This window comes from Micromonospora sp. NPDC004540, from assembly GCF_040610095.1.
GTDB lineage: Bacteria > Actinomycetota > Actinomycetes > Mycobacteriales > Micromonosporaceae > Micromonospora.
The window spans coordinates 54,157-108,706 of sequence record NZ_JBEXLR010000006.1 but is presented as its reverse complement, the minus strand read 5'-3'; the positions used below and the strand labels follow the sequence as shown (position 1 = coordinate 108,706).

General features: G+C 74.0%; 58 protein-coding genes and 1 other RNA gene (2 of these 59 running past the window's edge). 24 read left to right on the top strand and 35 right to left on the bottom strand.

The features are described 5' to 3' along the window. Positions 1-368, bottom strand: the start of a protein-coding gene (locus ABZV78_RS03855; protein ID WP_355635255.1) for an RNB domain-containing ribonuclease. 1,069 nt of this gene lie to the left of the window's left edge; the window shows 368 of its 1,437 coding nt (coding positions 1-368); its start codon is at positions 366-368; its stop codon lies beyond the left edge, outside the window. A gap of 292 nt (positions 369-660) precedes the next feature. Between ABZV78_RS03855 and ABZV78_RS03850 the strand changes: the two genes are divergently transcribed. The 3 genes from ABZV78_RS03850 (at position 661) to ABZV78_RS03840 (ending at position 3,613) form a co-directional block, all read left to right on the top strand. Next, complete coding sequence (locus ABZV78_RS03850) at positions 661-1,662, top strand: hypothetical protein (RefSeq protein WP_355635254.1); 1,002 nt, start codon at positions 661-663, stop codon at positions 1,660-1,662. Between the two features lie 183 nt (positions 1,663-1,845). Further along, positions 1,846-2,277 carry a hypothetical protein gene (locus ABZV78_RS03845; protein WP_355635253.1) on the top strand — a complete coding sequence of 144 codons (432 nt, stop codon included), beginning with the start codon at positions 1,846-1,848 and terminating at the stop codon, positions 2,275-2,277. Positions 2,278-2,338: 61 nt separating this feature from the next. Beyond that, positions 2,339-3,613, top strand: coding sequence for a M48 family metalloprotease (locus tag ABZV78_RS03840; RefSeq protein ID WP_355635252.1), 1,275 nt, complete (start codon positions 2,339-2,341; stop codon positions 3,611-3,613). A gap of 42 nt (positions 3,614-3,655) precedes the next feature. On the opposite strand, the gene ABZV78_RS03835 is transcribed toward ABZV78_RS03840, so the two are convergent. Further along, complete coding sequence (locus ABZV78_RS03835; RefSeq protein ID WP_355635251.1) at positions 3,656-4,630, bottom strand: hypothetical protein; 975 nt, start codon at positions 4,628-4,630, stop codon at positions 3,656-3,658. Then, positions 4,624-4,956 carry a PadR family transcriptional regulator gene (locus tag ABZV78_RS03830; protein WP_355635250.1) on the bottom strand — a complete coding sequence of 111 codons (333 nt, stop codon included), beginning with the start codon at positions 4,954-4,956 and terminating at the stop codon, positions 4,624-4,626. Before ABZV78_RS03830 ends, ABZV78_RS03835 begins: the two co-directional genes overlap by 7 nt. A 69-nt stretch (positions 4,957-5,025) precedes the next feature. Here ABZV78_RS03830 and ABZV78_RS03825 point away from each other — a divergent pair, with 69 nt between their 5' ends. Continuing rightward, the gene (locus tag ABZV78_RS03825) at positions 5,026-6,093 is read left to right on the top strand and encodes a crosslink repair DNA glycosylase YcaQ family protein (protein WP_355635249.1); all 1,068 of its coding nucleotides are present in this window, start codon (positions 5,026-5,028) and stop codon (positions 6,091-6,093) included. A 4-nt stretch (positions 6,094-6,097) separates the two neighbouring features. On the opposite strand, the gene ABZV78_RS03820 is transcribed toward ABZV78_RS03825, so the two are convergent. Further along, positions 6,098-6,589, bottom strand: coding sequence for an FBP domain-containing protein (locus ABZV78_RS03820; protein WP_355635248.1), 492 nt, complete (start codon positions 6,587-6,589; stop codon positions 6,098-6,100). A gap of 60 nt (positions 6,590-6,649) precedes the next feature. Between ABZV78_RS03820 and ABZV78_RS03815 the strand changes: the two genes are divergently transcribed. Further along, on the top strand, positions 6,650-7,219 hold the full coding sequence (locus ABZV78_RS03815) for a TetR/AcrR family transcriptional regulator (RefSeq protein ID WP_355635247.1): 570 nt from the start codon (positions 6,650-6,652) through the stop codon (positions 7,217-7,219). A gap of 6 nt (positions 7,220-7,225) precedes the next feature. Here ABZV78_RS03815 and ABZV78_RS03810 read toward each other — a convergent pair whose 3' ends face one another. The 3 genes from ABZV78_RS03810 to rnpB all read right to left on the bottom strand — a co-directional run bounded on the left by ABZV78_RS03810 (position 7,226) and on the right by rnpB (position 9,566). After that, the gene (locus ABZV78_RS03810) at positions 7,226-8,440 is read right to left on the bottom strand and encodes a GAF domain-containing SpoIIE family protein phosphatase (protein ID WP_355635246.1); all 1,215 of its coding nucleotides are present in this window, start codon (positions 8,438-8,440) and stop codon (positions 7,226-7,228) included. Between the two features lie 102 nt (positions 8,441-8,542). Then, on the bottom strand, positions 8,543-8,989 hold the full coding sequence (locus ABZV78_RS03805; protein WP_355635245.1) for a low temperature requirement protein A: 447 nt from the start codon (positions 8,987-8,989) through the stop codon (positions 8,543-8,545). A 166-nt stretch (positions 8,990-9,155) separates the two neighbouring features. Then, positions 9,156-9,566, bottom strand: an RNA gene (gene rnpB, locus ABZV78_RS03800) — RNase P RNA component class A. A 134-nt stretch (positions 9,567-9,700) separates the two neighbouring features. Here rnpB and ABZV78_RS03795 point away from each other — a divergent pair. After that, entirely contained in the window at positions 9,701-10,462 is a 762-nt protein-coding gene (locus tag ABZV78_RS03795) for a sulfite exporter TauE/SafE family protein (protein WP_355635244.1), read from the top strand. 58 nt (positions 10,463-10,520) lie between these two features. Here the strand turns inward: ABZV78_RS03795 and ABZV78_RS03790 are convergent, their stop codons facing one another. After that, positions 10,521-11,753, bottom strand: a complete 1,233-nt coding sequence (locus ABZV78_RS03790) for an MFS transporter (protein WP_355635243.1) — start codon at positions 11,751-11,753, stop codon at positions 10,521-10,523. A gap of 58 nt (positions 11,754-11,811) precedes the next feature. Between ABZV78_RS03790 and ABZV78_RS03785 the strand changes: the two genes are divergently transcribed. Continuing rightward, positions 11,812-12,279 (top strand): MarR family transcriptional regulator, encoded by a 468-nt coding sequence (locus ABZV78_RS03785; protein WP_355635242.1) that lies wholly within the window; start codon positions 11,812-11,814, stop codon positions 12,277-12,279. A gap of 58 nt (positions 12,280-12,337) precedes the next feature. Here the strand turns inward: ABZV78_RS03785 and mctP are convergent, their stop codons facing one another. From mctP to ABZV78_RS03750, 7 genes are all read right to left on the bottom strand, one after another. Continuing rightward, positions 12,338-13,993, bottom strand: coding sequence for a monocarboxylate uptake permease MctP (gene mctP / locus ABZV78_RS03780; RefSeq protein ID WP_355635241.1), 1,656 nt, complete (start codon positions 13,991-13,993; stop codon positions 12,338-12,340). Beyond that, positions 13,993-14,238, bottom strand: coding sequence for a DUF3311 domain-containing protein (locus tag ABZV78_RS03775; protein WP_355635240.1), 246 nt, complete (start codon positions 14,236-14,238; stop codon positions 13,993-13,995). The genes mctP and ABZV78_RS03775 overlap by 1 nt, the downstream gene beginning before the upstream one ends. Before the next feature lie 153 nt (positions 14,239-14,391). Further along, the gene (locus tag ABZV78_RS03770) at positions 14,392-15,612 is read right to left on the bottom strand and encodes a bifunctional RNase H/acid phosphatase (RefSeq protein WP_355635239.1); all 1,221 of its coding nucleotides are present in this window, start codon (positions 15,610-15,612) and stop codon (positions 14,392-14,394) included. Between the two features lie 5 nt (positions 15,613-15,617). Continuing rightward, positions 15,618-16,355 carry a C4-type zinc ribbon domain-containing protein gene (locus ABZV78_RS03765; protein ID WP_355635238.1) on the bottom strand — a complete coding sequence of 246 codons (738 nt, stop codon included), beginning with the start codon at positions 16,353-16,355 and terminating at the stop codon, positions 15,618-15,620. After that, entirely contained in the window at positions 16,352-17,182 is an 831-nt protein-coding gene (locus ABZV78_RS03760; RefSeq protein WP_355635264.1) for a Nif3-like dinuclear metal center hexameric protein, read from the bottom strand. The genes ABZV78_RS03765 and ABZV78_RS03760 overlap by 4 nt, the downstream gene beginning before the upstream one ends. Positions 17,183-17,326: 144 nt before the next feature. After that, positions 17,327-17,908 (bottom strand): flavoprotein, encoded by a 582-nt coding sequence (locus tag ABZV78_RS03755; protein WP_355635237.1) that lies wholly within the window; start codon positions 17,906-17,908, stop codon positions 17,327-17,329. Positions 17,909-17,924: 16 nt separating this feature from the next. Then, a complete protein-coding gene (locus ABZV78_RS03750) occupies positions 17,925-19,151 on the bottom strand; it encodes a helix-turn-helix domain-containing protein (RefSeq protein WP_355635236.1) in 1,227 nt (408 codons plus the stop codon). A 233-nt stretch (positions 19,152-19,384) separates the two neighbouring features. On the opposite strand from ABZV78_RS03750, the gene ABZV78_RS03745 reads away from it, so the two are divergent. Together ABZV78_RS03745 and ABZV78_RS03740 are read left to right on the top strand one after the other, a co-directional pair. Then, positions 19,385-20,065 (top strand): bifunctional DNA primase/polymerase, encoded by a 681-nt coding sequence (locus ABZV78_RS03745; RefSeq protein ID WP_355635235.1) that lies wholly within the window; start codon positions 19,385-19,387, stop codon positions 20,063-20,065. An 85-nt stretch (positions 20,066-20,150) separates the two neighbouring features. Then, a complete protein-coding gene (locus ABZV78_RS03740; protein ID WP_355635234.1) occupies positions 20,151-20,312 on the top strand; it encodes a hypothetical protein in 162 nt (53 codons plus the stop codon). 16 nt (positions 20,313-20,328) lie between these two features. Here ABZV78_RS03740 and ABZV78_RS03735 read toward each other — a convergent pair whose 3' ends face one another. The 5 genes from ABZV78_RS03735 to ABZV78_RS03715 are packed head-to-tail and all read right to left on the bottom strand — an operon-like array spanning position 20,329 to position 26,527. Further along, positions 20,329-21,054: an FAD:protein FMN transferase gene (locus tag ABZV78_RS03735; RefSeq protein WP_355635263.1), complete on the bottom strand. Its 726-nt coding sequence runs from the start codon at positions 21,052-21,054 to the stop codon at positions 20,329-20,331. Between the two features lie 50 nt (positions 21,055-21,104). Continuing rightward, complete coding sequence (locus ABZV78_RS03730; protein ID WP_355635233.1) at positions 21,105-21,680, bottom strand: FMN-binding protein; 576 nt, start codon at positions 21,678-21,680, stop codon at positions 21,105-21,107. Positions 21,681-21,693: 13 nt separating this feature from the next. Further along, complete coding sequence (locus ABZV78_RS03725) at positions 21,694-23,109, bottom strand: ferric reductase-like transmembrane domain-containing protein (RefSeq protein WP_355635232.1); 1,416 nt, start codon at positions 23,107-23,109, stop codon at positions 21,694-21,696. Further along, positions 23,106-24,479: a DUF1501 domain-containing protein gene (locus tag ABZV78_RS03720; protein WP_355635262.1), complete on the bottom strand. Its 1,374-nt coding sequence runs from the start codon at positions 24,477-24,479 to the stop codon at positions 23,106-23,108. The genes ABZV78_RS03725 and ABZV78_RS03720 overlap by 4 nt, the downstream gene beginning before the upstream one ends. 14 nt (positions 24,480-24,493) lie before the next feature. Then, positions 24,494-26,527, bottom strand: coding sequence for a DUF1800 domain-containing protein (locus ABZV78_RS03715; RefSeq protein WP_355635231.1), 2,034 nt, complete (start codon positions 26,525-26,527; stop codon positions 24,494-24,496). Positions 26,528-26,977: 450 nt separating this feature from the next. Here ABZV78_RS03715 and ABZV78_RS03710 point away from each other — a divergent pair, with 450 nt between their 5' ends. Beyond that, positions 26,978-27,235, top strand: a complete 258-nt coding sequence (locus tag ABZV78_RS03710; RefSeq protein WP_355635230.1) for a DUF3040 domain-containing protein — start codon at positions 26,978-26,980, stop codon at positions 27,233-27,235. 21 nt (positions 27,236-27,256) lie between these two features. Here the strand turns inward: ABZV78_RS03710 and ABZV78_RS03705 are convergent, their stop codons facing one another. Continuing rightward, positions 27,257-28,210, bottom strand: coding sequence for an SWIM zinc finger family protein (locus tag ABZV78_RS03705; protein WP_355635229.1), 954 nt, complete (start codon positions 28,208-28,210; stop codon positions 27,257-27,259). Next, positions 28,207-31,374 (bottom strand): DEAD/DEAH box helicase, encoded by a 3,168-nt coding sequence (locus ABZV78_RS03700; protein WP_355635228.1) that lies wholly within the window; start codon positions 31,372-31,374, stop codon positions 28,207-28,209. The genes ABZV78_RS03705 and ABZV78_RS03700 overlap by 4 nt, the downstream gene beginning before the upstream one ends. Positions 31,375-31,437: 63 nt before the next feature. On the opposite strand from ABZV78_RS03700, the gene ABZV78_RS03695 reads away from it, so the two are divergent. Continuing rightward, positions 31,438-32,310 (top strand): carbohydrate kinase family protein, encoded by an 873-nt coding sequence (locus ABZV78_RS03695; RefSeq protein ID WP_355635227.1) that lies wholly within the window; start codon positions 31,438-31,440, stop codon positions 32,308-32,310. Positions 32,311-32,316: 6 nt separating this feature from the next. On the opposite strand, the gene ABZV78_RS03690 is transcribed toward ABZV78_RS03695, so the two are convergent. Then, the gene (locus ABZV78_RS03690; protein ID WP_355635226.1) at positions 32,317-32,838 is read right to left on the bottom strand and encodes a DinB family protein; all 522 of its coding nucleotides are present in this window, start codon (positions 32,836-32,838) and stop codon (positions 32,317-32,319) included. Between the two features lie 84 nt (positions 32,839-32,922). On the opposite strand from ABZV78_RS03690, the gene ABZV78_RS03685 reads away from it, so the two are divergent. Beyond that, positions 32,923-33,126 (top strand): hypothetical protein, encoded by a 204-nt coding sequence (locus ABZV78_RS03685; RefSeq protein ID WP_355635225.1) that lies wholly within the window; start codon positions 32,923-32,925, stop codon positions 33,124-33,126. A gap of 7 nt (positions 33,127-33,133) precedes the next feature. Here the strand turns inward: ABZV78_RS03685 and ABZV78_RS03680 are convergent, their stop codons facing one another. Both ABZV78_RS03680 and ABZV78_RS03675 read right to left on the bottom strand, forming a co-directional pair. Further along, complete coding sequence (locus tag ABZV78_RS03680; protein ID WP_355635224.1) at positions 33,134-34,282, bottom strand: polysaccharide pyruvyl transferase family protein; 1,149 nt, start codon at positions 34,280-34,282, stop codon at positions 33,134-33,136. A gap of 73 nt (positions 34,283-34,355) precedes the next feature. Beyond that, a complete protein-coding gene (locus ABZV78_RS03675; RefSeq protein WP_355635223.1) occupies positions 34,356-34,934 on the bottom strand; it encodes a TetR/AcrR family transcriptional regulator in 579 nt (192 codons plus the stop codon). 91 nt (positions 34,935-35,025) lie between these two features. On the opposite strand from ABZV78_RS03675, the gene ABZV78_RS03670 reads away from it, so the two are divergent. After that, positions 35,026-35,604, top strand: coding sequence for a dihydrofolate reductase family protein (locus tag ABZV78_RS03670; RefSeq protein WP_355635222.1), 579 nt, complete (start codon positions 35,026-35,028; stop codon positions 35,602-35,604). A 40-nt stretch (positions 35,605-35,644) separates the two neighbouring features. After that, a complete protein-coding gene (locus ABZV78_RS03665) occupies positions 35,645-36,580 on the top strand; it encodes a phosphotransferase (protein WP_355635221.1) in 936 nt (311 codons plus the stop codon). Positions 36,581-36,592: 12 nt separating this feature from the next. On the opposite strand, the gene ABZV78_RS03660 is transcribed toward ABZV78_RS03665, so the two are convergent. Together ABZV78_RS03660 and ABZV78_RS03655 are read right to left on the bottom strand one after the other, a co-directional pair. Then, a complete protein-coding gene (locus ABZV78_RS03660; protein ID WP_355635220.1) occupies positions 36,593-36,781 on the bottom strand; it encodes a DUF397 domain-containing protein in 189 nt (62 codons plus the stop codon). Further along, the gene (locus ABZV78_RS03655) at positions 36,772-37,575 is read right to left on the bottom strand and encodes a helix-turn-helix transcriptional regulator (RefSeq protein WP_355635219.1); all 804 of its coding nucleotides are present in this window, start codon (positions 37,573-37,575) and stop codon (positions 36,772-36,774) included. The genes ABZV78_RS03660 and ABZV78_RS03655 overlap by 10 nt, the downstream gene beginning before the upstream one ends. Before the next feature lie 614 nt (positions 37,576-38,189). Between ABZV78_RS03655 and ABZV78_RS03650 the strand changes: the two genes are divergently transcribed. Both ABZV78_RS03650 and ABZV78_RS03645 read left to right on the top strand, forming a co-directional pair. Beyond that, positions 38,190-38,693: a SigE family RNA polymerase sigma factor gene (locus tag ABZV78_RS03650; protein WP_355635218.1), complete on the top strand. Its 504-nt coding sequence runs from the start codon at positions 38,190-38,192 to the stop codon at positions 38,691-38,693. Further along, positions 38,690-40,075, top strand: a complete 1,386-nt coding sequence (locus ABZV78_RS03645; protein ID WP_355635217.1) for a hypothetical protein — start codon at positions 38,690-38,692, stop codon at positions 40,073-40,075. The genes ABZV78_RS03650 and ABZV78_RS03645 overlap by 4 nt, the downstream gene beginning before the upstream one ends. Here ABZV78_RS03645 and ABZV78_RS03640 read toward each other — a convergent pair. From ABZV78_RS03640 to ABZV78_RS03615, 6 genes are all read right to left on the bottom strand, one after another. After that, positions 40,047-40,844: an alpha/beta fold hydrolase gene (locus ABZV78_RS03640; RefSeq protein ID WP_355635216.1), complete on the bottom strand. Its 798-nt coding sequence runs from the start codon at positions 40,842-40,844 to the stop codon at positions 40,047-40,049. The two genes, ABZV78_RS03645 and ABZV78_RS03640, sit on opposite strands and share 29 nt — an antisense overlap. 80 nt (positions 40,845-40,924) lie before the next feature. Next, positions 40,925-41,407, bottom strand: coding sequence for a GNAT family N-acetyltransferase (locus ABZV78_RS03635; RefSeq protein WP_355635215.1), 483 nt, complete (start codon positions 41,405-41,407; stop codon positions 40,925-40,927). Between the two features lie 221 nt (positions 41,408-41,628). Next, positions 41,629-43,110 (bottom strand): NCS2 family permease, encoded by a 1,482-nt coding sequence (locus tag ABZV78_RS03630; protein ID WP_355635214.1) that lies wholly within the window; start codon positions 43,108-43,110, stop codon positions 41,629-41,631. A 243-nt stretch (positions 43,111-43,353) separates the two neighbouring features. After that, positions 43,354-44,073: a Stf0 family sulfotransferase gene (locus ABZV78_RS03625; RefSeq protein WP_355635213.1), complete on the bottom strand. Its 720-nt coding sequence runs from the start codon at positions 44,071-44,073 to the stop codon at positions 43,354-43,356. Between the two features lie 41 nt (positions 44,074-44,114). Continuing rightward, positions 44,115-45,371, bottom strand: a complete 1,257-nt coding sequence (locus tag ABZV78_RS03620) for an MFS transporter (protein ID WP_355635212.1) — start codon at positions 45,369-45,371, stop codon at positions 44,115-44,117. Positions 45,372-45,381: 10 nt separating this feature from the next. Further along, the gene (locus tag ABZV78_RS03615) at positions 45,382-46,008 is read right to left on the bottom strand and encodes an XRE family transcriptional regulator (RefSeq protein WP_355635211.1); all 627 of its coding nucleotides are present in this window, start codon (positions 46,006-46,008) and stop codon (positions 45,382-45,384) included. 80 nt (positions 46,009-46,088) lie between these two features. Between ABZV78_RS03615 and ABZV78_RS03610 the strand changes: the two genes are divergently transcribed. From ABZV78_RS03610 to ABZV78_RS03600, 3 genes are all read left to right on the top strand, one after another. Further along, positions 46,089-47,099, top strand: a complete 1,011-nt coding sequence (locus tag ABZV78_RS03610) for an NAD(P)/FAD-dependent oxidoreductase (RefSeq protein ID WP_355635210.1) — start codon at positions 46,089-46,091, stop codon at positions 47,097-47,099. A 20-nt stretch (positions 47,100-47,119) separates the two neighbouring features. Beyond that, positions 47,120-47,734, top strand: a complete 615-nt coding sequence (locus ABZV78_RS03605; protein ID WP_355635209.1) for a class I SAM-dependent methyltransferase — start codon at positions 47,120-47,122, stop codon at positions 47,732-47,734. A gap of 94 nt (positions 47,735-47,828) precedes the next feature. Further along, the gene (locus tag ABZV78_RS03600) at positions 47,829-49,676 is read left to right on the top strand and encodes a glycoside hydrolase family 15 protein (protein ID WP_355635208.1); all 1,848 of its coding nucleotides are present in this window, start codon (positions 47,829-47,831) and stop codon (positions 49,674-49,676) included. Positions 49,677-49,685: 9 nt separating this feature from the next. On the opposite strand, the gene ABZV78_RS03595 is transcribed toward ABZV78_RS03600, so the two are convergent. Beyond that, a complete protein-coding gene (locus tag ABZV78_RS03595; RefSeq protein WP_355635207.1) occupies positions 49,686-49,874 on the bottom strand; it encodes a ribonuclease in 189 nt (62 codons plus the stop codon). Positions 49,875-50,043: 169 nt separating this feature from the next. On the opposite strand from ABZV78_RS03595, the gene msrB reads away from it, so the two are divergent. Genes msrB through ABZV78_RS03575 form a run of 4 tightly spaced genes read left to right on the top strand, consistent with a single transcriptional unit; the run spans position 50,044 to position 53,251 of the window. Beyond that, entirely contained in the window at positions 50,044-50,511 is a 468-nt protein-coding gene (gene msrB / locus ABZV78_RS03590) for a peptide-methionine (R)-S-oxide reductase MsrB (RefSeq protein WP_355635206.1), read from the top strand. Next, positions 50,508-51,026 carry a peptide-methionine (S)-S-oxide reductase MsrA gene (gene msrA / locus ABZV78_RS03585; RefSeq protein ID WP_355635205.1) on the top strand — a complete coding sequence of 173 codons (519 nt, stop codon included), beginning with the start codon at positions 50,508-50,510 and terminating at the stop codon, positions 51,024-51,026. Before msrB ends, msrA begins: the two co-directional genes overlap by 4 nt. Positions 51,027-51,071: 45 nt before the next feature. Further along, positions 51,072-52,298, top strand: coding sequence for an epoxide hydrolase family protein (locus ABZV78_RS03580; protein ID WP_355635204.1), 1,227 nt, complete (start codon positions 51,072-51,074; stop codon positions 52,296-52,298). After that, complete coding sequence (locus ABZV78_RS03575) at positions 52,298-53,251, top strand: redoxin domain-containing protein (protein WP_355635203.1); 954 nt, start codon at positions 52,298-52,300, stop codon at positions 53,249-53,251. Before ABZV78_RS03580 ends, ABZV78_RS03575 begins: the two co-directional genes overlap by 1 nt. Here the strand turns inward: ABZV78_RS03575 and ABZV78_RS03570 are convergent. After that, entirely contained in the window at positions 53,248-54,168 is a 921-nt protein-coding gene (locus ABZV78_RS03570; protein WP_355635202.1) for a LysR family transcriptional regulator, read from the bottom strand. The two genes, ABZV78_RS03575 and ABZV78_RS03570, sit on opposite strands and share 4 nt — an antisense overlap. A gap of 73 nt (positions 54,169-54,241) precedes the next feature. On the opposite strand from ABZV78_RS03570, the gene ABZV78_RS03565 reads away from it, so the two are divergent. Further along, positions 54,242-54,550 carry the start of a DMT family transporter gene (locus tag ABZV78_RS03565; protein WP_355635201.1) on the top strand. 663 nt of this gene lie beyond the right edge of the window, so only the first 309 of its 972 coding nucleotides appear in the window; the start codon lies at positions 54,242-54,244; its stop codon lies off the right edge, out of view.

Genomic DNA, 54,550 nt, shown 5'->3' with positions numbered 1-54,550 from the left:
CTGAGCGTGTGCGGGTGCAGCGGCACGTTCCCGTCGGGCAGGTAGACCGTCTGCCCCCGGCGCCAGGTCTCCTCCTCCAGCGCCCCGCCGGGGCGGACGTGGGTGAAGACGTCGGCGATCGCGTACCGGACGCGGTAACCGCCACCGGGCCGGCGGGCGAGGTGCATGGCCTGGTCGAGGTCGCGCGAGGTCGCCGGGTCGACGGTGACGAACGGGACGTCGGTCCGGTCGGCGACGGCCGGCAGCGGCGCGGCGGCGGCCGCGTCGGCCTCGCGCTGCGCCGCGGCCGGGAAGTCCTCGGAAAGTCCCAGCTCGCGGCGCAGCGCGCCGAAGTCGATGCGGGGCGCCAGTACGCGTCGGATCACCACGGGGTCAATCCTGACAGCGCCCCGCGTGATCCGCTCACCGGCCGAACGGCTCGGGTCGTCGCGCGGAGCCGGACGCGCCGAGCGGTAGTTGCCGCCGGCGGTGCGCCGGTCGGCGCTGGAACCCGGAGGTCAGCGCGCGGTCCGCGCGGTGCCTCCCGGCTTGGCCGTGGAACGGCCGGCCACGACCCGCGTGCCGGCCGGCTTCCGGGCGGCGGTGAGCCGCTTGTGGGTTCCCGTCGAGGTGCTCGTCCGGGCTTCGACGGGGCCGACCGACGACGCCGCGGAGGTGGCCTTGCGACCCGCCGACTTGCGGGCCGTGGCGGACGTGGTGCCGGTGGTCTTCCTGGCCGGTGCCTTCTTCGCCGCCGCCTTGCGGGCACCGCCGCTCGGGCGGGTCGCGGTGGCCTTGGCGGCGGTGGTCTTCTTCGCCGGGGCCTTCTTCGCCGCCGGCGCTTTCTTCGCCGGGGCCTTCTTCGCCGCCGTCGTCTTCCTCGCCGGGGCCTTCTTCGCCGTTGTCTTCTTCGGCGGGGCCTTCTTCGCCGCGGTGGTCTTCTTCGCCGCCGGCGCCGTGGTGGTCTTCCGCGCCGGCGCCTTCTTCGCGGCGGCGGTCTTCTTCGCGGCCGGAGCCTTCTTCGCGGCGACCGTGGTCTTCCTGGCCGGAGCCTTCTTCGCGGCGGCGGTGGTCTTCCTGGCCGGAGCCTTCTTCGCGGCCGTCGTCTTCTTCGCGGCGGTGGTCTTCTTGGCGGGCGTGGTCTTCTTCGCCGCCGCGGTGGTCTTCTTGGTGGTGGCCTTCGTGGCGGGCGCCTTCTTGGCCGTGGTCTTCGTGGCCGGGGCCTTCTTCGCCGGCGCCTTCCGGGCGGCCGACACGACCTTCTTGGCGGCGGTCTTCCGGGCGACCCCGGTCTTCGCCGGCACCCGGCCGGCGCCGGCGCCGGAGGCGTTCGGGGAAGCCTTCGTCACCGTCGCCGTCCGGCCGGCGGTGGTCCTCTTCGCGGTCGTCCGTTTCGCGGCCGGGCGGGTGGCCTGCTGTGCTTCGGCCATCTCGGTTCCCTTTCCTGGGGACGTGCTCTCGCCCTCGCGGGAGCACGGATCACCTCGACGCGGGCCGTCCCGCGCCGTCTACCTGCCCTCCCCGGCCCAACGGGCGTCCTCGGCGTCCCACGCTTCGTTGCGCTCCCGCACCTGCTGCAGGGCGTTCTCCGCGTCGGCGGCTGAGGCGTACGGTCCGAGAACGTGCTTCGCGGGGCACACGTCGGCATCGGTCTCGACCCGGTGGTGTCGCGTGCACCAGTAGTAGTGCCCACCACTTCCGTCGTCGCTCATGCGATCACTGTGCACCGCGAACCGCCCGGCCGCCACCGGAACGCCGTAAATAGTCGCCGATGTCCTCCACATTAGACCTGGTCAGGGCGGTCCCGGGCCGGAACGGCGAAAGACGGGGCAGCCGGCAGCGGGGCCGGTGGCGCACAATCCGGGGGTGCGCTTCGGGGGAGGTCGGTCGGCGCGCCGGCGGCGCGTGATGCTGGCCGGGGCGGCACTGGCGGCCCTCGTGGCGGTCGGGCTGACGCTGGGCGTGCCGCTGCTGCGCGACCGGTCCCAGCACCGGCTGGAACGCCGGACCGACCGGGAGGTGACGGCCACCGCCCAACGCACCCGCTCCGTCCTGCTGGCCGAACCGTCGGCGCGGGAGGCGGACCTGCGGCGGGCCGCCGACACCGTGGACGGCGTCGAGGTCCTCGAGGTGGCGGCCGGCGCCGCCGAGGTCCGGCTGGTCTTCCGGGTACGCGTGGCGAAGACCGCCGCGTCGGTGTTCGGCTGGCAACGGGCCGACGCCGCCGGCTGCTTCGCGCAGGTGGTGCGCCGGGGGTCCACCCCCGCCCCGCTGGAACGGCTGTCCTGCCCCAGCTGACCGGCGCCTCCCCCGAACGGTCGGTACCCGCGCGGTCCGGTTCCCGACAGGATCACCGCTCATGATCACCACGATGGCCGGCACGGGGGCATGTCCGGAGTGCGGCGCGGCGACCGTGTCGATCCGCGAGGCGCTGCCCTGGTGCGCCGGTTGCGAATGGAACCTCGACGGCTACGACCGGGCGCGTCAGGAGCCCGAGCTGGGTTGGTCCTGGATCGACCGGCGGACCTACCGGCTGGCCGCCCGGTTGACCCGTCAGCAGTACGCCACGCTGGTCGGCCGGCCGTTGGCGTCGGCCGGGTGGACTCTCGCCGGCGCGCTGACCGTCGGCGTCTCGCTGCTGCTCCTGATCGGGGTGCTGGCCCTGGCGGTGACCGGGGTGTGGCTGCTGTTCGCGTACCCGTTCCCGAACTTCGCGGTCGTGGTCGGGTTGGCGCTGATCGGGCTGGCGGCGGCGCTGCGACCTCGCTTCGGCCGCGTCCCGCCGGACGCGGAGGTGCTCACCCGGGCGGAGGCGCCCGAGCTGCACGCGCTGGTCGAGGAGGTGGCGGGCCGGATCGGCGCGCCGGTGCCGCACGTGCTGGCCGTGGACGCCGGCGTCAACGCGTACGCGACCGCAGTGGGGCTGCGCCGACGACGGCTGCTCTGCCTCGGGCTGCCGCTGTGGGGCGCGCTGGACGGGCCGGCCCGGGTCGCGCTGCTCGGTCACGAGCTCGGCCACTTCGTCAACGGCGACGTGCGGCGCGGTCCGCTGACCCAGCCGGCGCTGACCATGCTCGGCAGCGCCGCCGACCTGTTCCGCCCGGCGCCCGGCACGCACGGGGCGGGGCTGGTGGTGCTGATCGGCGAGTGGCTGGGTCGGATGGTGTCCTGGACGCTGTCGCGGATCCTCTTCGCCGGTCACCTGGTGCTGGCCGCCACCGCGCTGCGCAGCACCCAACAGGCCGAGTACCTGGCCGACGAGATGTCCGCCCGGGCGGCCGGCACGGCGGGCGCGACCCGCCTGCTCGACGTCCTGCTCAGCACCGAGTCGGTGGCGCTGGCGGTGCGCCAGGCGGCCCGCGGCGGACACGGGCCGGCGGCCTGGCGGGCCGGGACGGCCCGGTCGCTGGCCGCCGCGGCCGACCGGCTGCCGCTGCTGCGGCAGCTCTCCGTCCGGGAGGACACGTCGCTGTTCGCCACCCATCCGCCGGCGGGCCTGCGGCACCGGATGCTCGGCGCGCGGTCCTGGCAGGACCCCGCCGTCGTGCTCACCGAGGCCCGGGCCGAGCGGATCGACGCGGAGCTGGCCCGGCACTACGAGCGGGCCGGACGGATCGTGGCCTGGGAGGGCTGACCGCCCGGTGCCACACTCCAGGGCGGACCGGTCGACGCGGGCTCAGGCGGGCGACGGGACCGGCTCCGGCGCCGGTTCGGCGGCCGGCGCCGGCCGGGCCGCCGCGACGGTGTAGGCCACCACGTACGGGGTGCAGGCCAGGTAGAACATGGGCTCGACGAGCACCCGGTCGGTGATGAGGAACCGTTCCCAGGCGGTGGGCCGGGGCAGCCCGAGCGACGAGTCGGTCCAGCAGGTGAGCAGCCAGAGCGGGGCGGAGACCCGGTCCACCGTGTCCGGGGGCAGGCCCTCGGCGACCGGCCCGGCGGGGGCGGACGGGATGGCGGATACCACCGCCAGGACGACCGCGGCGTCCGCCGCGACCAGCGCGCCGAGCACCCCGACGGCCCAGGCGAGCCGGGTCCGCCCCCGGCGGGCCAGGAGTCCCGCGCCCCACAGGGCCGACACGAGCAGGGCCAGCCAGAGCAGCAGCCCGGGAACGGTGCCCGGCAGGCCCTGCTCCCCCCGGCCGGCGAACGCGGTGAACACCACGGTCACGGTCAGCGCGACGGGCAGCACGACGCCGAGCGCGGTGGCCAGCGGTCCGGTGCGTACGGTCCGCCGCGCGGCCCGGGTGACGAGGAGGGCGAGCAGCACGCCCGCCGCGGCGGTGAGGCCGGACCAGAGCGGTAGCTGCACCGCGGTCGCCCAGGCGACACGGAAGTCGAGCGTGGCGTACGCCAGGCTCATCACCACGGCGGCGAGCACGACGACGGCGACGCAGGCCGGTGGAGCGAGGAGCAGCACCGCGGCGGTGCGCCGCAGCCGCCGGTGCGGCACGGCTCGGTCGAGCACCGGCGCGCCGGCCCGGCTGGTGGCCAGGCTGGCGGCGAAGCGCAGCATCCGCCACCGCTCCCCGCGCCCGGCCAGGACGTGCAGCTCGGCGTCCCACTCCCGGACCAGGTCGGCGCGCAGCTCCGCCGGCCAGCGCCGGGCCGCCGCGCGCAGCAGGAGGCCGGCCAGCCGCCGGGTCACCACGCCGGGGCTCCCGCCGGCTCGGCCCCGCCCCGGGACGTCCCGCCGTCCGGGGCGAGGGCACGCAGCTCGGCCAGCGCCAGGCGGGCGGCACGCGCCCCCTCGCCGGTGAGCCGGTAGTAGCGGCGGGCGGGCCGGCCGGCGGCGACCGGGTCGACCTCCTCCCAGTCGGCGGCGAGCCAGCCGGCCGCCTGGAGCCGGTGCAGCACCGGATAGAGGGTGCCGCTGGGCAGGCCGGTGAGCTTCATCAGGTCGAGCCCGTAGCGCGGGGCCTCGGGATCGGCGAGCAGCGCGGAGAGCACCTTGGCCACCGGGATCGTCAACCGCATGCCCGCACTGTATCGGAACTCTACATAGGGCGCGTGCACCTGTCGGCAGGTCCCGCTAACCTCGCGCGCATGGCCCCGCACCGGCTCGACCGCGCCACCGCCCGCCGGATCGCCGTCCGCGCCCAACTGCTCGACGCGCACCGCCCCACCGACCTGCTGGCGGTGGTGGACCGGTTGACATTCCTCCAGATCGACCCGACCGCCGCGATCGCCCCCAACGCCGACCTGGTCGCCTGGACCCGGCTGGGCACCGCCTACCGGCCGAGCGACCTGACCGGGGCGCTGGAGCGGGACCGCAGCCTGTTCGAGCACCGGGCCATGGTGCGGCCGATGACCGACCTGCGGCTGCACCTCGCCGACATGGCCACCTGGCCCGAGGAGGGCCGGCGCCGCGACTGGCTGGCCGCCAACGACGCCTTCCGCCGTTACCTGCTGGACCTGCTGCGCGAGGCCGGCCCGCTGCTCAGCCGGGACGTCGAGGACCGCAGCGTGGTGCCCTGGCCGTCGACCGGCTGGACGAACAACCGCAACGTCACGCAGATGCTGGAGTTCCTCGCCGCGCGCGGCGAGATCGCCGTCGCCGGCCGGGTCGGCCGGCAACGCACCTGGGACCTCGCCGAGCGGGTCTACCCGCCCGGCACGCCGGCGGTCGCCGCCGAGGAGGCCCGCCGGCTCCGCGACGAGCGGCTGCTCCGCTCGCTCGGCGTCGCCCGCCCGCTGGTGGTCGGCGAGGCCGGCGAGCCGGCCGAGATCGAGGGTACGTCCGGCCCCTGGCGGGTCGACCCGGCGGCGCTCGACGGCGCGCCCTTCACCGGGCGCACCGCGCTGCTCTCCCCTTTCGACCGGCTGGTGCACGACCGCAAGCGCGCCCTTGAGCTGTTCGACTTCGACTACCGGCTGGAGATGTACGTGCCGAAGGCACAGCGGCGCTGGGGCTACTTCGCGCTGCCGGTGCTGCACCACGACCGGCTGGTGGGCAAGGTGGACGCGACCGCCGACCGGAAGGCGTCGGTGCTGCGGGTCGACGCGGTCCACCGGGACGTGCCGTTCCCCGCCGGGCTGACCGCCGCGGTGGACGCGGAACTCTCCGCGCTGGCCGCCTGGCTGGGCCTGACGGGTGGCGTCCGTCGACAGTGAGGGGTCAGCCCGATCCGATGACCTGCCGGAGGAAGGCGGCCAGGTTGCCGGTGGTCCGGTCGATCTTCTCGGCCAGCGTGATGGACTCGTCGAGACGCCGTCCGGCGTTCTTCCTGCCCCGCAGGTAGAGCGAGCAGGCGAGGTCGGTGCAGAGATAGCTGCCGACCGAGTTGCCCGCCCGCCCGTCCGGCCCGGCCTTGCGGGCGGTCATCAGCGAGACGCCGTCACCGGTGTGTGTGGTCAGGCAGAGCGAACACATGCTGCGCCGGACCCGCCCGGTCTGCGGCGCCACCCGCAGCGCCACGCCGAGCAGCCCGGTGCCGGACTCGGCAACCAGGTAGGCCCGCTCCGCCGCCGCGGGGTCACGCCAGCCGAGGAAGTCGAGATCGGCCCACGGCCGCTCGGCCAGATCCCGGGGCAGGGCCAGGCGCTTCGCCTCGCCCTTGGTGCAATTGACGAAAGAGGCCCGGATGGTGGGTTCGGTGAGGGGTGTCATAGGCGCTAGTCTAGACACCCTAGGCAAAAGGCTAGAGCATCTAGATGTGGGGTGGGGCATATGGCCCGTACCGGGTTGACGGTCGAACGCCTGACCCTGGCGGCCGCGGAGATGGCCGACGAGGTCGGCTTCGAGAACGTGACCGTTTCGGCGCTCGCCCGCCGGTTCGGGGTGAAGGACGCGAGCCTGTACTTCCACCTCAGAAGCGCCCAGGAGCTGCGCGTCCAGGTGGCGATGCTGGCCCTGAGGGAGATGGCCGACCGGGCCGCCGACGCGCTCGCGGGGCGGGCGGGCAAGGACGCGCTGGTCGCCTTCGCCAACGCCTACCGCGACTACGCCATCCGCCATCCCGGCCGGTACGCCGCCGCGCAGCTGCAACTCGACCGGGAGACGGCCGAGGCGAGCGCGGCCCGGCGGCACGCGGAGATGACCCGGGCGATCCTGCGCGGCTACCGGCTCGCCGAGCCCGACCAGACGGACGCGGTACGCCTGCTGCACAGCACCTTCCACGGCTACGTGTCGCTGGAACGGGCGGGCGGCTTCCGCCACACCCCGCGCACCACGGACGACACCTGGTCCCGCACCCTCGACGCCCTCGACGCCCTGCTGCGGAACTGGCCGCCGCAGTGACGCGGGCTAGCGGGGCAGCCGGCGGACGGCCAGCAGGGCGATGTCGTCGGCTGGGTGCTCGGTGTCCAGGGTGGCCATGACGGTGGCGGCCACGGTGTCCACGGGAGCCAGCGGGACCGCCGCGGTCAGCCGGGCCACGCCGGCGTCGAACAGCTCCCCGCGACGCTCGACGAGGCCGTCGGTGTAGGCGACCAGGACCGAGCCGGGCGGAAAGTCGACCGTCGTGGTGTGCCGGGCCTGATCCCGACGGCCGGCGCCGAGCGGCGGGTCGATGTGCGCGGCCAGGAGGGTGTTCGGGTGGCCGGGCCCGGCCAGCACGGGGCGCGGATGGCCGGCCACGGAGACGTGCACGCTCTGCCGGTCGGGGGAGATCATCGCGTACAGCGCGGTGGTCAGGCTGCCGGCCTCGAAGTGGACCACCTTCCGGTCGAGCAGGGTGAGCGCCTCCGCCGGGTCGTCGGAGACCAGCGCGTAGGCGCGCAGCGCGCTGCGGACGCGGCCCATCACGACGGCGGACTGGAGCCCGTGCCCGGCGACGTCGCCGACGACCACGCCCAGCCAGCCGGACGGCAGGGAGAAGACGTCGTACCAGTCGCCGCCGACGCCGGAGGCATGGCCGGGGACGTACCGGCCGGCCAGCTCCAGGCCGGGCAGCTGGGGCAGCTCGGTGGGGATCAGGCTGCGTTGCAGGGCCAGGGCGGCGGTCTGGTCCAGCGTGTTCGCCCGGGCGCGGCTGGCCAGGCTGACCCGGTCGGCGACCAGTTCGAGCAGGCGGACGTCGTCGAGGGTGAACCGCCGGGGGGTCAGGGTGCCCACGTGCAGGACGCCGACGAGCTCGCCCCGGGCCATGATCGGCACGCCCAGCAGGGACTGCACACCGGTCTCCAGCAGCACCGGGTTGACCACGTTGTCGGAGGTGACGGTCTGGATGATCACCGGCTGCCGGGTGAGCGCGACCTGGCCGGCGAACCCGCGACCGATGGAGATCCGGAAACCCTGCCGGACCTCCTCCTCCAGCCCGCGGGCGGCGGTGGCCACCAGCTGCTGGGCGCGGACGTCCAGCAGGAGGATGGCGGCGGTGTCGACCTGCAACAGGTCACGCACCCGGTCGAGCAGCTCGTCGAAGAGGTCGGCGACATCGAGTCGGGACAGCGTCGCGTCGGTCACCGCCTCGATGCGGCGCAACCGCTGCTCGTCCCGCATGATCTCCGCCCGAACCACCTCACGAATCCTAGTTGCGTCCCGGCAGATTCTGGTCAGACCATCGGTGCTGAGCTGGTCGACACCCTCCGCTCCCCCACCCCAGGCCGCCTCCGGGCCGTTCTAGATGCCTGGCTTGGCCGGCTCGGGCGGCGCCCCGCGCGCCCGCCGACAGTCGGCGATCGCAGCGCCGGCGAGCACGAGGGTGGCGGCGACGAGTCCCACCAGCGGACTCGTCGGCATCAGGACCGGGAAGAGAGCGACCAACACGACCAGCACGACGATCCGGGCGGTCGATATCCGGCCGAACACCTCGTGCTCCAGGCGCGAGCGCCCGATCATGAACAACGCCGGCCCGCCGAGAACCACCGCGAGCCACGGCGGCGGCACCTCCCCGTACGGATGCTCGATGGTGAGTTCGTAGCCGATGGAGGTCGCCACGATGCCAGCCAGCATGATCATGTGTGAGTCGGCGGTCGACCGGCCGAATATGGCAGGGCGCTGTGTCCTGCTGACCGCCTCCGGCAGGATCTGGCCGGCCCGGTAGAAGTAGATTCGCCAGAACAGCACCGCGGCCGGTCCCGTCCTCGCCGGACCAGGAGCTGCGGTTCTGCGGTTCCCGCCGCTCGGGCCGTTGATCCACGAACCTTCTTTCGGGAACGAGTGCTCGCGCGGGGGCCCCGCCGCAGAAACAGCAGGTCAGCCACCACGTGACGGCGGCTGACCTGGTGGGCGACGGACGAGTCGACCTGTACGCCGGATTCTGTCACCGGCACGCCCCGAGGGGCGCGCCGGCGGCGGCCATCCATCTCGGCCTACCGTCGCCGGCAGGCTCCAGCGGCCTACCCGCAGACATCGGGCGGGCCGCCCTCAAGCGTCTGCGCGGACCGTCATCTTGCGGTGACGGCCCTTTCTTGGCCTTGCTCCGGGTGGGGTTTACCGAGCCATCCCGGTCACCCGGGATGCTGGTGGGCTCTTACCCCACCGTTTCACCCTTACCGTCCCGTTTCGGGCCGGCGGTCTGTTTTCTGTGGCACTGTCCCGCGGGTCACCCCGGGTTGCCGTTAGCAACCACCCTGCCCTGTGGAGTCCGGACGTTCCTCGGCGACGGGCCGCAGCCCGTCGACGCGACCGCCCGGTCGACTCGTCCGTCGCGCCCTCATCCTAACGATCCCGCCCCCTCCTCCATTTCCACCCGGGCAACGCCCCGCCCACCCGTGGGGAAGGCGAGGGGTGAGGGGGTACTGCGGGGGGACGGGGGGCGGGCTAGCCTGCGGGATCATGGACCTCTCCGACGTCGCGCTGCTGGTTGCCGCCGGTCTCGCCGCGGGCACGGTGAACGCGGTGGCCGGGGGCGGCTCCCTCATCACCTTCCCGGCCCTGATCGCGAGCGGCCTGCCCCCGGTGCCCGCCAACGTCACCAACTCGCTGTCGGTCTTTCCCGGCTACGTGGCCAGCGTGGCGGGCAGCCGCAGCGACCTGCCGCGCGGGCGGGTGCTCTGGCCGCTGCTGCCGACCGCCGCGGCCGGCACGGTCGTCGGCTGCGTGCTGCTGCTGGCCACCCCGGCCCGCGCGTTCGAGCTGGTGGTGCCGTTCCTGGTGCTGGGCGCGACCGCCGTGCTGGCCTTCCAGGATCCGCTGCGCCGGCTGGTCGGCCACCCGGCCGACCTGAGCCCGCGCCGCCGTACCGTCACCGTGCAGGCCATGGTCGCGCTGGGCACGGTGTACGGCGGCTACTTCGGCGCGGCGCTCGGGGTGATGCTGGTGGCCGGCCTGGCCCTGGTGCTGGACACCACGCTGGCCCGGGTCTCCGCGATCAAGAACCTGCTCTCGGCCGTGGTGGGGCTGACCACGCTGGTGGTGTTCGCGCTCTTCGGCCCGGTCGACTGGGCCGCGGTCGCGGTGGTCGCGCCGGCCAGCCTGATCGGCGGGTACGCGGGCGCCCGGCTGGTCCGCCGGCTTCCACCGGTGGTGCTGCGGACCCTCATCGTGGTCTTCGGCACGGTGATCGGGCTCTACCTGCTCTACCACGCCCTGGGCTGACCGCCGGACAGCGGACCGCCCCGACACCGTGCGGTGCCGGGGCGGTCCGATGAGCGGGTCAGTACGCCTCGCCGACCGGCTCCTCCGGGGCGTGCTCGTTGCGCCGGGCGGCGGAGTTCCACCGGGACCAGAGCACCCGCTCGCCGTAGCCGGCGGCCATCACGTGCGCGAAGGCGAGGTAGACCAGCACGCCGACGGCGAGCACCCCGAAGCCGACCCAGAACGGCAGGGCCAGCCCGTGCTCGGCGAGCTTGCCGGCGATGATCGGGGCCGGCGCGGCGGCGCCCCAGCGGACCAGGTTGAACGCGCCGGTGGCGACCCGGCGGTCGCTGGAGCCGAGACCCAGGGCCAGGTCGGTGAGGTTGGCGTTGGCCAGGCCCATGAACAGGCCGGCGAGCACAAGCACCACCAGCGACATGGCGGTGCCGGTGGAGGTGGCGAAGCCGACCATGCAGACCAGCAGGCCGGCGATGGCGACGCCGACGGTCTGCACCGCGCCGATCCGGTGCGCCAGCCGGTGGCCGACCAGCAGGATGCCGGCGGCCAGGCCGAGGCCCCAGCCGGTGAAGGCCAGGCCCAGCGGGATGACGTCGAGGCGCAGGTAGAGCGGCGTGTAGCCGAGCACCACGAAGAAGACGAAGTTGTAGGCGGCGGTGACCACGCAGAGGGTGATGAACGCCGGCTTGCGGTAGGTGGCGAAGATCGCGCCGAGGCGTACCGGGGGCTGCTTCTGGGCCGGCTCGCGGAGCTTGCGCGACGCGACGGCCAGCGCCAGCACCATGAACACGCCGCAGACGAAGAAGGGCAGCCGCCAGCTCACCTCGCCGAGCAGGCCGCCGATCAGCGGGCCGACGGCGAAGCCGAGACCGAGCGCGGTCTCGAAGAGGCCGACCACCCACTCGCGGTCGTTGGCGAGGTTGACCAGCACCACCATGGCGGTGGCGAAGAACATCGCGTTGCCCAGGCCCCAGACGCCGCGCAGCACGGAGAGCTGCACGATGTCGTTGCTGAACGACGCGAGGATGGCGGCCAGGCCGACCACCGAGACGCCGGTGATCAGCACCGGCTTGAAGCCGAACCGGCCGCTGGCCAGGGTCGCCGGGATCATGCCGACCGCCATCACCGCGATGTACGCGGTGAACAGCAGTTCGACCTGCCAGGCGGTGACCCCGATCGCCTCGCCGATGGCGGGCAGGATCGGGTCCACCACGGCGATGCCGGCGATGGCGAGGAAGGCCACCAGCGTGGTGGCGTAGATGGCACTGCGGTTGGGTTCGGATCGCCGATCCACTCCGCGCCTCCAGACAGATAGCTGTATCTTACAGGTAAATCAGTTGTATCATACAGCTATGAGCGACCACGCCAACGCGGAAGATGTCACCCTCGGCCGGATCGAGACCGAGGTCGCGATGCTGCTGCGCCTCGGCGAGGCGACCCGGCGGGCCAGCGGCACGGCCGAGCACCGGGTGCTGGACCGGGCGGCGTACGTGATCCTGCGGCACCTGGCCGGCGCCGGCCCGCAGAACGTCTCCGCGCTGGCCACGAAGCTGAACCTGGACGGGTCCACGGTCACCCGGCAGGTCTCCGCCATGCAGCGGGACGGGCTGATCGCGCGTACCCCGGATCCGGCTGACGGGCGCGGCACGGTGATCTCCCCCACCCCGGCCGGCCTCCAGCGGATGGCCGCGGTGCGGGCGGCGCGCACCCGGCTCTACGGCGACATCCTGGCCGCCTGGTCCCCCGACGACCGGGAGAGCCTGGCGGACCTGTTGCACCGGCTCAACGAGGCCCTCGAATCGCGCAACCGCCGGCGTTGAGCACCACGACGAGGCCCCCGGCCGTCGCCGTGGCGACGGCCGGGGGCCTCGGGGCAATTCAGGCGACCGGCTCCGGCGCGGCGTCCGCGTCGCGCTCCGTGCCGGGGGTGACCCGGGCGTCGCCCTCGTCGGCGAAGTAGTCGTCCGGGGTGGTGCCGTCCACCCCGTCGGCCACCTTCGCCGCCCGCAGCACCAGGGTCAGCAGCGCGGCCACCGCCAGGTTGACCAGCACCGCCACGATCCCGACGTAGATCGTCTTCGGGGTGTCGAAGCCGAACTTCTCCAGCGGGAAGGCCGAGCCGGCGAAGTGCTTCTTCCCGGTCGCCGGGTTGGCGACCTGGTAGAGCATCCACATGCCCAGACCCATGCCGGCCACCCAGCCCGCGATCAGCGCGCCCCGGTGGAACCAGCGGGTGTAGAGGCCCAGCGCCACCGCCGGCAGCGTCTGGAGGATGATCACGCCGCCGATGAGCTGGAGGTCGATGGAGAACTGCGGGTCCAGGAAGACGATGCAGGCCACCGCGCCGACCTTCACCACCAGCGAGGTGATCTTCGAGACGTTCGCCTCCTGCGCCGGGCTGGCGTCCCGCTTCAGGTACTCCTTGTAGATGTTGCGGGTGAACAGGTTCGCCGCCGCGATCGACATGATCGCCGCCGGCACCAGCGCGCCGATGCCGATGGCCGCGTACGCCACGCCCGCGAACCAGTCCGGGAACTGGCTGTCGAAGAGCAGCGGCACCACCGTGTTGCCGTCCACGCTGCCGGCCTTGGCGCCGGGCAGCGGCTTCACGTTGGCCGCGATGGCCATGTAGCCGAGCAGCGCGATCAGCCCGAGCAGCAGGCTGTACGCCGGCAGCGCGGACATGTTCCGCTTGATCACGTCGCGGTTCTTACTGGCCAGCACGCCGGTGATGCTGTGCGGGTAGAGGAAGAGCGCCAGCGCCGAGCCGAACGCCAGGGTGACGTACTGGAGTTGGTTGTTGGCGTTGAGCAGGATGCCGTCCCCGGGCGCGGGTGACGCCTTGAACTTGGCGTCCGCCGCGTCGAAGATGTCGCCCCAGCCGCCCAGCTTGTAGGGCAGGTAGATCACCGCCACCAGGATCACGATGTAGATCAGCGAGTCCTTGACGAAGGCGATCAGCGCCGGCGCGCGCAGCCCGGACTGGTAGGTGTACGCCGCCAGGATGGCGAAGGCGATGATGATCGGCAGGTGCCGGGCCAGCGCGGTGTCCCCGGTCACGCCCATCGTCTTGAGCACCGCCTCGATGCCGACCAGCTGCAGGGCGATGTACGGCATGGTCGCCACGATGCCGGTGATCGCGATCAGCAGCGCGAGGATCGGCGAGTCGAACCGGTTGCGGACGAAGTCCGCCGGGGTGACGAAGCCGTGCCGGTGGGAGACCGACCAGAGCCGGCACAGCACCAGGAACACCAGCGGGTAGATGACGATCGTGTACGGCACGGCGAAGAAGCCCGCCGCCCCGGCCCCGAAGATCAGCGCCGGCACCGCCACGAAGGTGTACGCGGTGTAGAGGTCACCGCCGACCAGGAACCAGGTGATCCAGCCGCCGAAGCTGCGGCCGCCCAGCCCCCACTCGTCCAGGTGCGCCATGTCGCGCGGCGCCCGCCACCGGGCCGCCACGAAACCCATGGCGCTGACCAGCAGGAAGAGCAGACTGAAAACGATGATCTCGGTGAGGTGGTCACGCCACATCAGCGGTCACCTCCCCGCTTCTTCGTCATCTGGTAGACCAGCGTGGTGGTGGCCACGCCGAGAATGATCCAGGCCAGTTGCAGCCAGTAGAAACGCGGGAACCCGAACAGCCGGGGTGAGTCGGCGTTGAAGAAGGCCGGGATCAGCGGCACCACGATCGGTATGAAGAGCAACCAGTTCCAGGGGCTGTGGTCCTTCGCCCTGGATCGCGCCGTTGCCGGCGCCTCCGGCTCTGGTGCTGCCATGTGACACACCTCCGGGAAGTCGTAACTTGCCATGTGACGGCCGGAGGCTACGACCCTGTGAGCGCGGTCACGTTCTACCGGAGGACGCCGGTGCGCCGAGCGGCCGCCCGCATGCGCCGAACGGCGACGTGGGGGCGGCCGGCGGCCGGCGGCTCAGAGGTCGGACAGGTGGGCGGTGTCGTTGACCGAGCGGACCGCGACGCCGCCGTCCGGGTAGAGGTCGAGCACCGAGACGCCCGCGGTGTCCAGGTAGAGCCGGTGCAGGAAGGCGTCGCCGGCCGCGAGAGCGTCGCGCAGCACCAGCTTGATCGGCGAGACGTGGGAGACCACCACGACGGTCTCCCCCGGGTACGCCTTCCGCAGCCGGTCGACCGCCCGCCCGGTCCGCTCGGCGACCGTGGCGAACGACTCGCCCTCCGGAGGCGCGATCCTCGTGGAGGCCAACCAGGCGTCCAGTTCCCCGGCCCAGCCGTCGCGCACCTCGCCGAAGGTGCGCCCCTCCCAGACCCCGAAGTCGCACTCGATCAGGTCGTCGTCGGGGCGTACCGGGGGGTTGCCGACCAGCGCGGCGATCGCCTCGGCGGTGGCCGTGCACCGGGACAGCGGGGAGCTGACCACGGCCGCGACCGACGGCGCGAGGGCGGCCACCCGGGCGGCGGTCGCCCGAGCCTGGGCCCGGCCCCGGTCGGTCAGCGGCACGTCGCCCCGGCCCGAGTAGCGCTTCTGCACGGTCCGCTCGGTCTCGCCGTGCCGGACCAGGATCAGCCGGGTGGCCTCCTCGGTCGGGCGCGGCTCCCAGGAGGCCGGCGTGGTGGCCGGGTCGGTGCCGGTGGCTCGGCCGGTGGCGGCCCGCGCGGCCACCTCGCGGGCCGCGGCCCGGGCGGCCGAGTCGGGGGCGGCCACCTCGCGCGGCGGTTCGACGATCCGGGGCGACTCCACCGCGGGCCGGGTGGGGGCTCGACCGGCGGCCTCGTCCATCGCCGCGTTCGCCAGCGCGTCGGCGTGCTTGTTGCGCTCCCGGGGCACCCAACTGAACCGGACGGTGTCGAACCGGCCGACCAGCCCGGCGGCCTGCGCGGCGAGCGGCCGCAGCCCGGGGTTCTTGATCTGCCAGCGGCCGCACATCTGCTCGACCACCAGCTTGGAGTCCATCCGGGCCTCGACCTCGGCCGCGCCCAGCTCGGCGGCGGCCTCCAGCCCGGCGATCAGGCCCCGGTACTCGGCCACGTTGTTGGTGGCCGTGCCGATGGCCTCGGCGCGCTCGGCCAGCACCTCGCCGGTCGCCGGGTCCCGGACCACAGCCCCGTAGCCGGCCGGCCCCGGGTTGCCCCGGGACCCGCCGTCGGCCTCGACCACGACCGCGCGCACCGCCACGGCGGCTACAGCCCGGACTCGTTGGTGCGGACCATGATCCGCCGGCACTCCTCGCAGCGGACCACGTCGTCCGGGTCGGCCTTGCGGATCCGGGCCAGGTCGGCGCCGGAGAGTTCCAGCCGGCAGCCCCCGCAGCGGGCACCGGTGAGCAGCGCCGCACCGAGCCCGGTGTCGGTGCGGATCCGGTCGTAGAGGGCGACCAGGTCCGCCGGCAGGTCGCCGGCGAGCGGCTGCCGGGAGCCGCGCTTGAACTCCTCGTCCCGGGCGATCTCGGCGAGGCTGTCGTCGCGGCGCTGCTCGGCCGCGACGCGCCGGTCCCGGGCCTCGGCGATCCGCCGCTCGACGCCGTCCAGCACGTCCTGCGCGGTCTCCCGCTGCTCCATCAGCTCCAGCTCGGCGTCCTCCAGGTCGCTCTGCCGGCGGTTCAGCGAGGCCAGCTCGTGCTGGAGCGCCTCCAGCTCGCGGGCCGGGCCGCTGCCCGCGGCCAGCCGGGCCTCGTCCTTGCTCTTGCGGGCCCGGACCTGATCGACGTCCTTCTCCAGCCGGGCGATGTCCCGGTCCAGGTCGTCCACGGCCACCTGGGCGCGGACCCGCTCGTCCTCCAGCGCGGAGAGCTCCCGTGCCAGGGCCTCCAGCTCGGCCAGCTCGGGCAGCGTCCGGCGGCGGTGGGCGAGCTGGGCGAGGGCGGTGTCGATCGCCTGCAGGTCGAGCAGGCGGCGCTGCACCTTCGGGTCAGCCTTCACGGTCGGGGCTCCTTGTCGTCCGGTCGGGGTGCGGCGGCGTGCACGGTCCACGGGTCGGTGTCCAGGTCGGACACCACGGTCTCGACGCCCATCTCGTCCCGCAGGTGGGCGGCCAGGTCGTCCAGCCAGGGTCGCTCGGTCGCCCAGTGGGCGGCGTCCAGCAGGGCCGGCCCGCCGGCGGCGAGGTGCTCGCCGGCGGGGTGGTGGCGCAGGTCGGCGGTGAGGAACGCGTCCACCCCGGCCGCGGTCGCCTCGGCGAGGAAGCTGTCCCCCGAGCCGCCGCTGACGGCGAGGGTACGAACCATACGCCCGGGATCCCCGGCGGCGCGAACTCCCCAGGCGGTGACGGGGAGCACGGCGGCGGCGTGCCGGGTCAGCTCGGCCAGGGTCAGCGGGGCGGGCAGTTCGCCGATCCGGCCGATGCCCCGGCCGGGGCCGTCGGCGGGCGAGCCGGGGCGGGGCGGGTGCAGCGGGCGCAGCCCGGTCAACCCGAACCGGGCGGCCAGCGCGTCGGACACCCCGGGGTCGGCCACGTCGGCGTTGGTGTGCGCCACGTACAGCGCCACGTCCGCCTTGATCAGCCGGTGCACGATCCGCCCCTTGTACGTCGTGGCGGCCACCGAGGAGACCCCGCGCAGCAGCAGCGGGTGGTGCGCGACGATCATGTCGGCCCCGGCGGCGAGCGCCTCCGCCACCGTCTCCGGGACCACGTCGACCACGCAGGCGACCCGCCGGACCGGGGCCTCGGGCTCGCCGAGCACCAGGCCGACCCGGTCCCACTCCTCGGCCCAGGCGGCCGGGTAGCGGCGGTCCAGCGCGGCCACCACGTCGGCGACCGTGGGCGGCGATCCGGTTGTGCTCACGGCCGGCCAGCTTACCGGCGTCGGGGCCCGGTGCGGGCCGGCTGGCCCGGACTGGCCCGGACCGGACCGGGCCGGCGGGGCCCGGTCCGCCGGCCCGACCGGAGCCGGTCAGCCGACCGGGGCGACCGGGCGCGTCGCGCCCCGCAGCGCGGCCAGGCCGGCATCCCACGGGAACGCGTCCAGGTGCCGCTCGCCGGTGCCGGGCGGGTGCAGCGGCACGACGTGGTCGCCGAAGACCACCCGGACCCCCCACTCGCGCAGCCGGGCCAGGCTGGCCCGGAACGCCGGGTGCGCGGCCATCGCCACGTTGGTGTACGGCACCGCCGCGATCGGCACCCCCATCCCCTGCGCCTCGACCAGTAGGCCGAGGGCGAGGGTGTCGGCGATGCCGACCGCCCACTTGTTGACGGTGTTGACCGTCGCCGGGCAGACCAGCATGGCGTCGGCCGGGGGCAGCACGTCCGGGTCGCCCGGGTTCTTGTAGTGCGTGCGGACGGGGTGACCGCTCTGCCGGGCCAACGCCGTCCGGTCGACGAACTTCGCGCCGTCCGGCGTGGTGACCACGCAGACCTGCCAGCCGTCCTGCTGGGCGAGGTCGACCAGCCGGCCGACGTGACGGGCCAGCGGCGAACCGCAGGCGATGACGTAGAGCACCGGACGGTGCCCGTTGCTGGTTCGCGGACCGTTCATCCGATCGGCGCCGCGTTCATACTCCGACTCCCATGTGCTCAGCCAACTCCGCGATCGGGGAAGGCGGCGCACCCCGTGTGCGACGGAGCACGTCCGACATCACCTCGTGGGCGATGGGCCGGCAACGGATCTCGGAGGGCGCGAGCCGGTCGCCGCGGAGCAGCATGTCCCCGGCGTTCGCGACGTCGCCGATCTGGGCGAAGCCGCGGGCGATGTCCAGCAGGTGGTGGGCGCGCCGCTCGGGCAGCAGCGCGTTGAACGCGGGCTCGGCGAGGCGGTGGTGGGTCTCGACGGCCCGGCCGCCGTCGCCCAGCTCGACGGCCGCGGCGGACCGGTGCAGCTCCAGGTTGGTCGGGCCGAACGAGGTCCAGTAGTGGTTGTGGTCGCCGCCGAGCAGGGTGGCCGCCTCCCCGGCGCCGGTGAGCAGGTCGTCGACGGTGGCCGAGTCACCGATCCGGGCGGCGGCCATGGCGCCCTGGAGCAGCAGCATGCCGTAGACGGAGAGGCGTTCGGGCCGGACGTCGTTCTCGCCGCCGGGGGCGAGCCGGTTGGCGATCCGCACGTTGAGTTCGAGCGCGGGGCGGGGGCGGCCCATCGCGACGAGGGCGTTGCAGACGCGGGTGGTGGCGATGCCGGCGAGCAGGGGGTCGTCGGCCCGCTGGGCGACCGCCATCGAGCGGTCGGCGGCCAGCCAGGCCAGCTCGCACTCGCCGAGCTTGCGCAGCACCGAGGAGGCGATCTGGTAGACCTGCCCGAGCAGGTGGGCGGCCTCCCGGGCCTGGTCGCCGCCGTAGCCGGCGTCGGCGGCCTGGGCGTCGCGGAGCAGCTTGGGCAGGGCGCGGGTCAGCATGCCGTAGCGGCCGTACTGGTAGGTGAGCCAGGCGTGGTTGACCGCCTTGCGCATGTCGGTCAGCGGCGGGGGGCAGGGCGCCGCGTCGAAGTAGGCGCTCATCGAGTCGTAGCGCTCCAGCGCCGCCCGGATCTCCTCGACCTCGACCTGGTCGATGCAGTTGAGGGCGTCGGCACGCCGCTCCGGGTCCTTGCCGAGGAGCAGTTGCACGTCGACCTGGAGGATGTCGGCGATCTCGTAGACGACGGAGAACTTGTCCAGCCGCCGGACGCCGCGCTCCACTTTGTCCACCCAGCTCTTGGACTTGCCGAGCCGGTCGGCGAAGACCTGTTGGGACATCTTGCGGCGGCTCCGCCAGTACGCCACCCGTCGGCCTATGGGTAGCTCGTCCATCTCGCCATCCCTCCCCCTGCCCGCGTCCGGCTGTTCCCCCCGGTCGACCAATCGCGACGGTCGTTCGGTTTTCAGGTTTCCGCTGGTCGCACACTCTGTACGTCGGCCATACAGCCAGTTCTCGTAGTTTTCGTGCAAGTTGCACCAGCCGTTCGTCAGCTCAACGAGCGTGGGTTACGGCAGTGACGGCGCTCGACGTGTGGCGTGTGGACGGTCCGGGCGGGCGAGAGGGGATGGCACACATGTGGGGGAATGTCGGACCGCGCGTGGCCCACCTGTCGCCGCTGGAACGGGTCCGGCTGCGCCGGGTCGCCGTCCGGTACGCCGTGCACGGCTGGGCGGTGACCCCCGGCGCCTGCCTGGCCAACAGCCGCTTCGTCTGCGGCCGGGCCGGCTGTCCGACGGTCGGTTGCCATCCCGCCCTGGAGAACTGGGAGCACGCGGCGAGCACCGATCCGGCCCGGGTGGCCACCTGGTGGCGCAGCCGCCCGCACGGGGTGCTGCTGCCGACCGGGCGGGCGTTCGACGTGCTGGAGGTCGCAGCCCACCTGGGCCGGCGCGTGCTGGACACGGTCGCCACCCACCCGGCCGGCCTCGGCGTACGCGGGCCGGTGCTGGTCACCCCCACCGGCCGCTGGATGTTCCTGGTCCGCCCCGGCGACCCGCTGCGGCCCGAGCTGGAGCACTGCTTCCACGTGGTCCGGCACGGTCCCGGCTCGTGGATCGCGGCCCCGCCGACCCGGCTGCCCGAGGGGACGGTCCGCTGGGCGGTCGCGCCCGAGCAGGCGCGCTGGCGGCTGCCCGACTCCTACCTCGTGCAGAACGCGCTGATCGAGGCGTTACGGGGGGCCGGGGTCACGCTGACCTCCGAGCTGCTCCCCGGCCAGCTCCCCCTCCCCCGGCGCGGCTGCTGACCGACGGCTGCCGGACAGCGACCTGACCGGCGTCGCACTCGTTGTGCCTGGTGAGGGCGCACGGGCGCCAGAACGGAGGTGGAGGATGTCCGGGGACGACGCGGCCCGCCACAGCGGCGGCACCGAGCCACCGCGGCACCGCCGCCGCACGTACCGCTGGGCGTTCACCCGCCCGTGGGGCACCCGGCCCCGCGGCTCGCGCCCCCGCGGCTCCCGCCCGGCCACCACCCACCGCCCGCTCCGCTGACACCCGCCGGTCGGGGTCAGCCGGTCAGCGGCAGCGTGCGGGAGTGCAGGAGGCGGGCGTCATCCGTGACCACCGCGTGTCGCCAGGGTTCGGGGAGGCTGTCCAGCCAGGCGATGCCGGGCTCGCCCATGGCGACGGCGGCGGTGGCGTAGGCGTCGGCGACGCCGAGGTCGGGGCCGACCACGGTGACCGAGCGCAGGCCGACCGCCGGGGCGCCCCGGCGCGGGTCGACGACGTGGTGGCCGCGCTCGTACACCCCGGAGGTGGCGACCGCCAGGTCGGTGCCGGTCAGCACCAGGCAGGTGGCGGCCGGGTCCCAGGGGTGCCGGACACCGATCCGCCACGGCCCGCCGGTGGCCGCGTGGCCGCGTACCCGGACGTCGCCGCCGGCGTTCAGGCAGTGGTTCGGGGCGCCGGCCGCCACCAGCCGGTCCGAGGCGACCTGCGCCGCCCAGCCCTTGACGTAGCCCGACGGGTCCAGCCGCCCGGTGGCGTACGCGTCGAAGAAGCCGTCGGTCCCGTTCCACAGGTCGGCGCAGCGCTCCAGCACCGCCCGCAGGTCGGCCGACGCCTCGGTGAGCGGCAGCTCGCCCCGGTCCAGGCGGCACACCTCGCTGTCCGGCCGGTAGGTGCTGAACCGCGCGTCCACCTCGCGCAGCCAGGCGAAGGTCCGCTCGGCCAGCTCGTGCAGGGCGGCGGCGGGCAGGCCGTCGGCCAGGTCGAGGCTGATCGCCGTACCCATGATCTGCTCGACCCGGCGCAGGCCGGGCCGGCCCGCGCCGGCCATGTGGCTCACGCCTTGTCGATAGCGGCCTGGAGCGACTGCTGGTAGGCGGTGCTCGTGTACGTGGCGCCGGAGACGGTGCTCAGGTCGGCGCTCTGCTTGGCGACCACCTCGCCCGAGCTGCCGCTGTAGCGGGCCTGCACGTCGTCGCTGCGCAGCCCGGACTGCCCGTCGAGCGGCAGGCCGAGGCCGGTGGCGTCGACGACCCGGCTTCCGCTCAGCGTGATCCGCACCTGGAGCGAGCCGTACTCGTAGTCGACCACCGGTCCGGTGACCGTGCGGGTGGTGGTGCGCGGGGCGGTGGTCCGCGGCGCGGCGGTGGTGGTCCGGGGCACGGAACGGGTGTTCCGGCTGGCCGGGGTGCGGCTGGCCCGGGCGCTCGACTTCGCCGACGCGCCGGGCCGGGCGGAGGGGGTGACGCCGCCGGGGGTCGGCCCGGGGGCCGCCGAGCCGCCGGGGACGACGGGCGCCTCGGCGACCGGCCGGTCCTGGGCGGCCTGGCTCGTGCCCGGGGCGCCCTTGAGCACCACCAGCGCGGTGGTGCTGGCGGCCAGGCCGGTGATCGCGAGGAGCGCGCGACGCATGGACGGGGCCTCTCTACAGCTCGAAGGTGGCGAGGTGGATCTGCCGGCGCGGCACACCGGCGCGGCGCAGCACCCGGACCGCCTCGTCGACCAGGCCGCCCGGGCCGCACAGGTAGACGTCGCGGCGGGTCACGTCGGGCACCAGCCGGCGCAGCCCCTCCGGGCTCATGACCTGCCGGGGGCCGGGGTCGTCGCGGGAGCCGATCACGTACCAGACCGAGGTGCGCCGGGCCTGGGCCAGCCAGTCCAGCTCGTTGTGCAGCAGCACGTCGGCGGGGGTACGGGCGCGGTAGATCAGGGCCGCGCCGGGCGGCAACTCCTCCAGCATGGCCCGCAGTGGGGCGATGCCGCTGCCGCCGGCGATCAGCAGCGCCCGCTCGCGGGTCCGGTGCGCCGCCGTGAAGGTGCCGGACGGCCCCTCCGCCCAGACCCGGGTGCCCGGGTGGAGATCCCGCAGCTCGGCGGTGTGCCCGCCGACGACCTTCACGGTGAGCCGCAGCCAGCGGCCGTTGCCCGCCGCGGAGAGCGAGAACGGGTGCGACTGCCACCAGCAGCCGGGGTTGAGGAAGCGCCAGCGGAAGTACTGGCCGCCGAGCAGGTCGATCTGGTTGAGCCGGTGCCCGGTCAGGTAGATCGAGATGGTGTCCGGGCTCTCCGCGACCACGTCGGCGACGCGCAGCCGGTGCCGCAGGTTGAAGCGCAGCGGGGCGACCAGCCGGCCCCACACCAGCGCGGCCACCACCAGCAGGTACGCGGCGATCCAGCCGGTGCGCACCGGGCCGGGCTCGTAGAGCTGGGCGCCGTTGCTGAACTGGTGCCCGTAGCCGAGCAGCAGGGCGAGGTAGCTGGTCAGGTGCAGGTGGTGCCAGAGCTCGTAGGGCAGCCGCCGGCGGACGCCCCGGACCGCGGTGACGCCGACCGCCACCATGATCCCGGCGGCCACGAAGGCGGAGACCATGTCCTCGTAGTGGGTCAGCAGGGCGCCGACCTGGCCGAGGATCGAGTTCTTCTCCATCCGGGCGTAGCCCACCACGAGCAGCGCCAGGTGGGCGAGGACCGCCACCAGCAGGGTGGCGCCGACGTCCCGGTGCGCCCGGGAGATCCGCTCGCCGCCCAGCCAGCGTTCCAGCGCGCCGAGCCGGCTCATCATGAGCACCTGGACCAGCAGCAGGTAGCCGGCGACCAGGCCGGTGATCCGGCCGGCCGCGGTGAGCACGTCGGTGGTGTCGGCCAGCGAGCCGGGCGGGGTGGCCAGCCACCAGGGCAGCACCGCGGCGACCAGCCCGAGCCAGAAGGCCGTGGCCAGCGCCCGCCGCCCACCAGGCCCCCGGCGCGGCAGGCCCGGGGGTACGGGGGCAGCCGGCCGGCCGCCGTACTGGGCGGAAGGCCCGGTACGGCGGCCGGTGGCGTAAGTGTCCTGGTATGTCACGCGTACAGCTTCATTGGTACGTATTTCTGTCGGGGGAAGACCTTGTCCACCTGCGCGGTCGTCAGTCCGAACCGCCCCTGCGCGACCGACCCGTAGACGTTGAACATGTTGTTGTACTCGGGTACGTCTCCGCTGTCCAGATCGTTCAACCCGTTCCACGTGCCGAGGAGCGAGCCGGCGAGCTTGCGGCCGGACAGGATGGTCACCACGCCGCCGTGCCCGTGGTCGGTGCCACCCTGGTTCGAGGCGACCCGCCGGCCGAACTCGCTGGACACCATGACCGTCACGTCGGCGGCCCGGTCACCGAGGTCGGTGAAGAACGCCGCCATGGCGTTGGCGAGCTCGTTGAGCCGCCGCCAGAGCTGGCCGCCCTCGCGGGTGCCCTGGTTCTCGTGGGTGTCGTAGCCGCCCATGCCGACCGTCGCCACCCGGACGTTCGCGCCGCCCTTGATGAGCTGGGCGAGCTGCTGGAAGGCGTACCCGACGCCCTCGTACTTCACCCCGGCGGCGGCCGCGTACGGCTTCGCGGCGAGCTTCTGCGCGGTGGCCAGCGCGCCCATCCCCTCGATCACCGCCTCCTCCACCGGGTGGTTGATCCCGGTGAAGAGGCCGCGGATCGCCTTCTCGGTCGCGGCGCGGTACCGGTCGTCGCCGTTGAGCCGCAGCTCACCGACGTTGTTGAGGGAGATCGCGCCGTTCACGCCGACAAGCGACCGGGGCAGCGTGCTGCCGATGCCGACGCTGCGGAACGCGGTGCCCTTGCCGAGGGTGTCCACCAGGCTGTCCAGCCAGCCCCGGCCGCCCGTCTCGCCGGGCAGGCCACCCAGGTTGCAGGCGTCGGCGGCCTGGAAGTGGCTGCGGGACAGCCGCGGGTCGGAGACCGCCGGCACGAAGCCGAGCTGGCCGGCCTTGAGCCACTGCTCCAGCGGGGCGAACGCGCTGGTCAGCTTGAAGCCGCGGCCGAGGGCCAGCGAGTCGTTGCCGAGCAGCAGGTCGGGGCGCGTCCTGGTGAGCACCGGGTCGTCGGCCGGGGCGACCAGGCTCAGCCCGTCCAGCCCGCCGTAGAGGAAGACGTGGATCAGCGTGCCGGTCTTCGTCGCCGCGAACGACGCCGAGGTGGTGACGAACTGGGCGGTGGCCAGGGCGGTCGCGGTGGCCGCGGCGCCGGCGACGAAGGTACGCCGGGTGACGCCCCGGCCGTCCTGCTGGGCCTCCTCCAGTTCCTCCAGCCGGCGGTACCGGTCCGCCTCGGCGGCGTTCTCCGCCGCGACGATGTCCGCCTCGGCGCGCAGCAGCGCCTCGGCCGGGTTGTCGGCCAGCCGCCGGACGTCGGGGCATTCGGGGTGCAGGGGGTACGGGTTCACGGTCATCTCCATCGAATGCCTCACCGGAGGTGGTGCTGGGGGGACGCGAGGATCGTCCGCGCGACCGCGGCGATGGCCCCGTTGAAGGTGGCGTCGACCTTGGCGCCCGCCGGCACCCCGGCCACGCCGAGCACGAGGGCCTTCTCCTTGGCGCTCAGCTTCTGGTGCACCAGCCGCAGGGCCAGCGCGTCCACGTACGCCCCGGCGGTCGCCGGCGGCTTCGCCACCAGCTTCTCCGGCTTGACGTAGGTGAACTGCTTGCGCCAGCCGCCGATCAGGTCGCCGGCCTCGTTCCAGCCGTCGACCATCGTGCCGGCGGAGGTCCAGGCCACGTAGACGTCCGCGTAGCCGTCCGGGGTGGGCTTGCCCATCGGGAACTGGCCCAGCTCGCGCATCTTGTCCTGGACCTGCCGCAGCCCCTGGGCGAACGGGGTGCGCCGCTTGTCGCCCTCGAAACCCGGGGACGCCTCCGGCCCCACGCCCAGCGACCGGTACGTGGCGACCAGGTACTCCATGGGCCGGCGGACCTTCTGGCCCACCGCGGCCCAGAACTCCGAGGAGCTGAACAGGGTGGCCAGGACCGGCCGGATCTGCCCCTTGTTGGTGGTGTACGCCTTGGCCAGCCGGTCCACCAGGGACTTCGGCGGGGTGTCGGAGACGAACCGGGTGGCCAGGTTGCGGGCCACGTAGCCGGCCGTCGACGCGTGCAGCGCGATGTACCGGATGTAGTCGTCGATGACCTTGTCGGCGACCTTCGGGTCGGCCGAGTTGTTGGCGTGGCTGAACCCGAGGATCTTCACCTTGCCCAGGTAGTGCCGGTCGGCGTGGAAGACGTACTTCCCGTCGGCCACGCCCCGCCCGGTCTGGAGCAGGGCGGCCTGGCGGACGTCCTTCTCGGTGTAGCCGCCGTCCACGCCGACCGAGTAGAGCTCCAGGTTCTCCCGGGCCAGGTTCTCGTTGACCGCGTCCTTGCGGGACTCGGTCTGGTTCAGGTAGATCAGCAGCGCCGGGTGCTTGTTGGCGGCCACCAGCATCTCCGGGTAGCTGCCCAGCGCGTGCTTGCGGACGACGTCCCGGTCGAACGAGTTGCGGTAGATCTCGCCGCCGTCGAAGTCGGCGGCGACGTGCAGGAAGTCGTTCCAGAAGTCGACCATCACCTCGAAGAGCTGGCGGTCGGACCAGACCTGCCGGGCGATGGTGGCGTCGACGGTCTCCCGCGCCGGGTCGACACCCCGCTCGTTGAGCTGGTCCCGCTGGGCCCGCAGCTGCGTCGGGCTGAGCTTCAGCGAGGGCAGCTCGGCCAGCTTCAGCTCGGCCTTCGTCGGGGCGATCTTCTCCGGTTCGAGCTGCTGGCGCAGCCAGTCGTCGATGCCGAGCCGCTTGATGTCGGCGAGCACCCTGGGCGTCGGGCCGAAGGTCGCCCGGCTGGCCAGGTGGCGGATCGGGTCCTTGGCGAGCACCGTCCTGACGGTCACCCGGGTGGCCGCCGCGGCGGCGGCCGGGCTGGCGAAGATCCGGCCACCGGACGGGGCGTTGCGCTTGAGCGCCGCGCCGGCCCGGGAGCCCATGTAGCTCTCGTTCTGCTCGGTGTAGGTGCGCACCGTGCTGGGCTGCTGGCCGCCGGGCCGGGCGGCGGTGCCGTCGGTGACCACCGTGCCGGTGGCGTCGCCGGCGACCGGGTCGTCGGAGAACAGGCCGCGGACCTGCGGGGAGAAGGCCAGGGCGGCGCCACCGGCGACCACCGCGGCGCCGCCGAGCGCGGCGAGGGCGCGGCGCCGGCCGCGGCGCGGCTCGTCGTCCTCGTCGTCCAGGTTGGGCAGTCCCGGGCCGGGCGGCGGGGCGTACCCGCCGGACGGCTGGGGGTGGCCGCCGCCGGCGAAGCCGTCGGGCCCGACCCACTGCGGGCCGGCCGCCGGGGGCGCCGGGGTGGCGTATCCGCCGGAACCGGCGTACGGCATGGCGTTGTCGCGGTACCCGTCCGGATGGGGGTGCTGGAATCCGTCCCAGCCGCGGTCGTCCCGGGGTCGACGCGGTGGCACGTTCAGGTCGGCCATGTAGCTTCCCGTTTTCTTCGAGCGCCGGCACGCCTGCCGCCCAGGGGGTGGGCGGAGGGGCGGCGACGGTTGCCGGAGGAGTTGCTACGGGAAAGTAGCCACGCGCTTCGGGCCGCTCAAGGCGTGCCGACGCCGCCCGTGAGGGCACTTAAGACGGTGCTCAGGCGGCCGTACGGCGGCCCGTGGGGCCGGCCCGGATCGGCGGCGTCCGGAGCAGGGGCAACCCGGGCGGTGACCACCCGGACGTAACGTTTTTGCCCGTCGCGGCGCTGTTGGCGACGTTCACCCGCTCAGCGAAACTTAAGGCACGGATAAGCCCGTGCTGAGGTCTCCGACCGGTGCGTCCAGACCCGTCCCGCTCGCCGAAACCAGCGGCAGGAGCGGCGCGTGACCCGCCCCCGTTGCGGGTATGCCGCCGAACCGCTGAAGCCGTGAGGGGAAGGCACCGCCATGCTCAGCAAAGAGGATCAGCGCAGGTTCGAACAGATCACCCGCCAGCTGCGGGAGAGTGACCCGCAGTTCTTCGCCCGGCTCGACCACCGGGCCCGGGGCCGTCGAGGCCGGTACCTGATGCTGTTGACGATCGTGCTGTGGGCCTCGCTGCCGGCGATGACCGTCTTGGCCGGGCGACTGGCCGGCGCGATCTGCGCCGTGGTGCTGATCGCCAACGCCGGCCTCATGTGGCGGTTCCGCCGGCGCTGGCTATGACCTCGGCACCGGCAGGGATGGTCAGCGCGGCTCGTCCGATCCCGCCGCTTCGCGGCCGAACTCCCGGTACGCCCGGCGGAGCCGCTCCACGAGGCCCGGGCCGCCGATCGCTGCCCCCGGCGGGCCGAGCTGACGCAGCAGCAGTTCCGGTCCGGTGGCCAGGGTGGGCGGCCGGTCCGGCAGCGCCACCGGGGACAGCCAGAACCGGTCGACCTCGTCGTCCGGCGGGACCGCCGGCAGGCCGCCCAGCACCCGTCCGGCGCCGGCCACCGGCCGCGCCCCCGGCCCGGGCCCGGCGTCCGCGCCTGCCGGCACGGCCGACCCGTCCGGGGCCGCCGCCGGGCCGTCCGGGGCGCCGCCGGGGGTGGCGGCGCCGCGCAGCGTACGCAGCCGGTCGAGCAGCTCGCCCCGGGCGCGGCCGCGCCAGTGCAGGAGCTGGAACGGGTCGGCGTCGAACGCCTCGGCGAGCAGGTAGAAGGTGGCCGCGAGGTGCTTGCACGGCACCGCGAAGTCGGGGCAGCCGCAGTGCTGGTCCAACTCGCCGACGGCCGCCGGGAAGAGCGGCGCGCCCGCCGCGGCGAACAGCTCCTCCAGCTCGGCCGGCAGGTCACCGGCGAGCAGCCGGGCGCTGAAGAACGCCTGCCCCGCCAGCTCCGCCTCGACCCGCTCCCACACCTCGTCCGGGTAGGCGGCCAGCCCGATCCGCACGGGGTAGGGATCCGGCCGGGACCCCTGCACGGTGGCGGTGACCAGCCCGGGGGCGACGTCGAGCCGGAGCACCTGGCCCCGGCGCGCGTAGGCGCGGCCCCGGGTGAGCCGGGTGCCGAGCGCGAAGGACTCCAGCACCTCCAGGAAGCGCCGCGACCACCAGGAGCGGCCGATCGCGCCCCGGGTGCTGCGCGCCTTCAGTCCGCCCTCGACCCGCCGGGGCGGCCCGAACTCGGCGAAGCGGGATCCTCCGTCCGGTGTGGTCACTCCACCACCGCCCCGGACTCCAGGGCGAACAGCTCGCGCAGGGTGTCGGTGGAGAGTTCGGTGACCCACTGCTCGCCGCTGCCCACCACCCGCTGGGCCAGGCTCCGCTTGTCGGCGATCATCGCGGCCACCTTCTCCTCGACCGTGCCGGCGCAGACGAACTTGCGGACCTGCACCCGGCGGCGCTGGCCGATGCGGAACGCCCGGTCGGTGGCCTGGTCCTCGACGGCCGGGTTCCACCAGCGGTCCACGTGCACCACGTGGTTCGCCGCGGTCAGGGTGAGCCCGGTGCCGCCGGCCTTGAGCGAGAGCACGAAGAGCGGCGGGCCCGCCGGAGACTGGAAGCGGGTCACCATGGCGTCCCGTTCGGCCTTGCCCACCCCGCCGTGCAGGAGCAGCACCTCCCGGCCGGTACGCGCCGACAGGTGGCCGCGCAGCATCCCGCCGAACTCGGCGTACTGGGTGAAGAGCAGGGCCTTCTCCCCCGCCGCGAGCACCTCGTCGACGATCTCCTCCAGCCGTTCCAGCTTGCCGGAGCGGCCCGGCAGGGTGGAGCCGTCGTGCAGCAGCTGGGCCGGGTGGTTGCAGACCTGCTTGAGCCGGGTCATGGTGGCCAGCACCAGCCCGCGGCGCTCGATTCCGTCGCTGGACTCGATCTTCGCCATCATGTCGTCGACCACCGCCCGGTAGAGCGCCGCCTGCTCCGCGGTGAGGTTGCAGAGCACCTCCATCTCCAGCTTCTCCGGAAGGTCGGTGATGATCGACGGGTCGGTCTTGAGCCGGCGCAGCACGAACGGGCCGGTGATCCGGCGCAGCCGCTCGGCCACCTCGGCGTCGCCGTGCCGCTCGATCGGCTCGGCGAACCTCTTCTTGAAGGTGGCGGCCGGTCCGAGCAGGCCCGGGTTGGCGAACTGCATGATGGACCAGAGGTCGGCGAGCCGGTTCTCCACCGGCGTGCCGGTGACCGCGATCCGGTGCCGCGCGGGCAGCGACCGCACCGCCTCGGCCTGCCGCGTGGAGGCGTTCTTGATCGCCTGCGCCTCGTCCACCACCACCCGGTGCCAGTCGATCCCGGCCAGCTCGTACGCGTCCCGCGCGGCCACCGAGTAGGTGGTCAGCACCAGGTCCGCGGCGTGCACGGCGGCGGCGAACGCCTCCCCGCGGGCGCGTTCGGCGCCGTGGTGCACGTGGATGCGCAGCTCCGGGGCGAACTTCGCCGCCTCCCGCTGCCAGTTGCCGACCAGCGACATCGGACAGACCAGCAGCGTCGGCCCGGCCGCCGGCGGGTCCCCGGCGAGCAGCGCGAGCAGCTGCACGGTCTTACCCAGCCCCATGTCGTCGGCGAGGATCCCGCCCAACCCGAGCGACTGGAGGAAGGCCAGCCAGGCCAGTCCGCGCCGCTGGTACGGCCGCAGCGTCCCGGCGAACCCGGCCGGTGGGTCGGCCGGGGTGAGCCGCCGCTCCGCCTCCCCGGCCAGCAGCTCGCCCAGCGCGCCGTCGGCGGCCACCTCCAGCACCGGCAGCTCGCCGGGCCGGTCGGCGCCGGCCAGCCCCATCCGCAGCAGGTCGGCCACCGTCAGCTCGCCGGAGGAACGGAGCAGCCGCAGCCCGGCTTCGAGCCGCTGCGGGTCCAGCTCGACCCAGCGGCCGCGCAGCCGGACCAGCGGCGACTTCAGCTCGGCCAGCGAGGCCAGTTCCTCGGCGGACAGCGGCTGGTCGCCGAGGGCGACCTCCCAGCGGTAGTCGACCAGGGCGTCCAGCCCGAGCCCACCGGCGGCGACCGCCACCGTGCCGGGCGCGGTCCGGCTGCGCGCCCGCAACCGCGCGCCGAGACGGGACGAGGAGCGCCGCCACCACGAGGGCAGCAGCACCCCGAAGCCCGCCGCGTGCAGCACCGGCGCGCCCTCCCGGAGGAACCGGTGCGCGCCGTCGGCATCCAGCTCCATCCCCTCCGGCGCGGCGGTGCGCAGCGCGGCGTCCAGCTCGGGCCAGAGCCGGCTGGCCCGGCCCAGCTCGGCCAGCAGGGTCTCCTGCGGGTCGACGCCCCGCGCGGCGAGCGCGGGCGCGGGCCGCTGCCAGATGTGCGCCGCGTCGACCACCAGCCCCGGCTCGTCGGTCGGGTGCAGGCCGAACTCGACCCGCCAGGCGCCGCCCTCGACCAGCTCGGCCACCGGGTCGGCGGCCGGCTCGACCAGGCGGAACGCGGCGCGCACCGGGCCGCCGGCGGCGTCGCGCTGCCAGGCGTCCAGCTCGGCGCGGAGGAGGTCCAGGGCGGCCGGCTCGGCGGCGAAGACCCGCTCCGGGCCGGTGAGCGCGGCCAGCCAGGCCGGCACCGGCCCGCCCGGGCGCATGCCCCGGGGCAGCCGGGTGTCGGCGAGAGCGGCCCGGGCGGCGGCGTCGACCAGCGCGTCCAGCGCCTCGGCCACCAGCTCCCCGGGCCCCGCACCCCCGTCCGACGCCGTGGGCGCATCCGTTGCCCCTCGGGCGACAACAGACGCACCCGGAGCGGAGGCACCGAGGTGCCACCCGCGGGCGGCGCGGGCGGCCGGCGGCAGGGCGAGGGCCAACGAGCGGGCCCAGGCCGCATCCGTGCCGGTGAGCAGCGGGCGCCAGAGGGCGGACGCGGTCACCACGTCCGAGTCGTCCACCGCGCGCAGGCCCCGTGGCCCACCATCGGCGCGGATTGCGTCGGCGCCGGGGGCGCGATCGGACACCCCGGGCAGCACCCGGCCGCGGGTGACCAGGTCGGCGGCGAAGTCGGCCAGCTCGGCCAGGTGGCGCAGGCTCGCCCCGGCCACCGCCTCCCCCGGTTCGAGCGCCCGGAGCAGGGCGAACGCGGCGTCCGGGGCGTACGCCAGGGCGGAGACCCGCCAGCCGGCGCGGGTGACCGGGCCGCGGACCGGGTCCCCGACGGCGGTCCGGACCAGCTCGGGTGAGTCCAGCGGCGAGCCGGCCCGCGTGGGCAGGTCGAGCAGCACGGAGACCGGGGCGCCCGGCGGGTCGCCGAGCGCGGCGGCGAGGATGGCGTGGTCGGCGGCGAACGGGTGCGGCCGCTCGCGCGGGGCGCGGCCCGGCCGGCGGGGAGCCCGGGCCGGCAGCCGGCTGTCCTCGGCCCAGACGGCGAGCCCGCGGCCGGACAGCCACAAGCCGTGGATGACCAGCACGCACTCCCCCTCGACGACGCCCGGGGCCAGGATAGGCGGCCGGCGCGGGCTACTGTCGGCGCCATGGTCGATCTGCTCGTGATCGGCGGGTTGGGCGTGGACATCCGCGCCCAGGTGCCCGCCCTGCCGCTGCCGGCCGCCGACTCGCTGGCGGTGCCCCCGATCGAGTTGCGGATCGGCAACACCGGGGCCGGGGTGGCGCTGGCCGCGCACGCCCTCGGCCTGCGGGTGGCGCTGGTCGACGTGCTCGGCGCCGACCCGGCCGGCGACGTGGTCCGGGCGGCGCTGGCCCGCACCTCGGTACGCGCCGTGCTGGCCGACGCGCCGGCCGGCACCCGTCGCTCGGTCAACATGGTCGACCCGGCCGGCCGACGGATGTCGCTCTACGACCCGCGTCCCTGGTCCGGCCCGGCGCCGTTCGCGGCGGCGGAGCTGGCCGGGCTGGTGCGCGAGGCGGCGCACGTGCACGTGTCGATCATGGACTGGGCCCGGGACGCGCTGCCGGACCTGCGGGCCGCGCTCGGCCCCGGGGTGTCCCTCTCCACCGACCTGCACGACTGGGACGGCGAGAACGACTACCACCGGCCCTTCGCCGACGCGGCCGACCTGGTCTTCGTCAGCGACGTCCAGCTGGGCGACCGGGCCGGGAAGGTGGCGGTCGGGCTGGCGCCGCGGACGGTGCTGGTGACCGGCGGGGCGGCGGGCGCGACCCTGCACGGCCCGGACACGCCGCCCGTCCACGTGCCCGCGACCACGCCGCCCGCAGCCGTGGTGGACACGAACGGCGCGGGCGACGCGTTCGCCGCCGGCCTGATCGCCGCCCGGCTGCGCGGCGCCACCCCGCTCGACGCGGCCCGCTACGCCGCCCGGGTGGCCGCGGCCGCCTGCACCCACGACGGCATGGAGTATCCGACCGGCCTGCTGCCCCGGGACTGAGCCCGGTCAGATCGCCCCGGTCTCGCCGTCGGTCAGCTCGCGCAGGATGTCGGCGTGCCCGGCGTGCCGGGCGGTCTCCTCGATGAGGTGCACCAGCACCCAGCGCAGCGACACCTCGCCGAGCTGCGGGTGCGGCACCACGTGGTCGAGGTCGAACCCGGCGGCCACGGCCCGGGACCGGGCGCAGGCGGCCCGGTAGGCCGCGGCCAGCCCGTCGACGGTCTCGCCCGGGTCGAGGGCGAAGCTCGCCTCGGCGTCGGCCTCGCTGGTGAGGTAGACGTCGCCCGGCCCGGGGGCGAACAGGCAGGGCAGCCAGTTCCGTTCCACCAGGGCCAGGTGTTTGAGCAGCCCGGCGAGTGTGGTGCGGGAGGGCACCAGGCGGCGGGCGGCGTCGGCGTCGGAGAGGCCGCGCGCCTTGCGCAGCACGGTGGCGCGGTGGAAGTCGAGGAACGATTCGAGGATGGCCCGCTCGTCGCCCGTGCGGGCGAGGACCGGAGCGAGGGTGGGGTCGATCGTCTGGTCCGCCATCCCCGGACCCTAGTCGCCGGGACCGCCGGCCCGCTGCCCCGGCATCCCGCTGCGCAGCGGCGATCCCCGGGGCAGGATGGGCGCATGGCATCCACGGCGCAGATCCCCCTGGTGGGCGGCACGGCCGACGGCGAGACCGTCACCGTCGAGCTGGACAGCAACGGCCGCCCGCCGCTGACCCACCACCACATCGGGCCGCAGGGGCTGGCGCACGCGCACATCTACGAGCTGGAGTCGGACGACCAGCGGGGCGGTTGGGTCTACACCTGGCGGGGGCCGGCGGCCTGACGGCCGCTCAGGCCGCGAGCCGGCTCAGCGTCCGCGACCGGATGCTCTCCAGCACGCCACGGGTGACGTGGGAGGTGCCGTGGGCCTGCTCGCACACGGCGGCCACCCGCCGGGCGGTCTCGTCGGCCCGCGCGTCGCGCTCGTCCCACAACCGGTCCACCTCGGCCAGCAGCGGGCCCTCCACCTCACGCTCCACGCCGCGCAGCGCCGGCACCCCGAGCCGCTGGGCCAGGTCGAAGACCTTTCCGGCGTACGGCAGGGGCAGGAACGGGGTGCCCATCATGGCCGCGAAGATCAGGAAGTGCAGGCGCATGCCGACCGCGAGGTCGAAGTGCTCCATCAGGCCGAGCACCTGCCGGGGCGAGTAGTCGTTGTGCAGGATCCGGCCCCGCTCGGCGGCGACCATGTGCGACAACACCCCGTGCGAGTGCCGGATGTCGTCGCGTTCCATCGGCACGAAGAGCACGTACGCGTCGACGCGGTGCACCAGGAAGTCGCTGATCTGGGCGAGCAGCCGGTGGTAGCCGTCGACGTCGAGGCGTTCCGCCGCCCGGCCCGGTTCGCGGACGCTGAGCCCGACCAGCCGCTTGCCGGCCGGCACGCCCTCCTCGCGCAGCCAGGCCTCCGGGAACTCCTCGGGCGTGAGCAGGAACGCCGGGTCGGCGGTGACGGTGATGGGGTTCAGCAGACCCGCCTCCTCCAGCACCATCCGGGACTCCTGGTCGCGCACGGTCACCTCGGTGGCCTGTCCCAGGGTCTCCCGCACCATCCCGGTGTCCACCGCGTCGTTGAGCGGGCCGACCCCGACGGCGTAGGTGAGCAGCGGCAGGCCGCGCTCCTGGGCGACCCGGACCACCCGCAGGTAGCGCCGGGCCTCCTTGTCGTAGAGGATCCCGCCGCCGCCCAGGACGAGCAGGTCGAGCTGGGCCAGGATCGCCGAGGAGTCGACCCGGCTGACGCCCTCCCAGGGCACCGCCTCCACGTCGGGGTGGGCCAGCGCGGTGTGCGCCGGGTTCCGGGAGAAGACGATGATCCGGGCGTTCGGCTCCTGTTCCCGCAGGTCGGCCAGGAGGCCGGTGAGGATCGCCTCGTCGCCGAGGTTGCGACCGCCGTACGAGCCGAGCACACCGATGGTCAGTCCGGCGCCATCCGTCATCGTCGCTCCTCCCCAGGTGCGTCCCGGCTGGCGTTCCCGCTGGTCGGCGGGACATACCTGGGCGGCGTGCCGGTCAGTCGGTGGCCCCGCCGACCAGACGGGAGACCAGGGCGGAGACCACCTGATCGACGTCGAACCCGGCGTCGATCGAGGTGGTGAGCAGGTCGAGCAGGAGCCCGTCGACCGCGTAGTGCAGCAGGGCGATCTCGAAGGCGCCGCCGGGCAGCCCGGCGGCGACGTGGAAGGCGACGTCGTCGGCGTACCCCCGGCGCAGCACGTCGCCGAGCGCGGCCCGCAGTTCGGGGCGGCGGCTGGCCTCCAGCCGCAGCTCGAACAGGGCGCGGGTGAGGTCGGGCTCGCGGGTGGTGCGCTCGACGATGTAGCGCAGGTAGTCGGCGACCAGCGCGAGCGAGGGCTCGCGCCGGCCGAGGTCGGCCACCACCCCCGGGTCGGGCGCCATCCGGTCGAAGATCCGTTCGGCCAGCCCGGCGAGCAACGCCGCCCGGGACGGGAAGTAGTTGGAGGCGGTGCCGGTGGGCACCCCCGCCTCGCCGTCCACGGCGCGGTGGGTCAGCCCCCGCGCGCCGGCGGCGGCGAGCACCCGCAACCCGGCGTCGGCGAGCAGGGTGCGGCGTTCCGGATTTCTGGCCATGCCGGCACCCTAGCAATAACCACGACAGATGTTGTACATTCTCTCTCGACCACGACAGCCGTCGTGGTTGATCCCGGACATCGGAGTCGGTTTGCGCAAGCTCGTGTACTACGTCGCCAGCACCCTCGACGGCTTCATCGCCGCACCCGACGGGTCCTACGACTTCCTCCCGCTGGAGCCGGACGTGGCGGCCCACCTGACCGCCGAGTGGCCCCAGACCTTCCCCACGTTCGCCCACGCCCAGTTCGGCATCGCCTCGCCGCCGGCCGGCCGCTTCGACGCCCTGCTCATGGGCCGGGCCACCTACGACCCGGCGCTGAAGCTCGGCGTGACCAGCCCCTACGCGCACCTCAAGCAGTACGTCTTCAGCCGCTCGCTGCCCCCGTCCGACGACCCGCAGGTGGAGATCGTCGCCGGCGACCCGGTGGCCTTCGTCCGCGAGCTGAAGGAGCGGCCCGGCGGCGACATCTGGCTCTGCGGCGGCGGGCAGCTCGCCGGCCAGCTCCTCGACGAGGTCGACGAACTGGTGGTCAAGCTCAACCCGGTCGTGGTCGGCACCGGCATCCCGCTGGCCGACCGGGGCTTCGCGCCGACCCGGTTCACGCTGGCCGAGACCCGGCCGTTCGACACCGGCGTGGTGGTGCTCCGCTACACCGCCGGCGCGCGGTAATCGCTTGCCGCGGCCGGGCGGCGTCGCCCACGGTGGTGCGGTGACCAGCCTGACGAAGAGCCGGATCCGCTGGACCGACCTGCCCGGACACATCCGGGCGGCGGTCGAGGAGATCCTCGGCGACCGGGTGGTGGCGGCGGAGTCGCAGGACGGCGGCTTCTCCCCCGGCACCGCCGACCGGGTCCGCACGGCCGGTGGCGGGCGGGCCTTCGTCAAGGCGGTCAGCCCGGCCCAGAACGACCGCAGCCCCACGCTGCACCGGGCGGAGGCGCGCATCGCCGCCGCGCTGCCGCCGGCCGCGCCGGCGCCCCGGCTGCTCGGCAGCCACGACGACGGCGACTGGATCGCGCTGGTCTTCACCGACGTCGAGGGCCGGCACCCGGTCACCCCGTGGGACACCGGCGAGCTGGCCGCCGTGCTGTCCACCCTGGAGGCGTTGGCCGGGGTGCTCACCCCGGCCCCCGCCGCGGTGGTCACCACGGCGACCGAGCAGCTCGGGCAGGACTTCGGCGGCTGGCGGCGGATCGCCGCCGACCCGCCGGCCGACCTGGACCCGTGGGCGCGGGGTCGGCTGCCCGAACTGTGCGCGGCCACCGACCGGGGGCTGGCCGCGCTGGCCGGCGAGACCCTCTGCCACCTTGATGTCCGGGCCGACAACCTGCTGATCGGCCCGGACGGCGGGGTCACCGTGGTCGACTGGCCGTGGGCCTGTCGCGGGCCGGCCTGGCTGGACAGCCTGCTGGTCCTGGTCAACGTGCAGGTGCACGGCGGCCACGACCCGGAGGCGCTGCTGGCCGCCCGGCCGCTCACCGCCGAGGTGGACCACGCCGACGTGACCGGGGTGCTGGCCGGGTTCACCGGGTTCTTTTTGGACGGCGCCCGGCAGCCACCCCCGCCCGGCATTCCGACCGTCCGGGCGTTCCAGCGGTTGCAGGGCGACGCGTTGCTGCCCTGGCTCGCCCGGCGAATGGACTGAGAACCGGCGGGATCAGGCCCGCTTCGCGAAGGCGACGAAGGCGCGCCAGGCGTCGGGGGCAAAGGTGAGGGCAGGGCCGGTCGGGTCCTTGCTGTCCCGGACAGCCACGAAGCCGGGCAGGTTGCCGGCCACCTCGACACAGGCACCGCCGTTCGACCCCGATCGGGTCGACTTGCGCCACCGGGCACCGGTCAGATCCATGATCGTGCCGCCTCCTTGATCAGGTCGAGGGACTGTCGACGGGACAGGGCCTCTCCACGGACGGCCTCCCAATGCCGTTGCAGAACGGCGATGTCCTCGGCCTCGTGCATCACCTGCGCGCGGACCTGCTGGTCGATATATGCGACCACCGAGCCGTCGCTCAGGCTGGCCAGAATGAACCCGCCTTGCAGTGCAGGGTAGAGGCCGGCTTCCTCGGGCACCACCAGGATCTGCACGTGTGGCAACGCGGCAATCTTGACCAGATGGGCGAGCTGCTCGCCCATCAACGCCGCATGACCCTGCAAGGGGCGACGCAGCGCCATCACGTCGAGCACCGCGACGAGCTGGCACGGGTCCTCCTCCCGGGTGAGGATGGACTGCCGCCCGAGCCGGGAAGCCACCCGCTGCTCGATCCTTTCGGCACTGAGCAGACTTTCCGCCAGCGTCATGCGCGCATACGCCTCGGTCTGGAGGATGCCCGGAACGTAGGCCGGCTCGTACCAGCGCAACAGGGAGGCGGCGCGTTCGTCGTCGATCCACGCGCGCATCCAGGGCGGGGCTCCCTGAACGAGCGAGGCGTGGCGGAGTAGTCGGCCGAACATGCCGGCCGTGTCCAGAGCCTGGTCCATCGCGGCGAGGTAGTCGGCCTTCGGCGGTCGCTGGCCCGTCTCCACCCCGGAGACATGCGAGGCGGAGTAGTTGATGCGGCGGGCGAGGTCTTCCTGGCTGAGGCCGGCTCGGAGGCGGGCCTGTCGTAGCTCACCGGCGATGAAGTCCCACCACGACCCGCCCATGCTCTCCCCTGCCTCTGCCCAGTTCCGCACGCCGCTTCCCACGGTCTCCCGCGCCCGGCTCCGGCCCTGCTCAGCAACCATCCAGACCGACCGGAAGCCTTCCGAGCGTAGTGCTGTCCTCAACAGACTGTCACCGGTGGGCCGCTTCCCGTCCGGCCCGCCGCGGGGCCGTCCCCGATTCCCCCGATGCCGGGGGCGGCCCCGACCTCAGCCCCCGTGACAAGGAAGGTCGTGATGAGCGGCGCCATGCTTCCCGTACCTCGGCTCGGGCCGCACCCGGATCGGCCGCGCCCTACCCGCCGGACCGGCCGCCGCACCTGCCGATCCGGCCGCTCTGGCTCTGCCGGGCCTGCGGGCGCCGTGGCCGTGCGCCCAGGCCCGGCTGCTGCTCAAGGTCGAGTACGCCGACCACCCGGTCGACCTGGCCGTCTACCTGTCCGGGCTCTACCACGAGGCGACCCACGACCTGTTCCGGCTCAACCCCGACGACGGGCCCACCCCGCGCGACCTGTTCGAGCGGTTCGTGGCCTGGGGGCCGTACCGGCGGGGCGTGGTCGAATGACCCTCAACCATCCGCCGCGTGGACCGCGTTGGTAGAGGGCGAGGGGGTGGGCATGTCGGAGACGTTCCACGAGTTCGTGGTGCAGCGGTCGCCCGCGCTGTCGCGGACGGCGTACCTGCTGACCGGGGACCACCAGCACGCCGAGGACCTGTTGCAGAGCGCGCTGGCGCGGACGTACCGGCACTGGCGGCGGATCCGCGACGGGGACCCGGAGGCGTACGTGCGCCGGGTCATGTACCACCAGCAGGTCTCGTGGTGGCGCCGGCGGCGGGTGGCGGAACGGCTGGAGGCGACGCCGGTCGAGCGGGGCGGTGGCGACCACACCGACGACACCGCGCTGCGGCTCAGCGTGGTGGCCGCGCTGCGTCGGCTCACCGCCCGGCAGCGGGCTGTGGTGGTGCTCCGCTACTACGAGGACCTGACCGAGGCGCAGGTGGCCGACGTGCTCGGCTGCTCGGTGGGCACGGTGAAGCGGCACGGGCACGACGCCGTGCGCCGGCTCCGCGACCTCGCCCCCGACCTGTGGGAGCGGACGCCGGAGAGGAGCGGGCGATGAGCATACGGCTGCGGGAGGCGCTGCGGGCGGCGGCGGCCGAGGTGCCCGCGTACCCGGTGCACGAGCGCGCGGTGCGGACCGCGCGGCGCACCCGGCGGCGGATGGCGGCGGCGGTCGCGGCGATGCTGGTGCTGGTGGCGCTGGTGCCGGTGGCGGTACGCGGTGACGGGCCGCCCGGGATCGCGCCGGCCGGCGCGGGCGGCCCGGCGCTGCCCGACCGGATCGGGCTGCCGGGGTTCGGCGCGCTGCGCGCCACCGACCGGCCCCGGCTCGGTCCGGCCTCGGTGATCTTCAGCGGGCAGGCGCGCGGCCTCACCGGGCTGATCGACGAGGACGGCACCGTCGGCATCGTCGCCGCGGACGCCGACCGCTACCGGACCTGGCAGGTCGGCCACGAGGCGCCGGCCGGTGAGCAGGCGCTGCTCTCCCCCGACGGGCGGCGGATCGCCGTGCCGGGCGGGTCGTCGGAGCACCCCCGGATCGACCTGGTCGATCTGGTCGACGGGACGGTCCGGCGGCTGCCCAGCCCGAGGGAGGGCAGCACGCTGACCGAGCCGGCCGGCTGGGCGCCGGACGGTTCCGCACTGGTGGTCCGGGACACCACGCCGGCCAACCCGGAGGGCAGTGCCCACGTCAACACGCTCAGCCTGGTCCGGCTCGACACCGGCGGCGCGGTACGCCTGCTGGAGACCTCGCAACTGCCGGTCTTCGGCACCCCGGTCGCGTTCACGGCCGACGGGTCCCGGCTGGCCTTCCAGGTCGGCGACAAGGTCCTCGTGGCCGGCCCCGACGGGCAGTCGATCACTTCGTTCCCGCTGCCGCCGGAGAGCGGACTGGCCGGCAAGGGCGCCTGGCTGCCGGACGGGACGCTGGCCGTGGTGAGCCGCGACCCGGACACCACCCGGTGGCGGCTGCGCCGGGCCGATCCGGCCACCGGCCGGGACCTCGGCGTGCTGGGGCTGCCCGCGGTCGACGGCGTCACCACCATTCGGCTGCTCGGCTGGTGGCCGGACGGATCCGCGCTGGTCGTCGGCTACCGGCCCGATCCGGACTCGCCGGAGCGTTTCGACGGTCCCGTCGACATGGATCAGCGGACCGTGTATCCCAATGTGCAGACGGTCCGGGTGCTGGGCCTGACGCCGGGGGCCGCCGCGCCGACCACTCTGCTCACCGCCCCGGACCAGGTGCTCGCCATCGACGTGGCGGACGCGGTGGTGCACGCCGGCCGGGTCCGCGCCGCGGATCCACCGGCGGGCCCGGGCGGCCGGGTCTGGTGGGCGGCCGGGGCGGCGGCGCTGGTGCTCGGCGGCCTGCTGGCCGGGCGGCTGCTCCGGCGGCGACGCGCGACCCGGGTCACTCGGGGACGCGCACCTCATGGGTGAGGAAGGGCAGCACCGCCGCCGGCAGGGCGGGTGAGCCGACGACGTCGTGGTGGGTGAGCCCGGGCAGCACGGCCAGCCGGGACGCGGGCCGGCCGGCGCCGTCCCCGCCCGCGTCGCGGTGGCCGCCGCCGAGCAGCCCGAAGAACTCGGCCACGTGGCGGACCGGGATCGAGTCGGCGTCGGCGAAGACCAGCAGCACCGGCATCGGCAGGGCGGCCACCTCGGCCGACCAGTCGTACTCGCGGCGCAGCAGCGCACCGGTCTTGGCCCAGAGCCTCGGCCAGTCCTGCGGGCGGGGCGCGACCCGCTCGTAGCGTTCGTGCGGCGGGGTGCCGCGCATCCGCTCGGCGACCCGCTCGTCGTGGGCGGCCGTCGCGGCCAGCACCTCCGGATACCAGCCCTGCCGCCGGAACGGCGTGGAGACCAGCACCAGGCGGCGGACCAGGGCCGGGTGCTGGACGGCGGCGCGCAGGGCCACCCCGCCGCCGAGCGAGTAGCCCAGTACGTCGGCCGCCGGCAGGTCGAGGTGGCGCAGCAGGGCGGCGACGTCGTCGGCCATCGACTCGTAGCGCAGCGGCCGGTCCACGTCGGCGGTGCGGCCGTGGCCCTGGAGGTCGACCGCGACGACCTGCCGGCGCGCGGCGAGGGCGGGCAGGACGGGCGCGAACATCTCCGTCGACCCGTAGCCGCCGTGCAGCAGGACGAGCGGCTTCCCGGCGCCGTGGACCTCGTGCCAGAGCCGCACCCCGTTGACGTCCGCGTAGCTCACGGGGTGATCCTCCCGCCGCCACCGGTTCTCCGGGTGCGTTTGTCGTCGCCGTGGCGACAACAAACGCACCCGGACCGGCGCTACTCCGCCACGTACCGGTGCAGTCGGCCTTCGTCGGTCTCGACGACGCCGTCCCGGCGCAGGCCGGCCTTCTCCAGCACCCGCACCGACGGCACGTTGGCCGGATCGACGGTGGCGTGCACCTGGGTCACCCCGGGCAGGGTGAGGGTGTCGACCACCAGGGCACGGACCGCCTCGGTGGTGTAGCCCCGGCAGCGCCGGGACGGGACGATCCCGTAGCCGAACTCGACCGACCCGTCGGTGGGCGGCCAGAACAACCCGATGCCGCCCACGGTGAGGCCGGTCTCCCGTTCGATCATGAGCCGGTGGCCGTGGGGCTGCCCGGGTCGGCCGGCGATGATCCCGGCGATCACCCGCTCGCCGTCGGCGGGGAAGTCCGCCGCCCAGTGCGGGCGCCGCTCCCCGGCGACGACGGCGGCGGCCTCCTCGGCCGGCCAGGGGCGCAGCACGAGTCGTTCGGTGGTCAGTTCAGAAATGAACAACGCGATTCTCCAAGGTCGTGGAGCGACCCGGGTCGCGGTCGGTCAGCGCGCGCGACCCGGAAAAGGGCATGGCAGGGGAAGCTCATGGCAATCCATGGCCTCATCCCCCTGCGCCCACGACGGTCGCGTGTCCGCGCGTCGGCACTCTAATCCATGATCCGGATACGCCGCACCCCCGTTGCCTCGGGCCAACGGGCAACGGGGGTGCGGCGGAGGACCGGTCAGCTGACGCCGGTGACGGCCTTGACCAGGTTGATGCCGAAGTAGAGCACGAAGGCGACGGCGACCGCCCACAGCAGCGGGTGGATCTGCCGAGCCTTGCCCTGGGCCACCCGGATCGCCACCCAGCTGACGAAGCCGGCGCCGATGCCGTTGGTGATCGAGTAGGTGAACGGCATGAGCGTCATGGTCAGGAACGCCGGGACGGCGACGCCGACGTCGGTGAAGTCGATGTCCTTGACCTGGCGGATCATCAGCGCGCCGACCACCACCAGCGCCGGGCCGGCGGCCTCGCTCGGCACCAGCGACACCAGCGGGGTGAGCAGCAGCGCGCCCAGGAAGAGCACGCCGGTGACCACACTGGTCAGGCCGGTCCGGCCACCGTCCGCGATGCCCGAGGACGACTCGACGTACGTGGTGGCCGAGGAGGCGCTGCCGGCGCCGCCGGCGACCGCGGCGACACCGTCGACGAAGAGCACCTTGCCGAGCCGGGGCATGTCGGTGCCGTCCTCGGTGGCCAGGTTCGCCTGCCGGGCGAGGCCGACCGTGGTGCCCATGACGTCGAAGAAGTCGGCGAGGACCAGGGTGAAGACCAGCAGCAGCGCGGTCACCAGGCCGACGTGGGCGAACGCGCCGAACGACACGTTGCCGAGCAGGTGCAGGTCGGGCGTCTGGAACAGCGGGTCCGGCAGGGTCGGCACGTTGAGCCGCCACCCGTCCGGGTTGGGCTTGCCGTCGACGAGGGCCGGGCCGGGCTTGGCGAACGCGTTGACGATCACCGCGACCACCGTGGTGGCGACGATGCCGATCAGGACGCCGGCCTTCACCTTGCGGGCGGCCAGGATGCCGGTGACCAGCAGGCCGACCAGGAAGACGACCGTGGGCCAGCCGTGCAGCGTGCCGTTGCTGCCCGATCCGAGCTGCAGCGGCACGCCGGTGCCGGCCCGGACCAGACCGCCGTCGACGAAGCCGATCAGCGCGATGAACAGGCCGATGCCGGCCGCGATGGCCGCCTTCAGCTCGGCCGGGATGGCCCGGAAGACGGCCTTCCGGAAGCCGGTGAGCACCAGCACGGTGATGATCAGGCCCTCGATGACCACGAGGCCCATCGCCTCGGCCCAGGTCATCTGGGAGGCGACCGCGTACGCCACGAAGGCGTTCAGCCCGAGGCCGGTCGCCACCGCGAACGGCACCCGGCCGACCACGCCCATCATGATCGTCATGACCGCCGCGACCAGGGCGGTGACCCCGGCGACCGGCGCGATGCCGAGGAGGTTGCCGTCCTTGTCCGGCGCGGTGCCGATGATCAGCGGGTTGAGCACGACGATGTACGCCATCGTCGCGAAGGTGGTGATCCCGGCGAGCACCTCACGCTTGACCGTCGAGCCCCGGCGGGTGATCTCGAAGAAGCGGTCGAGGCGGCTCTGCGCGGCGGGTTCCGCCGGCTCCACCGGGGCAGCAGGATCCTGCGTAGTCACGCTCATGGCGTGGCTTACTCCGTTCCGGGTTGGCCCAGCCGGTCGCGCCGGCCGGGCGGTGGGGGTGCAGCCGTCCCGTTTCGGTTGGCCCGGAGAACGTCGGGACGGCTGGGCTCCACGGGTCCCGTGAAGCACTACGAAGCCGTGCCCCGGGGTTCGGGGACGCGACTTCGCGAGGCCCACCTTAACCGCCGGGTAACGGCAGATGACCTGTCCCTGAGCGGGGAGCCGGCACGAGGGTGGGCAAGGTCACGCCCGGTCCCGGTGCCGGGCGATCCACTCGGCGTTGAGCGCGTCGGCCTGCCGCGCGTGCCGGGGCCGGACCGGCACCCCGGCCGACGGCAGCCCGAGCGCGTCGAGGACGCCCAGGGTCACCCCGGCCGGGTCGGTCGCCAGGTCCTCGTAACGCACCCGGTGCGGGGTGATCCCGTACCGGGCGAACCACGCGTTCCAGGCCGCCTGGTGCTCGGCGACGGTACGCAGCAGCGCGTCGATGCCGTCCGGGTCGTAGCGCGGTTCAGCGGTGGGCGGGCCGCCGTCGTCGGCCGTCCACCGGCCGGTCTGCTCGGCGCGCAGCCAGGAGACGGCCTGTGCCAGCGCGTCGTCCCGGCGCAGGTGCACGAAGGCGGTCCGGCCGAACGCCCGGCGCAGCAGCGCGTGGTCCGCGCCGGCCGGCTCCGGGTGCTCGCCGGCCAGCCCCTCGACCACCCGGTCCAGGGTGCCCCACATCAGCTTCGCCCCGAACACGCCGTTGCCGGTCCGACCGGCCGCCAGCGCCGCCCGGACGTAGTCGCCGTAGCGCCACTCCCCGGCCGGCAGGCCCCAGCGGCGGGCCCAGACCGGCTCGTCCGGCACCCGGAAGTACGCCTCCGGCCGGCCGGCCACCCCGGTCGAGGCGAGCAGCCCGCAGAGCAGCGAACTGCCCGTCCGCGGCACCGCGCAGATGAAGTAGGAGTCGACGCCGGTCACGCCGCCAGCCAACCGGGACGGTCCGGCCGCGGCAACCGAAATCAGACCGGGGCCGCGACCGCTTCGTCCTCGGGGTGCCGGGCCGTGCGGAGCGGGGAGAGCACGGCGACGACGGCGGCCAGCGCCATCCCGCCCGCGCCGATCCCGATGGCCGCCCGGTGACCCAGGTGCGCGGCGAGCAGCCCGCCCAGCGGCGCGCCGACCGTCAACATCCCCCAGTTCAGCGAGCGGATGGTGGCGTTCATCCGGCCCTGGAGGCGGTCCGGGGTGACCGCCTGCCGATAGCCCATCTCGTTGGGCCCGCTGACCCCCAGCGCACACCACACGAGGAACTGCGCCGCGCCGACCATCACCCAGCCGGCCCTCCCGGTCAGGGCGAGCGCGGCGAGGGTCCAGCCCAGCGGTTCGACCACCCGCTCCAGCAGGATGGCCCGTCCGGCGCCGTACCGCCCGGCGCGGTCGGACAGCGCGTTGCCGACCACCGCGCCGACCCCGCCGAGGGCGAGCACCGCGCCGAGCCCGAGGGCCGCCCGCTGCTCCGGCAGCCCCGGGTCGAGCCCGCGCAGGACGAAGAGGGTGAACGCGGTGGACGCCAGGCTGGCGAAGAGGAACCGGGCGTGCAGGGTGAGCGCGTAGGGGGCGAGCACCGGATGCCGGTAGACCCAGGACAGCCCCTCGCGCAGCTCCCGGCCGAGGTGCCGGCTTTCCGGCGCCGGGGCCGGTTCCGGCCGGCGGATCGTCGCCAGCAGCAGCCCGGAGAGCAGGTAGGAGACCGCGTCGGCGAGCAGCGCGACCGGCGCGCCGAGCGCCGCGACCACCGCGCCGCCGAGGAACGGGCCGGTGGTCTGCGCCACCGAGGTGCTCTGCTCCAGCCGCGCGTTCGCCCGGGTCAACGCGGCCGGCGGGACCAGCCGGGGCAGGTAGGACTGGTGGGCGGCCTCGTAGAGCAGCGACAGCGTGCCGAACGCGGCGACCAGCACCACCAGCACCGGCAGGTTCAGCGCGCCGAGCAGGGCCAGCACCGCGACCAGGGCGAGCAGCACGGCTCGGGCCAGGTCGGTGCCGACCAGGATCGGCCGCCGCCGGTAGCGGTCGGCCACCACTCCGGCCAGCAGTCCGAAGAGGAGGTACGGCAGCCAGCGCGCCCCGTTGACCAGCCCGACCTCGACGTCGCCCCCGCCGAGGGTGGCGATCACGACGACCGGCAGCGCCACGGTCGTCAGGTAGGTGCCGAAGGTGGAGACGGTGTCTGCCGTCCAGAACCGCGCGTACCCGGGATGCCCGAAGAGCCGCTCCATGATCGACACGCTAGTGCGGCCGGCGGTCACCCGTCTGCCCGCCGGGGTCGGCGTCGCGGGAGCGGGGGCGGGCGCGGAGGTGGGCGCGTTCGCCCTGGGCGCCGAAGAGGCTGAGGAACTCGACCGCCTCGCCGTCGGCCGGGCCGAACCAGTGCGGCACCCGGGTGTCGAACTCGGCCGCCTCGCCGGGCGCGAGCACCAGGTCGTGCTCGCCGAGGACCAGCCGCAGCCGCCCGTTGAGCACGTAGACCCACTCGTACCCCTCGTGGGTCTGCGGGGTGGGCTCGGCGGGCCGCCCGCCGGCCGGGATGACCAGCTTGTACGCCTGGATGCCACCGGCCCGGCGGGTGAGCGGCAGCATGGTCATGCCGTGCCGGGTGACCGGCCGCAGGTGGATGCGCGGGTCGCCGGTGGGCGGGGCCCCGACCAGCTCGTCGAGCGTCACGCCGTGCGCCCGGGCCAGCGGCAGCATCAGTTCCAGGGTGGGCCGGCGGCTGCCGGACTCCAGCCGGGACAGCGTGCTCACCGAGATGCCGGTGGCGGCCGACAGGTCGGCCAGGGTGGTTTCCCGTTCGCGGCGCAGCGCGCGCAGCCGGGGGCCGACCGCGTCAAGCGCCCGGTCGAGGTCGTCGTCCATCCCCCCAGTTTGCCAGATCAGCAACAAAGTTTGCGGGTACGGCCACCACCGCCGCATCGTTGCGGCGGGAGGTGGTCAGGATGACCGAAGGGTACGAGGTGGTGGTGATCGGCGGCGGCGCCGCCGGGCTGAGCGGGGCGCTGATGCTGGCCCGGGCGCGCCGGTCGGTCCTGGTGATCGACGGGGGCAGCCCGCGCAACGCCCCGGCCGACGGGGTGCACGGGCTGCTGGCCCGCGACGGCATGCCCCCGGCCGAGCTGCTGGCGCGCGGCCGGGACGAGGTCCGCCGCTACGGCGGGCACCTGCTGGACGGCCAGGTCGACACGGTGACCCGCGACGGGGAGGGCTTCGCGGTGGCGCTGGCCGACGGCCGCCGGGTCCGGGCCGGCCGGCTGCTGGTCGCGACGGGCCTGGTCGACGAGCTGCCGGAGCTGCCCGGACTCCGCGAGCGGTGGGGCCGGGACGTGGTGCACTGTCCGTACTGCCACGGGTGGGAGGTGCGCGACCGGCCGATCGGGGTGCTGGCCACCGGGCCGCTGTCGGTGCACCAGGCGCTGCTGTTCCGCCAGTGGAGCGACGACGTCCTCTTCCTCCGCCACACCGCGCCGCCGCTCACCGACGAGCAGGCGGAACAGCTGGCCGCCCGGGGCGTCACCGTGGTCGAGGGCGAGGTCGCGTCGGTGCAGGTCGTCGAGGACCGGCTGGTCGGGGTACGCCTGCGCGACGGCCGGCTGGTCGCGCGCGAGGTGCTGGTGGCCGGCTCCCGGATGGTGGCCCGGGCCGGGTTCCTGGCGGCGCTCGGGTTGCCCGCGGTGGCGCATCCGGCCGGGGTGGGCGAGCACGTTCCCGCCGACCCGACGGGGCGTACCGCGGTGCCCGGGGTGTGGGTCGCGGGCAACGTCACCGACCCGGCCGCCCAGGTCGGCGCGGCAGCGGCGGCGGGCGCCCTGGCGGCCGCCGCGATCAACGGCGACCTGGTCGCCGAGGAGACCCGCCGGGCGGTCGAGGCGCGGCGGCGGGACGTGTTCTCGGCGGAGTCCGAGGCGCGGGTCAGCGAGCTCGTGGCGGGCGACCGCCGCCACGGACTGTGAACCGGAGGGCGACGGTGGCCATGGAGTTCGATCGGGCGTACTGGGAGGAGCGTTACCGCGACCAGCACGCGGCGCACCACCGTGCGCCGAATCCCCAGCTGGTGGCGGAGGTCGGCGACCTGGCGCCCGGCACGGCGCTGGACGCGGGCTGCGGCGAGGGCGCCGACGCGATCTGGCTGGCGGCGCGCGGCTGGCGGGTGACCGCGGTCGACGTCGCCGCCGGCGCCCTGCGCCACGCCCACGAGCAGGCGGCGACGCGGGGCCCCGAGGTCGCCGGCCGGATCGACTGGGCCCGGGCCGACCTGGCCCGGTGGCGGCCCACCGAGGGGCACTTCGACCTGGTGACCAGCCACTACGTGCACGGGGCCGGTGACGACCTGGTCGACCGGCTGGCCGCCGCGGTCGCGCCCGGCGGCACGCTGCTGGTCGTCGGCCACGACCCGTCCGACCCGCACACCGCCGCGGCGGGCGCGCCGGCGGCGGCGCACGTCACGGCCGCGCAGCTGGCGGCCGGCCTCGACCCGGGCCGGTGGGAGATCGTGGTGGCGGAGACGCGGTCCCGGTCGGTCACCGGCCCGGACGGCCGGCGGCGCACGCTGCACGACGCCGTCCTGCGCGCCCGACGGCGCGGCTGAGCACGCGGAGGGGTGGCATTTACGAATACGACTTACGCGGACATTATTCCCGTTTAGGTTACTGCGGAGGGAGGCAGTCGAGACGGGGGGCGACGTGGACGGATATCCGCCGATCGAGGATCACGGGCTCATCGGTGATCTCCAGACCGCCGCCCTGGTCACCTGCGACGGGACGATCGACTGGTTCTGCGCGCCGCGCTTCGACTCCCCCAGCATCTTCGCCAGCCTGCTGGACCGGGAGCGCGGCGGCTTCTTCCGCATCGCCCCCCACGAGACCACCTACGTCACCAAGCAGCTCTACCTGCCCGGCACGCCGATCCTGATCACGCGGTTCATCAGCGCCGACGGGGTAGCCGAGGTGCAGGACTTCATGCCGGTCACCGGCGAGAAGGCCACCGACGTGCACCGCCTGGTGCGGATCGTCACGATGGTCCGGGGCAGCATGCGGTTCCGGCTGGAGTGCCGGCCCCGGTTCGACTACGCACGCGAGCGGGCCCGACTGGAGCGGCATCCCAACGGATACCTCTTCCGCGGCTCATCCACGTGCATGACCTTCAACCCGGTCCAGCCGGTCCGCCGGCTGATCGCCGAGGAGGACATGCACCTGGAGGACGGTGACCTGATCGGGTTCGGCACCCTGACCCAGGGCGACACCGGCGGGGTCGTGCTGGAGACGGACTCCAGCATGGAACCCCGGGCCGTCCCGCTCGAAGAGGTCCAGGGGATGTTCGAGTGGACCCGCGACTACTGGCGCCGGTGGGTCGACCGCTCCCGGTACACCGGACGGTGGCGGGAGATGGTCGAGCGGTCGGCCATCACGCTGAAGCTGATGACGTACGCGCCGACCGGCGCGATGATCGCCGCGCCGACGGCCGCGCTGCCCGAACTGGTCGGCGGCACGCGCAACTGGGACTACCGCTACACCTGGGTCCGGGACACGTCCTTCTCCGTCCACGCGCTGCTCGGCCTCGGCTTCACCGAGGAGGTCAGCCGGTACATGGACTGGCTCGACGAGCGGATTCGCGAGGCCGGCGACCACCAGGCCCCGCTGAAGATCATGTACCGGGTCGACGGCTCGTCGGACCTGCACGAGGAGGAACTCGACCACCTGGAGGGCTACCGCGGCTCCCGGCCCGTCCGGATCGGCAACGGCGCCGCCGACCAAATCCAGCTCGACATCCACGGCGAGGCGCTGTACGCCATGCACCTCGCCGACGAGCAGGGCATCCGGGTGTCCCACCAGGTGTGGAAGAGCACCGTCCGGCTCATCGACTGGCTGTGCCACAACTGGGACCAGCCCGACGCCGGCATCTGGGAGAGCCGGCACCATCCCCGGGACTACACCTTCGGCCGGGTGATGTCCTGGGTGGCCCTGGACCGGGCCATCCGGCTCGCCGCCCGGACCGGCCGCCCCGGGGACGTCACCTGCTGGACCAGCCAGCGGAACATGATCTACGACCAGGTGATGGCGCGCGGCTATCACCGGGGCCGCGGCTCCTTCGTCCAGGCCTACGGAGAGAACGTCCTGGACGCCGCGCTGCTCGCCATGCCGGCGGTCGGCTTCGTGACGCCGTCGGATCCGCTCTGGTTGCGCACCCTCGAGGCCATCGAGCGGGAGTTGGTCTCCGACAGCCTGGTCCACCGGTACGACCCGGTCCACTCCCCCGACGGCCTTCCCGGCCACGAGGGCACCTTCAACATGTGCACCTTCTGGTACGTCGAGGCGCTGGCCCGCTCCGGCCGCCTCGACGACGCCCGGCTCACCTTCGAGAAGATGTTCACCTTCAGCAACCACCTCGGCCTCTACGCCGAGGAGATCGCCGCGACCGGGGAGCAGATCGGCAACTACCCGCAGGCCTTCAGCCACCTCTCGCTGATCAACACGGCGCTGGCGCTCAACGACATGCTCGATACCGAGGCGGAGTCCCGCCAGAGACGGTGAGCTCCCGCGCTACTCCTCCGGTACGCCCGGACCGACCTCGCCGCGCCGCAGGTGCTCGACGTTGCGGTCGGCCTCGCTGGCCGCGTTGTCGACCCCGGCAGCCGGGTCTCTGGTCCGGCGCCCCTCGGCGTCCTGGTACTCCTCGCCGCGCTCGAGCGCGTCCTCCTGCTGCCGCCGGCTCTGCTCCGGATTCGTCATGAACACCCCATTACCCAGGGTTCCCGCACCGACAAACGGCCGCGCCCGTCGCCGGAACCCGAGCCGCGGTCGCCGCTGGAGCACGGTTAGCCATCCGCAGGCCGGGTAGGCATCCGCGCCGCCTGCGGGCCGGCCTCTCCTGCCGACGACCGAGCCGAAAGGAACGACGGTGTCATCCGACTATCGGAAGAACCCGGAGGCGGTTTCCCGGCTGTCACCCGAGCAGTACCGGGTGACCCAGGAGGGGGGGACGGAGCGGGCCTTCGACAACCCCTACTGGGAAAACAAGGAGCCGGGGATCTACGTCGACGTCGTCTCCGGCGAACCCCTGTTCGCCTCCGTCAACAAGTACGACAGCGGCACCGGCTGGCCGTCCTTCACCAAGCCGATCGAGCCGAAGAACGTGGTCGAGGTCCGGGACTCCACCCTCGGCATGGTCCGCACGGAGGTCCGGTCGGCGCACGGGGACAGCCACCTGGGCCACGTGTTCGACGACGGCCCGGTGGCGACCGGCGGCCTGCGGTACTGCATGAACTCCGCCGCGCTCCGGTTCATCCGCCGCGACGACCTGGAACGGGAAGGGTACGGCGAGTACCGCGCACTGTTCGAGCACCCGGACGGGGGGCGAAAGCAATGAGCGACACGACTGAGAAGGCCGTCCTGGCCGGGGGCTGCTTCTGGGGGATGCAGGACCTCATTCGGAAGCGCCCCGGCGTCGTCTCCACAAGGGTCGGCTACACCGGCGGGGACGTGCCGAACGCGACCTACTACAACCACGAGGGCCACGCCGAGGCGATCGAGATCGCCTTCGACCCGAACAAGCTCTCGTACCGGGATCTTCTCGAGTTCTTCTTCCAGGTCCACGACCCGACCACGAAGAACCGGCAGGGCGGCGACGTCGGGACGAGCTACCGGTCCGCCATCTTCTACTGCGACGACCAGCAGCGCCGGGTCGCCGAGGACACCATCGCCGACGTCGACGCGTCCGGACTGTGGCCGGGCAAGGTGGTCACCGAGGTCACCGCGGCCGGCCCCTTCTGGGAGGCCGAGCCGGAACACCAGGACTACCTGGAGAAGCATCCCGGCGGTTACACCTGCCACTTCCCCCGGCCCGACTGGAAGCTCCCCCGGCGGGGAGAGAGCCAGAGCTGATCGCACCTGCTACCGACGACAAGTCCGAGGAGAAGGAGACCCAACGTGGCCGTCAGGACGCAGACGCTGGCCCGCCCCACCGACATCCGGCCGTTCACGGTGGAGATCCCCGAGGCGGATCTCCAAGACATGCGACGGCGCATCGCGGCCACCCGGTGGCCCGAGAGGCAGACCGTCAGCGACCAGTCGCAGGGCGTGCCACTGGAGACCAGCCAGGCCCTCGCCCGCTACTGGGAGAAGGAGTACGACTGGCGCAAGGTCGAGGCGCGGTTGAACTCCCTGCCGAACTTCATCACCGAGATCGACGGCCTGGACATCCACTTCATCCACGTCCGGTCCAAGCACGAGAACGCCCTGCCGCTCATCGTCACGCACGGGTGGCCCGGCTCGATCATCGAACAGCTGAAGATCATCGGCCCGCTCACCGATCCCACGGCACACGGCGGGTCCGCCTCGGACGCCTTCCACCTGGTGATCCCGTCGATGCCCGGCTACGGCTTCTCGGGCAAGCCGACCGAACCCGGCTGGGGCCCGGAGCACATCGCGAGCGCCTGGACCGAGTTGATGAAACGCCTCGGCTACGACCGGTTCGTCGCCCAGGGCGGCGACTGGGGCGCACTGATCACCAACCTCATGGGCGTGCAGGCGCCGCCGGAACTGGCCGGCATCCACACCAACATGCCGAGCACGGTTCCGCTCGAGATCGACGCGCTGGTCCAGTCCGACATCACCGGAATCAACATGGCGATGTCCAAGCTGCCGGCCAACCTCTCCGACGAGGAGCGGCGGGCCTGCGAGCAGCAGGACTTCTTCTGGAAGCACTCCGCCTACGCCCTGTTCATGGCGACGCGCCCCGAGACGCTGATCGGCCTCGCGGACTCGCCCGTCGCGCTGGCGAGCTTCATGTGCGACCACGACGCGGCCAGCCTGGAGCTGATCTGCCGGGCCTTCGCCGGGCAGCCCGGCGGGCTCACGCGCGACGACATTCTCGACAACATCACGCTCACCTGGCTGACCAACACGGGAGTCTCCGCCGCTCGCCTCTACTGGGAGAACAAGTTCTCCTTCCTCGGCGCCAAGGACGTCTCGGTGCCGGCCGCCGTGAGCGTCTTCCCGGACGAGCTCTACCAGGCGCCGCGGAGCTGGGCCGAGCAGGCGTATCCGAACCTCATCCACTACAACCAGCTCGACCGGGGCGGGCACTTCGCGGCCTGGGAGCAGCCGCAACTGCTGTGCGACGAGATCCGCACCGCCTTCCGGTCGCTGCGCTGATGGTGGTGTCGGAGCGGCTGCGCCTGCCCGCACTCGACGGGGCGACCGAGTGGCTCAACTCCGAGCCACTCGGTCCCGCCGAGCTGCGCGGGCGCCCCGTGGTGGTGAACTTCTGGACGCTGACCTGCATCAACTGGCTGCGCCAGGAGCCGTACGTCCGGGCGTGGTCGCAGGCCTACCGGGACGACGGGCTGGTCGTTCTCGGCGTACACACGCCGGAGTTCTCGTTCGAGCACGACGTCGACGGGGTGCGCCGGGCGGTGGCGGCGCGCGGGATCGACTACCCGGTCGCGGTCGACAACGACTACGGGGTGTGGAGCGCCTTCGACAACCACTACTGGCCGGCGCTCTACTTCGTCGACGCGGACGGCGTCATCCGCGACCACCATTTCGGCGAGGGCCGCTACGAGCGGTCGGAACGCGTCATCCAGCGGCTGCTCGGCGTCGACCGCGACCTCGTCCCCGTGGAAGGGCTCGGGGTGGAGGCCGACGCGGGCTGGGACCACCTGCGGACGCCCGAGACCTACCTCGGCTACGCCCGCTCCGAGCACTTCGCGTCACCGGACGACGCCACGTACGACGCACGCCGCGCCTACGAACTCCCCGCGAGCCTGCCCGCCGACCACTGGGCGCTCGGCGGCGAGTGGACGATCGGCTCGGAGAACGTGGCGCTCGACCGGGCCGGCGGCACCCTCGCCTTCCGGTTCCACGCGCGCGACGCGCACCTCGTGCTGTCGGCCGGAACGGGACAGCCGGTCCCCTTCCGCCTGCTCCTCGACGGCGCGCCTCCGGGCCCGTCACACGGTGTCGACGTCGACTCCAACGGCGACGGCGTGCTCCGGGAGGGCCGCCTGTACCAGCTCGTCCGGCAGCGGGACGAGGTTCGCGAACGCACCCTGGAGATCACGTTCCTCGAACCCGGCGCCGAGGCGTACGTGTTCACCTTCGGCTAGGGCTCGTTGATCTTGCTGGCCTGATCCGTCACCGCCGCCAGGAAGGTGGTCAGTGCGGGAGCCGGCGGGGTGTCCCGGGTGACGACGACCAGGCGGCGCCGGAGGGTGGTCTCGGCAACGTCACGGACAGCGAGAGCGGGATCGTCGGCCGGCAGGGTCAGTGCCGGGAGCAACGCGACGGCCGCCGCGACGCGGACGAGTTCGAGTTGCACGTCGGCGTCGCTGGAGCGGTGCCGGAGGTCGGGCTCGTAGCCGCCGAGGGACCGGCAGGTTCCGACCACCATGGCGTGATGGCCGGTCCCCTCGTCGGAGGTTGCCCAGACGTCGGATCGCAGCATGGCGACCGGGACCGGCTCCCCCGTTCCGGCGAGTGGATGCGCTGCCGGCAACACCACCTTCAGCGGTTCCTCGTGCAGGACCGCGAACCGTAGCCCCGCCGGCCGGGGCCGGGGGTGGCCGTCGTACTCGTCGCCGATCACCAGGTCGACCGCGCCCAGCCGCAGACCCGGCAGCGCCTGTTCGAGTTCGAGTTCGAAGATCTCCGCGCGCACCTGTGGGTGGTCGGCCATCATCCGGGCCACGGCGGGCACCAGCAGGCGGCGAGCCGCCGACTGCAGGCCACCGGCACGCACCGTGCCCCGGATGTCGCCGCTCAAGGCCGCCAGGTCCGCTTCCGCCGCCTCGGCCGCCGACAGCAGCACGCGCGCGTGCTGGGCCAACAGGTGCCCGGCGTCGGTGAGCCGCACGCCGCGCCCGGCCTTCTCGAACAACCGGGTACCGACCTCCCGCTCCAGGAGAGCCAACTGCTGCGAGACCGTCGACGGGCTGTAGCCCAGAGCGGTGGCGACCGCTCCCAGCTTGCCCCGCTCCTCGAACTCGCGGAGGAAGCGGAGACGGCGTAGATCCCAGGCGACCATGCGGAAATCCTAAAGAATCAGCTCCACCAATCATCGCTAGACCTGACCAGTCGGGTGGTCGATGCTCGACCGCATGGGTCCGGCACTGTGTCTCGTCTCCGCGGCGTGCTTCGGCGCGATGGCGATCTTCGGCAAGCTCGCGTACGACGCGGGGGTTTCACCGGGGGCTCTGCTGCTGGTGCGCTTCAGCCTGGCCGCCGCGCTCCTGGGGACGGTCCTGCTCCTGCGTCCGGGTCTACGACGAGCAGAACCACACCGAGGTGCTCCGGCCGGTCCGGCGGCGGCCGGGTTCGGCCGGGTGCTGGCCACCGCCCTCGGATTGGGCGCGATCGGGTACGCGGCTCAGGCGAGCCTGTTCTTCTCGGCTCTGCAGCTGATGGAT

Coding starts and splice junctions, on each gene's coding strand:
- ABZV78_RS03840 (WP_355635252.1), top strand. CDS start 2,339: ATGATCACCACGATGGCCGGCACGGGGGCATGTCCGGAGTGCGGCGCG.
- ABZV78_RS03830 (WP_355635250.1), bottom strand. CDS start 4,956: ATGCGGTTGACGATCCCGGTGGCCAAGGTGCTCTCCGCGCTGCTCGCC.
- ABZV78_RS03825 (WP_355635249.1), top strand. CDS start 5,026: ATGGCCCCGCACCGGCTCGACCGCGCCACCGCCCGCCGGATCGCCGTC.
- ABZV78_RS03820 (WP_355635248.1), bottom strand. CDS start 6,589: ATGACACCCCTCACCGAACCCACCATCCGGGCCTCTTTCGTCAATTGC.
- ABZV78_RS03815 (WP_355635247.1), top strand. CDS start 6,650: ATGGCCCGTACCGGGTTGACGGTCGAACGCCTGACCCTGGCGGCCGCG.
- ABZV78_RS03795 (WP_355635244.1), top strand. CDS start 9,701: ATGGACCTCTCCGACGTCGCGCTGCTGGTTGCCGCCGGTCTCGCCGCG.
- ABZV78_RS03785 (WP_355635242.1), top strand. CDS start 11,812: ATGAGCGACCACGCCAACGCGGAAGATGTCACCCTCGGCCGGATCGAG.
- mctP (WP_355635241.1), bottom strand. CDS start 13,993: ATGTGGCGTGACCACCTCACCGAGATCATCGTTTTCAGTCTGCTCTTC.
- ABZV78_RS03775 (WP_355635240.1), bottom strand. CDS start 14,238: ATGGCAGCACCAGAGCCGGAGGCGCCGGCAACGGCGCGATCCAGGGCG.
- ABZV78_RS03755 (WP_355635237.1), bottom strand. CDS start 17,908: ATGAACGGTCCGCGAACCAGCAACGGGCACCGTCCGGTGCTCTACGTC.
- ABZV78_RS03750 (WP_355635236.1), bottom strand. CDS start 19,151: ATGGACGAGCTACCCATAGGCCGACGGGTGGCGTACTGGCGGAGCCGC.
- ABZV78_RS03745 (WP_355635235.1), top strand. CDS start 19,385: ATGGCACACATGTGGGGGAATGTCGGACCGCGCGTGGCCCACCTGTCG.
- ABZV78_RS03740 (WP_355635234.1), top strand. CDS start 20,151: ATGTCCGGGGACGACGCGGCCCGCCACAGCGGCGGCACCGAGCCACCG.
- ABZV78_RS03735 (WP_355635263.1), bottom strand. CDS start 21,054: ATGGGTACGGCGATCAGCCTCGACCTGGCCGACGGCCTGCCCGCCGCC.
- ABZV78_RS03730 (WP_355635233.1), bottom strand. CDS start 21,680: ATGCGTCGCGCGCTCCTCGCGATCACCGGCCTGGCCGCCAGCACCACC.
- ABZV78_RS03720 (WP_355635262.1), bottom strand. CDS start 24,479: ATGACCGTGAACCCGTACCCCCTGCACCCCGAATGCCCCGACGTCCGG.
- ABZV78_RS03715 (WP_355635231.1), bottom strand. CDS start 26,527: ATGGCCGACCTGAACGTGCCACCGCGTCGACCCCGGGACGACCGCGGC.
- ABZV78_RS03710 (WP_355635230.1), top strand. CDS start 26,978: ATGCTCAGCAAAGAGGATCAGCGCAGGTTCGAACAGATCACCCGCCAG.
- ABZV78_RS03695 (WP_355635227.1), top strand. CDS start 31,438: ATGGTCGATCTGCTCGTGATCGGCGGGTTGGGCGTGGACATCCGCGCC.
- ABZV78_RS03690 (WP_355635226.1), bottom strand. CDS start 32,838: ATGGCGGACCAGACGATCGACCCCACCCTCGCTCCGGTCCTCGCCCGC.
- ABZV78_RS03685 (WP_355635225.1), top strand. CDS start 32,923: ATGGCATCCACGGCGCAGATCCCCCTGGTGGGCGGCACGGCCGACGGC.
- ABZV78_RS03680 (WP_355635224.1), bottom strand. CDS start 34,282: ATGACGGATGGCGCCGGACTGACCATCGGTGTGCTCGGCTCGTACGGC.
- ABZV78_RS03675 (WP_355635223.1), bottom strand. CDS start 34,934: ATGGCCAGAAATCCGGAACGCCGCACCCTGCTCGCCGACGCCGGGTTG.
- ABZV78_RS03660 (WP_355635220.1), bottom strand. CDS start 36,781: ATGGATCTGACCGGTGCCCGGTGGCGCAAGTCGACCCGATCGGGGTCG.
- ABZV78_RS03655 (WP_355635219.1), bottom strand. CDS start 37,575: ATGGGCGGGTCGTGGTGGGACTTCATCGCCGGTGAGCTACGACAGGCC.
- ABZV78_RS03650 (WP_355635218.1), top strand. CDS start 38,190: ATGTCGGAGACGTTCCACGAGTTCGTGGTGCAGCGGTCGCCCGCGCTG.
- ABZV78_RS03645 (WP_355635217.1), top strand. CDS start 38,690: ATGAGCATACGGCTGCGGGAGGCGCTGCGGGCGGCGGCGGCCGAGGTG.
- ABZV78_RS03630 (WP_355635214.1), bottom strand. CDS start 43,110: ATGAGCGTGACTACGCAGGATCCTGCTGCCCCGGTGGAGCCGGCGGAA.
- ABZV78_RS03620 (WP_355635212.1), bottom strand. CDS start 45,371: ATGGAGCGGCTCTTCGGGCATCCCGGGTACGCGCGGTTCTGGACGGCA.
- ABZV78_RS03615 (WP_355635211.1), bottom strand. CDS start 46,008: ATGGACGACGACCTCGACCGGGCGCTTGACGCGGTCGGCCCCCGGCTG.
- ABZV78_RS03610 (WP_355635210.1), top strand. CDS start 46,089: ATGACCGAAGGGTACGAGGTGGTGGTGATCGGCGGCGGCGCCGCCGGG.
- ABZV78_RS03605 (WP_355635209.1), top strand. CDS start 47,120: ATGGAGTTCGATCGGGCGTACTGGGAGGAGCGTTACCGCGACCAGCAC.
- ABZV78_RS03595 (WP_355635207.1), bottom strand. CDS start 49,874: ATGACGAATCCGGAGCAGAGCCGGCGGCAGCAGGAGGACGCGCTCGAG.
- msrA (WP_355635205.1), top strand. CDS start 50,508: ATGAGCGACACGACTGAGAAGGCCGTCCTGGCCGGGGGCTGCTTCTGG.
- ABZV78_RS03575 (WP_355635203.1), top strand. CDS start 52,298: ATGGTGGTGTCGGAGCGGCTGCGCCTGCCCGCACTCGACGGGGCGACC.
- ABZV78_RS03570 (WP_355635202.1), bottom strand. CDS start 54,168: ATGGTCGCCTGGGATCTACGCCGTCTCCGCTTCCTCCGCGAGTTCGAG.